General features: G+C 35.2%; 48 protein-coding genes (2 of these 48 only partly in view). 30 read left to right on the forward strand and 18 right to left on the reverse strand.

The genetic code is table 11. From position 1 onward, the window contains the following. Together ACFX5F_RS09080 and ACFX5F_RS09085 are read left to right on the forward strand one after the other, a co-directional pair. Positions 1-747, forward strand: the 3' portion of a protein-coding gene (locus tag ACFX5F_RS09080; RefSeq protein WP_379851745.1) for an SDR family oxidoreductase. Its footprint begins 84 nt before the window's first position; the window shows 747 of its 831 coding nt (coding positions 85-831); its start codon lies off the left edge, out of view; its stop codon occupies positions 745-747. A gap of 1 nt (position 748) precedes the next feature. Then, a complete protein-coding gene (locus ACFX5F_RS09085) occupies positions 749-1,690 on the forward strand; it encodes a DMT family transporter (protein WP_379851746.1) in 942 nt (313 codons plus the stop codon). 54 nt (positions 1,691-1,744) lie between these two features. On the opposite strand, the gene ACFX5F_RS09090 is transcribed toward ACFX5F_RS09085, so the two are convergent. Together ACFX5F_RS09090 and ACFX5F_RS09095 are read right to left on the reverse strand one after the other, a co-directional pair. Further along, a complete protein-coding gene (locus ACFX5F_RS09090) occupies positions 1,745-3,808 on the reverse strand; it encodes a M13 family metallopeptidase (protein ID WP_379851747.1) in 2,064 nt (687 codons plus the stop codon). Positions 3,809-3,928: 120 nt separating this feature from the next. Beyond that, the gene (locus ACFX5F_RS09095; protein WP_379851748.1) at positions 3,929-5,992 is read right to left on the reverse strand and encodes a M13 family metallopeptidase; all 2,064 of its coding nucleotides are present in this window, start codon (positions 5,990-5,992) and stop codon (positions 3,929-3,931) included. Positions 5,993-6,833: 841 nt separating this feature from the next. On the opposite strand from ACFX5F_RS09095, the gene ACFX5F_RS09100 reads away from it, so the two are divergent. The 8 genes from ACFX5F_RS09100 to ACFX5F_RS09135 all read left to right on the forward strand — a co-directional run bounded on the left by ACFX5F_RS09100 (position 6,834) and on the right by ACFX5F_RS09135 (position 19,055). Continuing rightward, a complete protein-coding gene (locus tag ACFX5F_RS09100; protein WP_379851749.1) occupies positions 6,834-9,152 on the forward strand; it encodes a TonB-dependent receptor in 2,319 nt (772 codons plus the stop codon). A 134-nt stretch (positions 9,153-9,286) separates the two neighbouring features. Beyond that, a complete protein-coding gene (locus tag ACFX5F_RS09105) occupies positions 9,287-9,952 on the forward strand; it encodes an SCO family protein (protein WP_379851750.1) in 666 nt (221 codons plus the stop codon). A gap of 169 nt (positions 9,953-10,121) precedes the next feature. Further along, positions 10,122-10,367: a FeoA family protein gene (locus ACFX5F_RS09110; RefSeq protein ID WP_073211342.1), complete on the forward strand. Its 246-nt coding sequence runs from the start codon at positions 10,122-10,124 to the stop codon at positions 10,365-10,367. Next, positions 10,361-12,463, forward strand: a complete 2,103-nt coding sequence (gene feoB / locus ACFX5F_RS09115; RefSeq protein ID WP_379851751.1) for a ferrous iron transport protein B — start codon at positions 10,361-10,363, stop codon at positions 12,461-12,463. The genes ACFX5F_RS09110 and feoB overlap by 7 nt, the downstream gene beginning before the upstream one ends. 6 nt (positions 12,464-12,469) lie before the next feature. Further along, positions 12,470-12,595, forward strand: coding sequence for a FeoB-associated Cys-rich membrane protein (locus ACFX5F_RS09120; protein WP_379851752.1), 126 nt, complete (start codon positions 12,470-12,472; stop codon positions 12,593-12,595). A 530-nt stretch (positions 12,596-13,125) separates the two neighbouring features. Continuing rightward, positions 13,126-15,987, forward strand: a complete 2,862-nt coding sequence (locus tag ACFX5F_RS09125; protein WP_379851753.1) for a TonB-dependent receptor — start codon at positions 13,126-13,128, stop codon at positions 15,985-15,987. Positions 15,988-16,059: 72 nt separating this feature from the next. Beyond that, on the forward strand, positions 16,060-16,581 hold the full coding sequence (locus ACFX5F_RS09130) for a YfiR family protein (RefSeq protein WP_379851754.1): 522 nt from the start codon (positions 16,060-16,062) through the stop codon (positions 16,579-16,581). A 20-nt stretch (positions 16,582-16,601) separates the two neighbouring features. Next, complete coding sequence (locus tag ACFX5F_RS09135) at positions 16,602-19,055, forward strand: PAS domain S-box protein (RefSeq protein WP_379851755.1); 2,454 nt, start codon at positions 16,602-16,604, stop codon at positions 19,053-19,055. Positions 19,056-19,063: 8 nt separating this feature from the next. Here ACFX5F_RS09135 and ACFX5F_RS09140 read toward each other — a convergent pair whose 3' ends face one another. From ACFX5F_RS09140 to ACFX5F_RS09150, 3 genes are all read right to left on the reverse strand, one after another. After that, complete coding sequence (locus ACFX5F_RS09140; RefSeq protein WP_379851756.1) at positions 19,064-19,480, reverse strand: hypothetical protein; 417 nt, start codon at positions 19,478-19,480, stop codon at positions 19,064-19,066. Between the two features lie 43 nt (positions 19,481-19,523). Then, the gene (locus tag ACFX5F_RS09145) at positions 19,524-20,177 is read right to left on the reverse strand and encodes a metal-dependent transcriptional regulator (protein WP_379851757.1); all 654 of its coding nucleotides are present in this window, start codon (positions 20,175-20,177) and stop codon (positions 19,524-19,526) included. A 105-nt stretch (positions 20,178-20,282) separates the two neighbouring features. Continuing rightward, positions 20,283-22,154, reverse strand: coding sequence for an Nramp family divalent metal transporter (locus ACFX5F_RS09150; RefSeq protein WP_379851758.1), 1,872 nt, complete (start codon positions 22,152-22,154; stop codon positions 20,283-20,285). 87 nt (positions 22,155-22,241) lie between these two features. On the opposite strand from ACFX5F_RS09150, the gene ACFX5F_RS09155 reads away from it, so the two are divergent. From ACFX5F_RS09155 to ACFX5F_RS09165, 3 genes are all read left to right on the forward strand, one after another. Beyond that, positions 22,242-22,997 (forward strand): transporter, encoded by a 756-nt coding sequence (locus ACFX5F_RS09155; protein ID WP_379851759.1) that lies wholly within the window; start codon positions 22,242-22,244, stop codon positions 22,995-22,997. A gap of 51 nt (positions 22,998-23,048) precedes the next feature. Beyond that, entirely contained in the window at positions 23,049-24,200 is a 1,152-nt protein-coding gene (locus ACFX5F_RS09160; RefSeq protein ID WP_379851760.1) for a lycopene cyclase family protein, read from the forward strand. Positions 24,201-24,321: 121 nt separating this feature from the next. Then, entirely contained in the window at positions 24,322-24,732 is a 411-nt protein-coding gene (locus ACFX5F_RS09165; RefSeq protein WP_379851761.1) for a BrxA/BrxB family bacilliredoxin, read from the forward strand. A gap of 94 nt (positions 24,733-24,826) precedes the next feature. Here ACFX5F_RS09165 and ACFX5F_RS09170 read toward each other — a convergent pair whose 3' ends face one another. After that, complete coding sequence (locus ACFX5F_RS09170; RefSeq protein WP_379851762.1) at positions 24,827-26,977, reverse strand: PAS domain-containing protein; 2,151 nt, start codon at positions 26,975-26,977, stop codon at positions 24,827-24,829. Positions 26,978-27,334: 357 nt separating this feature from the next. On the opposite strand from ACFX5F_RS09170, the gene trhO reads away from it, so the two are divergent. From trhO to ACFX5F_RS09220, 10 genes are all read left to right on the forward strand, one after another. Further along, entirely contained in the window at positions 27,335-28,690 is a 1,356-nt protein-coding gene (gene trhO / locus ACFX5F_RS09175) for an oxygen-dependent tRNA uridine(34) hydroxylase TrhO (RefSeq protein ID WP_379851763.1), read from the forward strand. A gap of 6 nt (positions 28,691-28,696) precedes the next feature. Beyond that, entirely contained in the window at positions 28,697-29,938 is a 1,242-nt protein-coding gene (locus ACFX5F_RS09180; RefSeq protein ID WP_379851764.1) for a peptidase U32 family protein, read from the forward strand. Next, positions 29,938-30,168, forward strand: a complete 231-nt coding sequence (locus tag ACFX5F_RS09185) for a ferredoxin (RefSeq protein ID WP_379851765.1) — start codon at positions 29,938-29,940, stop codon at positions 30,166-30,168. Before ACFX5F_RS09180 ends, ACFX5F_RS09185 begins: the two co-directional genes overlap by 1 nt. A 186-nt stretch (positions 30,169-30,354) precedes the next feature. Then, positions 30,355-31,632, forward strand: coding sequence for a PSP1 domain-containing protein (locus tag ACFX5F_RS09190; protein ID WP_379851766.1), 1,278 nt, complete (start codon positions 30,355-30,357; stop codon positions 31,630-31,632). Beyond that, positions 31,616-32,095, forward strand: a complete 480-nt coding sequence (locus ACFX5F_RS09195; protein ID WP_379851767.1) for a gliding motility lipoprotein GldH — start codon at positions 31,616-31,618, stop codon at positions 32,093-32,095. The genes ACFX5F_RS09190 and ACFX5F_RS09195 overlap by 17 nt, the downstream gene beginning before the upstream one ends. A gap of 9 nt (positions 32,096-32,104) precedes the next feature. After that, positions 32,105-34,414, forward strand: a complete 2,310-nt coding sequence (locus ACFX5F_RS09200) for a penicillin-binding protein 1A (protein WP_379851768.1) — start codon at positions 32,105-32,107, stop codon at positions 34,412-34,414. 135 nt (positions 34,415-34,549) lie between these two features. Then, positions 34,550-35,251 (forward strand): CoA transferase subunit A, encoded by a 702-nt coding sequence (locus ACFX5F_RS09205; protein ID WP_379851769.1) that lies wholly within the window; start codon positions 34,550-34,552, stop codon positions 35,249-35,251. A 2-nt stretch (positions 35,252-35,253) separates the two neighbouring features. Next, positions 35,254-35,913 (forward strand): CoA transferase subunit B, encoded by a 660-nt coding sequence (locus ACFX5F_RS09210; protein WP_379851770.1) that lies wholly within the window; start codon positions 35,254-35,256, stop codon positions 35,911-35,913. 234 nt (positions 35,914-36,147) lie between these two features. After that, positions 36,148-38,904, forward strand: a complete 2,757-nt coding sequence (locus tag ACFX5F_RS09215; RefSeq protein ID WP_379851771.1) for a M4 family metallopeptidase — start codon at positions 36,148-36,150, stop codon at positions 38,902-38,904. Positions 38,905-39,138: 234 nt separating this feature from the next. Next, complete coding sequence (locus tag ACFX5F_RS09220; RefSeq protein ID WP_379851772.1) at positions 39,139-41,178, forward strand: M4 family metallopeptidase; 2,040 nt, start codon at positions 39,139-39,141, stop codon at positions 41,176-41,178. A 367-nt stretch (positions 41,179-41,545) separates the two neighbouring features. On the opposite strand, the gene ACFX5F_RS09225 is transcribed toward ACFX5F_RS09220, so the two are convergent. From ACFX5F_RS09225 to ACFX5F_RS09235, 3 genes are all read right to left on the reverse strand, one after another. Continuing rightward, entirely contained in the window at positions 41,546-42,985 is a 1,440-nt protein-coding gene (locus ACFX5F_RS09225; RefSeq protein WP_379851773.1) for a nucleoside recognition domain-containing protein, read from the reverse strand. A gap of 70 nt (positions 42,986-43,055) precedes the next feature. Next, the gene (locus ACFX5F_RS09230) at positions 43,056-43,769 is read right to left on the reverse strand and encodes a 3'-5' exonuclease (protein ID WP_379851774.1); all 714 of its coding nucleotides are present in this window, start codon (positions 43,767-43,769) and stop codon (positions 43,056-43,058) included. 164 nt (positions 43,770-43,933) lie between these two features. After that, complete coding sequence (locus tag ACFX5F_RS09235; protein ID WP_379851775.1) at positions 43,934-44,404, reverse strand: methylated-DNA--[protein]-cysteine S-methyltransferase; 471 nt, start codon at positions 44,402-44,404, stop codon at positions 43,934-43,936. A 9-nt stretch (positions 44,405-44,413) separates the two neighbouring features. Here ACFX5F_RS09235 and ACFX5F_RS09240 point away from each other — a divergent pair, with 9 nt between their 5' ends. Continuing rightward, entirely contained in the window at positions 44,414-44,566 is a 153-nt protein-coding gene (locus ACFX5F_RS09240; protein WP_379851776.1) for a hypothetical protein, read from the forward strand. A 45-nt stretch (positions 44,567-44,611) separates the two neighbouring features. Here ACFX5F_RS09240 and ACFX5F_RS09245 read toward each other — a convergent pair whose 3' ends face one another. The 9 genes from ACFX5F_RS09245 to hemA all read right to left on the reverse strand — a co-directional run bounded on the left by ACFX5F_RS09245 (position 44,612) and on the right by hemA (position 51,850). Beyond that, positions 44,612-45,046 carry a c-type cytochrome gene (locus ACFX5F_RS09245; protein WP_379851777.1) on the reverse strand — a complete coding sequence of 145 codons (435 nt, stop codon included), beginning with the start codon at positions 45,044-45,046 and terminating at the stop codon, positions 44,612-44,614. Between the two features lie 2 nt (positions 45,047-45,048). Then, positions 45,049-46,041 (reverse strand): porphobilinogen synthase, encoded by a 993-nt coding sequence (gene hemB / locus ACFX5F_RS09250; RefSeq protein WP_379851778.1) that lies wholly within the window; start codon positions 46,039-46,041, stop codon positions 45,049-45,051. 81 nt (positions 46,042-46,122) lie between these two features. Further along, entirely contained in the window at positions 46,123-47,025 is a 903-nt protein-coding gene (gene hemF, locus ACFX5F_RS09255; RefSeq protein ID WP_379851779.1) for an oxygen-dependent coproporphyrinogen oxidase, read from the reverse strand. Beyond that, positions 47,015-47,551, reverse strand: coding sequence for a GNAT family N-acetyltransferase (locus tag ACFX5F_RS09260; protein ID WP_379851780.1), 537 nt, complete (start codon positions 47,549-47,551; stop codon positions 47,015-47,017). The genes hemF and ACFX5F_RS09260 overlap by 11 nt, the downstream gene beginning before the upstream one ends. Further along, a complete protein-coding gene (locus ACFX5F_RS09265; protein WP_379851781.1) occupies positions 47,552-47,932 on the reverse strand; it encodes a hypothetical protein in 381 nt (126 codons plus the stop codon). Positions 47,933-47,944: 12 nt separating this feature from the next. Further along, positions 47,945-48,970, reverse strand: coding sequence for a uroporphyrinogen decarboxylase (gene hemE, locus ACFX5F_RS09270; protein ID WP_379851782.1), 1,026 nt, complete (start codon positions 48,968-48,970; stop codon positions 47,945-47,947). Between the two features lie 23 nt (positions 48,971-48,993). Next, positions 48,994-49,677 (reverse strand): uroporphyrinogen-III synthase, encoded by a 684-nt coding sequence (locus ACFX5F_RS09275; protein WP_379851783.1) that lies wholly within the window; start codon positions 49,675-49,677, stop codon positions 48,994-48,996. Continuing rightward, the gene (gene hemC / locus ACFX5F_RS09280; RefSeq protein ID WP_379851784.1) at positions 49,677-50,594 is read right to left on the reverse strand and encodes a hydroxymethylbilane synthase; all 918 of its coding nucleotides are present in this window, start codon (positions 50,592-50,594) and stop codon (positions 49,677-49,679) included. Before hemC ends, ACFX5F_RS09275 begins: the two co-directional genes overlap by 1 nt. Beyond that, positions 50,594-51,850: a glutamyl-tRNA reductase gene (gene hemA / locus ACFX5F_RS09285; RefSeq protein ID WP_379851785.1), complete on the reverse strand. Its 1,257-nt coding sequence runs from the start codon at positions 51,848-51,850 to the stop codon at positions 50,594-50,596. Before hemA ends, hemC begins: the two co-directional genes overlap by 1 nt. Positions 51,851-52,078: 228 nt before the next feature. Here hemA and ACFX5F_RS09290 point away from each other — a divergent pair, with 228 nt between their 5' ends. The 6 genes from ACFX5F_RS09290 to ACFX5F_RS09315 form a co-directional block, all read left to right on the forward strand. Further along, a complete protein-coding gene (locus ACFX5F_RS09290; RefSeq protein ID WP_379851786.1) occupies positions 52,079-52,954 on the forward strand; it encodes a helix-turn-helix domain-containing protein in 876 nt (291 codons plus the stop codon). A gap of 99 nt (positions 52,955-53,053) precedes the next feature. Then, positions 53,054-54,109, forward strand: coding sequence for a ferrochelatase (gene hemH / locus ACFX5F_RS09295; RefSeq protein ID WP_379851787.1), 1,056 nt, complete (start codon positions 53,054-53,056; stop codon positions 54,107-54,109). Further along, positions 54,110-55,465, forward strand: coding sequence for an MATE family efflux transporter (locus ACFX5F_RS09300; protein ID WP_379851788.1), 1,356 nt, complete (start codon positions 54,110-54,112; stop codon positions 55,463-55,465). Next, on the forward strand, positions 55,452-56,006 hold the full coding sequence (locus ACFX5F_RS09305) for a CopD family protein (RefSeq protein ID WP_379851789.1): 555 nt from the start codon (positions 55,452-55,454) through the stop codon (positions 56,004-56,006). The genes ACFX5F_RS09300 and ACFX5F_RS09305 overlap by 14 nt, the downstream gene beginning before the upstream one ends. A gap of 2 nt (positions 56,007-56,008) precedes the next feature. Further along, positions 56,009-57,481 carry an ATP-binding protein gene (locus tag ACFX5F_RS09310; protein WP_379851790.1) on the forward strand — a complete coding sequence of 491 codons (1,473 nt, stop codon included), beginning with the start codon at positions 56,009-56,011 and terminating at the stop codon, positions 57,479-57,481. Between the two features lie 11 nt (positions 57,482-57,492). Next, on the forward strand, positions 57,493-57,671 hold the beginning of the coding sequence (locus ACFX5F_RS09315) for an enoyl-CoA hydratase/isomerase family protein (protein WP_379851791.1). It continues 604 nt past the right edge of the window; 179 of the gene's 783 nt are visible here — the first part of the coding sequence; the start codon lies at positions 57,493-57,495; its stop codon lies beyond the right edge, outside the window.

Raw genomic sequence — 57,671 nt, forward strand, 5'->3', positions numbered from 1 at the left:
GGATCGACGACGAGTTCTGAAAAAATTTCAGTATTAGAAAATGCCGGACTCCATCCTTTTTTAATAAATGTCATCCTGAGCCCAGTCGAAGGGTCGCTTGGCAACAAAAGTGTTTCGGGTATTATTGAAACTTTTTTGCAGGAAAGCAATACTTTAATCATTGACATTCCGCCAAAACTGAGAGGACCCAACAAAGAAAATTTTGTCGGAAAAATAGAATCATTGATTCCATTTATAGAAAAATCCTCTGTTGAAAATATTATTTTCGTTAGTTCGACATCTGTTTATGGAGAACAAAATGAAATTGTGACGGAAGAATCTCCATTGAATCCAGATACGGAAAGTGGCAAACAACTAGTTGCGGCAGAACAGCTTTTGCAAAGTAACGATAATTTCAAAACTACTGTGCTCCGTTTTGGGGGATTAATTGGAGAGGAGCGACATCCCGTAAAATTTCTTGCTGGTCGTGAGAATATTGATAATCCGGATGCACCGATAAATTTGATTCATCAGGAAGATTGTATTGGCATCATTCTAAAAATTATTCAAAACGATTCTTGGAACGAAACCTTCAATGCAGTAACGCCTTTTCATCCTTCCCGCTCCACTTATTACGCTCAAAAAGCTGCTGATTTGAATTTGGTTTCACCAAAATTTAATCATAAAAATACTTCTGTTGGAAAAACCATTTCGACTAACAAGATCGAGACTATTTTAAATTACACTTTTACCAAACCAAATTTATAACGTGAGAACTAAAATTAAAAATGCGGTTTCGTCTAAAGTGAACTCGATTGGATTACCAATATTAGCTTTATGCTGGGTCAGTCTTTTTTGGGGCACCACTTGGATTGCTTCGAAAGAAGGAGTAAAACACATGCCTGCTTTACAACTCGCCGCTATCAGACAATTTATTGGCGGTTTTCTCTATATTTCCTTTTTCTTGTTCAAGAAGACTCCTTGGCCGAAAGGAAAACAATGGAAAACAATTATAATCCTGAGTATCCTAAATTTTGTTTTAAGCAACGGACTTAGCACTTGGGGAGTAAAGTATATCAGTAGTGGTTTAGGAGCTATCATTGGCGCTATTGTACCCTTATGGATTGTTATAATAAGCTTTTTTAGAGGCGAAAGACTGGCAAGATTAGCTGTAATTGGTTTAATAGTGAGTTTTGGTGGTATTTGTCTAATTTTTTACGATCATCTGAGCGATTTTATAAAACCCGATTTTAGATTTGGTATTTTTATTTCACTTATTTCAACCTTAACATGGGCTTTTGGAACTTTGTACACTAAGAAAAAAGCGGCAAGTTTTAATCCTTATTTTAGTTTAGGATTACAGATGTTTCTCTCCAGTATTTTGCTTTTTGCTTATACTGGAGCCACTGGCACATCAGTAGCCTTAAGTTCTATCCCTGCCATTTCCTGGTGGTCAATTGCTTATTTAGTTGTTTTTGGCTCTGTTCTTACTTTCATTGCTTTTATTTATGCGCTGCAACATTTACCAGCACAAATAAGTAGTATTTATGCATATATAAATCCAATTATTGCTGTTATTTTAGGCGCTGTTATTTTTGGAGAAACGCTCAATGCTTCCATTGCAATAGGTGGTGGAGTAACCTTATTTGGATTATATATGGTGAATTATTCGTTAAGGAAAGGACGGAATCAAAAAGTAGCTAACAAATAAAAAAGGTCCCATCTGTTTACACAAATGAGACCTCTTGCTATAATAAAATAATTGTTACCAGATTCGTACCCTTTTTTCCGGTGCAATATACATTCCGTCATTGGCTTGAATATTAAAAGCCTGATAGAACGTATCTACATTTTGCAAAGGAACATAAGCACGATACATTCCTGGTGAATGTGGGTCTGTTTTGACTTGGTTTTTCAATGCCTCATCACGTGTTTTTGAACGCCAAATTGTAGACCAAGAAATAAAGAAGCGTTGTTCTGGTGTGTACCCGTCAATTAATCCCTGATTTCCATTTTCTTTCAGATACAATTGCAAACCATCATATGCCGCATTCACTCCACCTAAATCTCCAATATTTTCTCCAAGCGTAAATTTACCATCCACAAATGTTCCCGGTATTGGCTGCAAGGCACTATATTGTGCTGCAAGCGCTCCTGTTAAAGCGGAAAATTGTTTCAAGTCTTCTGCTGTCCACCAGTCCACTAGATTTCCATCAGCGTTGTACCTCGCTCCTGAATCATCGAAACCATGTGAAATTTCATGACCTATAACGCCTCCAATTCCACCATAATTTACCGCTTCATCGGCTTGGTAGTTGTAGAAAGGCGGCTGTAAAATAGCGGCTGGAAATACAATTTCATTATTAGATGCATTGTAATATGCATTTACAGTTTGTGGTGACATCCCCCATTTTTCTTTATCAACTGGCTTGTTCAATTCGGCTATGTTTTCATCAAAACGCCATTTTGCCATGTTTTTTGCATTGTCAAAATACGTTCCGCCTTCTTGTGGACTTTTAATTGTCAAGGCTGAGTAATCTTTCCATTTATCAGGATATCCAATTTTTATTCTTGATTTATGCAATTTAGCAAGCGCACTAATCTTTGTTTCCGCTGACATCCATGACAAATTATTGATACGGTTCTCGAAAGCTAAAAATATGTTTTTAATCATTTTTTCTGCTTTGACTTTAGCTTCAGCTGGAAATTTTTTCTCTACATATAATTTTCCTAAAGCTTCTCCTACTGCTACATTGATCGTTTGAAGCGCTCTTTCGTCACGTGGTCGTTGACTTATTGCACCTGTTAAAGTTCTTCCGTAAAACTCCCAGTTTGCATTTTCAATCGCAGTTGATAATTGGCTAGAAGCCCTATTCAATAAACTCCAACGCATGTATGCTTTCCAATCTTCTACTTTATTTTCCTTAAAAATAGTTTCTAAAGCCACCATATATTTCGGTTGAGAAACGATTACGGTATCTACTTTTGCCAATCCGATTTTTGTGAAATAAGTTTTCCAGTCGAAAGATGGAGTTAATTTCTGAAGATCCTTAATGCTCATTGGATTATAGGACTTACGACGGTCTCGTCTTTCTACTCTGTCCATCCTTGGTTTAGACATTGCAATTTCAAGCGCTAGAATTTTTTCCGCATTCGTTTTTGCAACGGCTGGTTTATCGCCAAGATATTGCAACATTTTAGCAACGTGTAATACATATTTTGCACGTTTCTCCTTTGAATCGGCATCATCAGAAACATAATAATCTCTGTCTGGTAAGCCTACGCCTCCAGGGCCTAAATTAATTACGTTTCTATTACTGTTCTTTGCGTCCGTTCCAACACTGGCACCCATAAATCCAATACCACCGATAGGTTCCATTTCGATTAATAATGCTTCTAAGTCTTTAGTGTTTTTTACTGCATTTATCTTTTTTAAATAAGGTTTTAATGGATTTATACCTAATTTATTTCTTCCAACAGTATCTAAGATGGTTTTGTACAAATTGATTGCTTTACCTTGATCCGTATTAGATTTATACACTGGATTTGTTGCTGCCTCTTTTAAAATTGCCAACGCATCATTATCTGTCTTTTGGCGTAATTCATCAAAACTTCCCCACCTTGTTCTGTCACTTGGAATCTCCGTATTGTTCAACCAAGTTCCATTCACATAGCGAAAGAAATCATTGTTTGGTTTTACACTTTTATCCATGTAATTAACGTTAATTCCTGGCTCTTTAGTTACCGGGGTGTTCTGTGCCTGACTAATTGTAAAACCTAAAATTGCGGGAATTACAAAAAGGAAATGCTTATTCGTGTTTTTTTTCATTTTTAATAGTTAATTAATTATTAGGGTAATCTCCTAATACAATTTTTAATTTATAATAGGAGATAAATCGATTTTATGCCTTGTTGTGCAAATTGGATTTTTCTTTCAAAATAATATCAATTACCAAATTTTCACTCGGTTACTTGGTTCAACATACATTCCGTCGCCTTTTTGAATTCCAAAAGCTTTATAAAATTCATCCAGATTTTGAATTGGCACATAAGCACGATACATTCCCGGAGAATGTGGGTCTGTTTTTACTTGGCTTTTTAAAGCCTCATCACGCATTTTTGTACGCCAAACAGTTGTCCATGAAATAAAGAAACGCTGTTCAGGAGTGAAACCATCGATTAATCCTGGATTTCCATTTTCTTTTAAATACATCTGCAATCCATCAAAAGCAGCATTTACTCCACCTAAATCACCTATGTTTTCACCCAAAGTAAATTTACCGTCCACATGAATTCCAGGCAATGGCTCCAGAGCGCTATATTGATCAGCTAAAGCTGTCCCAAGTGCAGTAAATTGTTTTAAATCCTCGGCTGTCCACCAGTCTACAAGATTTCCCTCCGCATTATATCTAGCACCGGAATCATCAAATCCATGAGAAATTTCGTGTCCTATTACCGCTCCAATTCCACCATAATTAACTGCTTCATCCGCTTGGTAATTATAAAAAGGCGGTTGTAAGATAGCTGCAGGAAACACAATCTCATTATAAGAAGGATTGTAATAGGCATTTACTGTTTGTGGTGACATTCCCCACTCCGTTTTATCAACTGGTTTTTTAAGTTTATCTAGCGATTCTTGAAAATTCCAACGAGAAAGATTTTGCACATTTTCAAAAAAACTTCCTCCCTCTTGCGTACTTACAATTTTCAAAGCAGAATAATCTTTCCATTTGTCTGGATACCCAATTTTGATGGTAATCTTATTTAATTTCTCAACTGCTTTAACTTTAGTTGCTTCAGACATCCAAGTTAAATTGTTGATTCTGTTTTGGTAGGCTAAAACCACATTTTTGATCATTTTCTCTGCTTTTGCTTTTGCTTCAGCGGGAAACATTTTTGCAACGTATAGTTTCCCTAAGGCTTCCCCAATAGTGCTATTAACGGTTTGCAAAGCTCTGTCTTCACGAGGTCTCTGTTTGATTGCGCCTGTCAATGTTTTTCCATAAAAATCAAAATTAGCGACTTCTATTTTAGTTGACAATTGACCACTGGCTTTATTAAGTAAGGACCACTTTAAATATTCTTTCCAGTCCGCTACCTTGTTTTCTTTAAAAACAGTTTGCAGCGCTTTCATGTACCTTGGTTGGCTAACGATTACCGTATCTAATTTTGCAAAACCGATACCTGTAAAATAATTTTTCCAGTTGATTGCCGGAGTCATTTTCTGTAAATCGGCAATAGTCATCGGATTGTATTGCAATCTGTCATCTCTACGTTCTACTCGATCCAGTCTTGGTTTAGACATTGCTGTTTCTAACGCTAAAATTTTAATCGCACTTGCCTTCGCTTTTGCAGGGCTTTCACCAATAAACTGCAGCATTCTCTCTACGTGAAGTACGTATTTATCTCTTTTTTCCTTAGAATCCTTATCCTCTGAAGAATAATAATCTTTATCCGGCAAGCCTAATCTGCCTACTCCCAGACTTACAGAATTCTTTTTACTATTTTTTTCATCGGCACCAACTCCAATTCCAAAAAAGCCAATCCCACCGACTGGTTCCATTTCAACCAATAATTTTTGTAGATCTTGAATATTTTTTACCGCATCAATTTTTGCCAAATATTTTTTTAACGGTTCAATTCCTTTTTTATCTCTTGTTACGGTATCCAAAACCGATTTGAAAAGATTAATGGCTTTCCCTTGATCCGTATTTGATTTGTACATCGGATTTTTTGAAGCTTCCTTCAAGATTGCCAACGCATCCTTATCTGTTTTTTTAAGCAATTCATTAAAACTCCCCCATGAAGTTCTGTCACTTGGAATGTCTGTTTTATCAAGCCAAGCCCCGTTTACGAATCGGAAAAAATTATCGCTTGATTTGATTTTTTTATCCATATTCGAAATATCAATTCCTGGATTCGTTTGCGCAGGAACATTCTGAGCCTGACTTACCGTGAGTCCAAATATTACAGGAATCACAAAAAGAAATTGTTTGTTAAACTGTTTTTTCATTTTATATAATGGTTTAGACGTATATACAAACTTATTGATAATTTTTTTAATTTTTGTTAAATTTCGCACTGAAACTACATTTTGTTCAATAGTCGTAATTAAGAACTCCTTTTCGTATTTTAAATCAAATCGCTTGACTGTCGTGTTTTCAACTTTTGAAACTCTACACTTCGTTTTTAATCGAGATATCATTTTTTTACTAATTTTTCATCTATTTTATCAGAAAAATAGCGATGCAAAACAAATAATCACTAACTTTAATATGCCAAAACGCAAAAAAGCTTACACCAGCAAAACCCATAAAAAAGACTGGAATGAAAGTCCGCTCATTTTTTCTTTAAAAAAATGGATTTGGTCGTAGGTTTGAAACAGCAAGATGGTGTCTAACTTTTGGTGATTGTGACTTGCAAAATAAATTCGATAATAAAATCGTACGGCACTTCCATCAATAAAAGCAGGAACACGAATAGAAAAATTTAAATATTGGTCTCCAACCAAAGACTTAGTTACAGTATTACAAAAATACATGCTGTTGCACTAAATTATATTTGGTTTTCTTTAATGAAAAAGCAGCTACCGAAATCAACAAGAATGTGCTACTTTACAAGACTAACTTCATTATTACACATTTTATCGGCATGCTGTCAAAACAAAATTATAATTACGATAAAACTGTTTTTCAAGGTAGTTGAATTCAAAAAATAGCGATGAAACAAAGTCAATGGCTATTAATAAGGAAACAGAAAAAATATTTTATGGAATTGATTAAAATTTCTTAGTCCTACCTGAATAGACATTTTTATCTCCTACACACTATCAATTAGTAATAAAAAAAGAAATTATGAAAAAATCTTTATTTATTATATTGGTTCTCACAGTAAATATAGTTTTTGCACAACAAATAGTAACTGGCGTAATAACAGACGAAACAAACAGACCTATTGACAGTGTAGAAATTAGTGTGAAAAATACAGCCCTGAAAACTTTTACAGATGAGGAAGGACGGTACTCAATTGAAGTACCGGAAGTTGCAGCAACACTTGAATTAACAAAAGAAAATTTCAAAGTTCAAGTAGTTGAAATCAAAAAAGATATAACAAACTTAAACATAACTCTGATTGCCAGCGTTGATTTTTTTGAACTCTCGCTCGAAGAACTAATGAATGTTGAAGTTGTAACTGCTTCTAAAAAGCCAGAAAATCAAAAAATCGCACCTGCAACAATTTATGTTGTCACTGAAAAAGATATTATTGAAAACGGCTACACTGATTTAACAAATTTATTGGAAAACGTTCCAGGTGTCGTAGCTATAAGAACCGACCATTTTACTTTTGGCGGACAACGTGGTTTTTTAAGTAATTTTTCGCAAACGCTATTGTTGGTAAATGGACGGGAAATGCAAAATTTATTTGCTTCCGAAACATTTATTTCAACACAATTTGCAACACATAATATAAAACAGGTTGAAATTCTACAAGGCCCCGCTTCCGCACTTTATGGTGCAAATGCTTTGGTTGGTGTTATCAATATCATCACAAAAAATGATTCCTCTGATTTTAATGAAATACAGTATCGTACTGAATTTGGAACACAAGGAACTCAAGCACAAAGCATCGTTTTCGGAAAAAATATAAATGATTTTCGTATTAGTGGGAGCTTTAGATATTTCCGCAGCAATCTTTGGGATTATAAAGGTTTTGTAAAAGACACCGTAAATTTCAGACAAGGCGTTCCGTCTAAAGCGTTTCCCATAAACCAAGAATTTAAGCAAAATAGCTGGTCTCTTCCGTATGCGGCAAAAATTTCTTACAAAGGTCTTTATGTGGGAATAGAGGGTTATGAGCTTAAAGGCAGTAAAGGGCTTGAAAATATTTCGTTAGATTACATTAATCAAAGTGATTACCGTCAATTAGCCTTGTATTATGCCGGTATAGAAAAAGAAATTAGTGCCAAACTTAAAATTAACGCAGAACTTCAATTTTATAAAGAAAGATTCTGGGGCGTAAACTACACTTTCGACAATGCTATATACGACACTCTTGTGAAAAATGGGCATAATCCAGACTCGCCCCTTACGGATCAAGAAATTAAAGACAATTTTTTGATGGTCTATTCACAGCAATCGAGTTCAGGTTCCAAACGATATAAAGGAAGTATTCAATTAGATTATGCTCCAAGTCAAACCTTATCTATTATCGGTGGGTATACTTTTGATATGTTTGATTTATTAGGTTTATCTCTTTCAACAGATAAATTAAATCCTAGTTTTGATGAAACACGCGCTATCGAAAATAGAATGCGCAAACCATTTTTTAGACAGTATAAAAATTCACTGTTTTTACAATTGCAAAAAACACTATTTGATAAATTATATGTCACACTAGGCGGAAGATTTGATTATCATAATATCTATAAATCCATTCTTACCTTTCGCAGTGGGCTGGTTTACACACCATTTAAAAAAACTTCGATACGATTTCTTTTTGGACAAGCTTTCCGGGAACCTAATATTTTTGAACTCGGTGCTTCATCAGCAAAAAATGTGGTAAATGAACTTGATCCGGCACGTATGAATACTTTTGAAGTTGGAATTAATCAATCATTTACGAGTAATTTATTAGCAAATATTGTTGCCTACAAGAATATAGCAACAAATTTTATTGAACCTACCGAAACCGGAGGGTTCATAAATTCAGATAATGTAATAAATGTATTTGGTATTGAAAGTCAACTGTTTTATAAAACAGGGAACATTAGAACTGAAATTGGTTATTCCTATGTCAAAAAAGATGCTGATGACTACGCAGGTGTCAGTACCGTAAATCTTGGTGTTTATCCCCATAGAATAACAGCAGGTGTAACTTTTACTGCAACTGATAACTTTACAATCAATTCAAGAATCAATTATTATTCTCAAATTCACGCAAAACATGGCAATAAGGATATTACACAAATAATTACCATCCCCGATTTTACTAAGGTTGATGTGACATTTTCTTATGTAAAAATAAAAGTATACGATGCCGAAATTACTACTCAATTACTTGTTACGAATGTGTTTGATTCAACAATTTACCAACCTAATATAAGAATAGGTGGCCCAAAACAATTTTTACAGCATGGAAGGCAACTATTTTGCAATTTAGTAGTTAAATTTTAAAAATGATAAAGTAAAGCACTAGTATTTGTATTAAAAACCGCTGTTTTTAATTTTTTTGATATTCAAATTTGATAAAATTAAAAGAGATTCTTTTTTAAAATTACCTTTTCGTATTTTTGCACCAAATTACTCTTATGAAATCTATTTTATATAAATACCGAAAGTTCCTTGGTGTTTTATTAGTCTTTTCTATCATAACGATTTACTTGTTCTACGTAGCGCTTAAACCAAGCAAATCACTACCTATTTTTAATCCTGCAGATGTAAATCCTGAACTGGTAGACAGTACCGTTCAATATATAAGCAAGTACCACACGATTGCTGATTTTTCTTTTGTAAATCAAAATGGAAAAACTATTACTCAGAAAGATTATGAAGGAAAAGTTTATGTTGCTGATTTTTTCTTCACAACTTGTGGTTCAATATGCCCAAAGATGACGACTAATTTAGCCGAAGTTCAAAAAGCAATCATAAATAACCCTAAGGTAATGTTGTTGTCACATACCGTTTTTCCAGAAACGGACAGCGTTCCTGCTTTGAAAGCCTATGCTCTAAAAAATGGAGTTGTTGACAGCAAATGGAACTTGGTTACCGGTGACAAGAAAGCAATTTATACAATGGCTAGAAAATCCTACTTGGCTGTCAAATTAGGAAAACCGGAGCAATTGTATGATATGGTTCATACCGAAAATTTTGTCTTGGTTGACACCAAAAGAAGAGTACGAGGTTTTTATGACGGTACAAAAAAAGAAGACATGAAACGTTTAATAGAAGATATTAATTTTTTGTGCACAGAATAAAAGACAATTAAAAATTTAGATTACAATAATTTTATTACACTATCGATTCAATAAGAAGCTGCAAAATAGTAGCTTTAATTTACCCAAAAAAGGTACAAAAATGATAATTATCATTTGTTTTGGCATTATAATATGTACTTTTGCAATCTTAATTCAATCTAAATAAGATTTGCGAACTACGATACATTCTCTCAAAAAAGGCGAAAAAGCTATTATCAAAGATTTTGATATTGACACCGTTCCATTGAAGCTATTAGAAATGGGTTGTTTACCAGGAAACATGGTCGAATTACTTCAAATTGCTCCTTTTGGGGATCCTCTGTATTTGAACATCAATAATGGTTCCCATGTCGCGATACGCGTGGAAACGGCGAGAGAAATCGAAGTTGAAATAATCAAAACCAACTTATGGTAAGCAATCGCAACATTAACGTAGCTTTAATAGGAAACCCGAATGTAGGGAAAACTTCTGTTTTTAATCAATTGACCGGTTTAAACCAACAAGTGGGTAATTATCCTGGAATCACCGTTGAAAAAAAGATGGGATTTTGTAAGTTGCCCAACAATGTCAAAGCTAATATTCTGGATTTACCAGGAACATATAGTTTGAATGCAAGTTCCATTGACGAGAATGTTGTTATCGAATTACTACTGAATAAAAACGACAAATTATATCCAGACGTAGCCCTTGTGGTTACCGATGTAGAAAATTTGAAACGCAATTTATTGCTTTTCACCCAAATAAAAGATTTAGAAATCCCAACTATCTTAGTCATAAACATGGCTGATAGAATGGAATACAAAGGAATAACACTCGACATTCCTTATCTTGAAGAACACCTAAAAACCAAGATTGCATTGATTAGTTCCCGAAAAGGTTTTGGGATTGATGAGTTAAAAAAATTGATTGTCACTTACAAAACAATCTCCACAGAACCTTGTTTGAATGCATCCGGTATTGATCCTGAATATTTCAATACGTTACGCAAAACATTCCCGAATCAATTATTATATAAATTGTGGTTGGTAATTACACAGGATGTAAATTTTCTGAATTTAGATCGGAATGAAATTAGAAGTTCGTTTACCAAATCACACTCGGATTTGAAACGTTTGCAACAAAAAGAAACCATAAAACGCTATCAATTTATCAATGATGTGCTGAAAGTAGGAATGAAAATAGATGAAACTGTCGCTAAAGATTTCCGTAGCAAACTGGATCGTGTCCTCACGCATAAAGTTTGGGGTTACGTTATTTTCTTTATGATTCTGTTTGTGATTTTTCAATCTATTTTCGAATGGTCGAAAATACCAATGGATTTTATCGATAGTACTTTTGCTTCGCTGAGCACTCTTGCTGCTGAAAAATTGCCTGCCGGAGTTTTAACTAATTTAATTTCACAGGGAATCATTCCAGGAATCGGGGGGATTTTAATATTTATACCACAAATTGCCTTCCTATTTATGTTCATTTCCATTCTGGAAGAAAGTGGCTATATGAGCAGAGTAGTTTTCCTTATGGATAAAATCATGCGCAAATTTGGTTTGTCCGGCAAAAGCGTTGTGCCGCTTATTTCTGGAACAGCCTGTGCGATTCCCGCAATCATGGCAACCAGAAATATAGAAAACTGGAAAGAAAGGTTAATCACTATTTTAGTGACACCTTTTACAACCTGCTCCGCAAGATTACCGGTTTACGCCATCATAATTGCCTTAGTAATTCCAGACACGCGTTTTTTTGGGATTTTGAATATGCAAGGAATGACCTTGATGTTGTTATATCTTCTAGGTTTTGGAATGGCTATTTTCTCAGCTTATATTTTAAATAAAATTCTAAAAATAAAAGGAAAAACGTATTTTGTTGTAGAGATGCCTAATTATAAATTACCGCTTTTTAAGAACGTGGGAATTAATGTGATTGAAAAAACGAAGGCATTTGTTTTTGGAGCAGGTAAAATCATTTTGGCCATTTCAATTGTTCTATGGTTTTTAGCTTCTTATGGTCCGGGGGGAAATTTCAATAACGCTGAAACAATTGTTATAGAAAAAACGAAAGACAAACCGTTGTCAAAAACAGAATTTGAAAATGCAGTTGCTTCACAAAAATTAGAAAACTCCTATATTGGTCTAATGGGAAAAACAATCGAGCCTGCGATTTCACCTTTAGGTTATGATTGGAAAATAGGCATTGCTATTATCAGTTCATTTGCGGCCAGAGAAGTATTTGTGGGAACATTAGCTACCATATACAGTGTTGGCGGAAGTGACAATGAAGTTACCATAAAAAACAAAATGGCTGCTGAAATCAATCCGGCAACCGGAGAAAAGATATTCAATTTTGCATCCGGAATCTCATTATTATTGTTTTATGCCTTTGCATTGCAATGTGCCAGTACACTCGCCATCACAAAAAAAGAAACCAATAGCTGGAAATGGCCTTTAGGACAACTTATTTTCATGAGTGGCTTTGCTTATGTTGTAGCATTAATTGCCTATCAAATTCTAAAATAAACGAGTATGGATATTCAAGAAATCATTGCCTTTATTGCACTTGGAATTGCACTAGCTTTTTTAATTAGAAAATTCTTCTTGAAGAAAAAATCTAAAAAAAATTGTGGCGATGACGATTGCGGCTGTCATTAAAAGTGTTTTCTAAATTTAAGCACCTACCACCACATTAACTTGGCTTGATTTTAAAAATACAAGTCCGCGTAAGTTTTTCCTAAAAAACTAAAAATCTAACCTTTTATTTAAGCTATTTGATATAAATTAACTAAATTTACATAGCATAAAAGTGTTGATTTTATACTCAAAATCAGTCACTTCCATTTTTAAACTTTCAAAATAATGGCCTCTGATTTGACTTTGAATTTATCAACCATTTTGTACATAATTTTAGGACTTTTAGCTATACTCCTTCGTGGCAATTGCAATTAAATAAATACAACTAAATTGGTAATTGTCATCTTCTAATCATTTAAAGGAGAAAACTATAAGAAACCTCGATTTAATACCTATTCATTATGAAAAAAGCAAACTGTTTTTTTTATAATTATTCCATTCATTGGTCAATATTCCACTAAATTATTTATTTAAGTGGCTCATTGGATACTTCTTACATTTATTATGTTGCAATTGATTTCAAGTCAAAAATGAACCAATATCAACTAATCATGAAAAAGTTTGCGTTATTACTATTTACACTAAACGTCACATTTCTTTTTGCTCAAAAAGAGATTAGTGGTTTTGTTATAGATAACGCTGGTATGCCTTTGTCTGGAGTTAATATTATTGAAAAGGGAACTAACAACAACGTTTCTAGCGATATTAATGGGGCCTATCTTATTAACGTAAAAGAAGGAGCCACTTTGGTCTTTAGTTACTTTGGCTTTTCAAAACAAAAATACGAAACGACTGAATCTACTTTAAATGTTGTCTTTTCTGAAGGTGACGGACAAAGTGCAAGCGACGTAATCATCACCGGTACAAGAACCGCGCCCAGAAGCAACACTACAACTGCCCTTCCTATTGATGTATTGTCATCTTCAGAAATAACATCAACGGGGCAAATCACTTTTGATAAAGTATTACAATACAAAATCCCCTCTTTCAACACGGTTCAAACTCCTGTAAATGATGCCACTTCGTTACTTGACCCTTATGAAATTAGAAATATGGGACCCAGCCGAACCCTCCTACTTGTTAACGGAAAACGGAAAAACTTGAGTGCTCTACTTTATGTCCAAACATCACCAGGTCAAGGAGAAACTGGTGCTGATATCTCTGCGATTCCAATTGACGCTATCGAACGCGTCGAGTTTCTGCGTGATGGAGCGTCACCACAATATGGCTCTGATGCCATTGCCGGCGTAATAAATATTATTTTAAAAAAAGGAACCGATAATGGATCCGCAACAGTAAGAACAGGAATTACGGCTGAAGGAGATGGCAAAATGCTAGGAGTGAGTTTGAACAATGGATCTACAGTAGGCGAAAAAGGTTTTGTTAATTATACTTTAGATTTTTCCAAAGTAAACCTAGCGAACAGGCCCGGAAAAGTAGATGCAGAAGCCGATTTTAATGATTTTGTTAAAATAAACCCAACTACATATCGAAGCTATGTTAACACTGACAATACTCTTGGAGGTACCAATATAACCGGAATGAATGATAATCAAATAAATACCGTTTTTGAAGATTACAAAGGCTCTCCCGACTATAACGCGAAATTCTCCACTATAAATCAAGGGAACATCACTGGACGAAAAGCCGTTGATGATTTTTTAAAAGAAAAACCGGACGGCGGCAATATCAATGGTTCTCCGGAAACAGCGGCCATAAAATTTGAGATAAATGGCAACTTTAATTTATCCAATGAAACCCAACTGTATTATAATGCTGCTTATGCGTACAAAAAAGTAAACTCTTTTGCGAACTACAGAACGCCTTATTGGAGATCCATAAAAAACCCATTTGAAAATAATAGTATTCCAAATTGGAGTATTTCCTCTGTTTATCCGACCTATTTAAAAGATTTCTTTGGTGATGGCACAGTGGGCTCCTACAAAGGATACCATCCCACATTTACTGGAGACTTGAACGATTATAATGCCACCTTAGGATATGTATCCATTAGAAACGGATGGAACGTTGATTCCAGCATAACATTTGGCGGTAATTCGCAAACTTACACGGTAGAAAACTCCCAAAACAGATCCGGTACAAAAGACTCTGGCGGAACAAATATCTACCGGGAGAACAGTCCCATATCATTTAAACCTGGAGGAGCTTCATTTAAACATATTGTAGGCAACTTGGACATTTCTAAGATACTATCTGACAAAATAAGCGTTGGTTTTGGATCTGAGGTTAGAACTGAAACCTTTACAATTACTGAAGGTGATAAGGCTTCATGGGATGGAGAAGGTGCCGACTCCTTTTCGGGCAACAGACCAGAAAATTCAGGAAAATGGAATCGCTATAATTTAGGGGGTTATTTTGATTTAGCATACGATTTCAATAAAGATTTCTTCGTAAACGGTACCATTCGTTATGAAAACTACAGTGATTTCGGCTCAGCAACTGTTTGGAAATTAAGCTCCAGATATAAATTTAACAAAGATAAAATTACACTAAGAGGTTCCGTTTCTACTGGTTTTAGAGCACCCACATTACATCAAATTTTCTCGCAAAAATCACAAAATTCCTTTGTAGCTGGTCAGGGCATACAAATTAACGGATTGATAAATAATATTTCAGCACAGGCACGCCTTTTAGGAATACCCAAATTAGACGCAGAAAAATCAATTAATATCTCCGTTGGTGTTGGAGCCAAACCTTTAAAAAACATAAATTTTACAATAGACTATTACAACATTAAAGTAAAAGACAGAATTATCTTGGGAGACAATGTAGCCACCCAATTTGGAAGCGTTGCCTGGTTTGAAAACTCCTTTAATTCCAGAACGTCTGGCGTCGACGCCGTTATGAATTACGGTCCAATAAAACTAGGAATAACAGAAATAGGATTCAATTTATCAGGAAACGTAACATTAGAAAACAAAAGAATTTCACCGGTTACCAGTACAAATTTTGGGGCAACACTAAATGCTCTAATGTTTACCTCGAGACCCAAAACAAAATGGATTTTGGGCGCCAATTATAAAATTAAAAAATATGATTTATCACTTAACAACACTTACTTTGGAAAAACAACATTCAAACAAGAAGGTTTGGATTCTAATTTAAGAACGGAATTTACTCCAAAACTAGTTACTGATTTAGGAATTAATTATGCTGCAACTGATAAATTAACAGTGGCTATCAACATCAATAATTTGTTTAACGTATTACCTCAATGGAAATTTAAGGCAGAAAATGCTGCTGGCACAACGATTTTAAATGATCCAGCGCAAGTCAAATCACAATTTAACCTGATTACATTCAATGGCCGTTATTCTCAAATGACCTATGAAGGTTATCACTTTAGCCAACTGGGAACTTTGTTCAATTTGTCATTAAATTATAAATTCTAAAATTAGCTTTTTTAAAATAAACAGCATTAATTTTTCCAATTCACGTCGAAACTTCGTTAAAAATAAAATGTCATGACACTTAAAAATTACATCTTTTTTTGGGGGGTAATCATCACAATGATGGTAGGAAATCCAATAGCGGCACAAGAGAGTGCCGGGGAAAAGGAATACGCTTTAAAAGCTGCTTTTCTGTATCGTTTTATAGATTATGTTAATTGGAAAGAGTATTCCAAAAATCAAACTTTTAAGATCGCCATTCTAGAAGAAAGTCCAATTACCGCCTCCTTACAAGGTACCCCTAAAACTAAAAAAATTGAGATTAAGGAATATAAAAATTTAGACGAGATCAGCTTTTGTAACATTCTGTTTGTTCCTTACAACAGTACCATCCCAATTGAAACCATTCTTTCTAAATTTTCAGGAAAGCCAGTATTGATTGTAACAGAGCGAAATGGAAATGGAAAAAAAGGGGCGCATATGAATTTTGTCATAGTCGACAATAAATTAAAATTTGAAGTAAATCTAAAAGCAATAAATAAAGCCGGAATTGGCATCAGTTCGTTTCTATTACAGCATGCCATTATTGTCCAATAATAATACTAAAAACATTATAAATGATGAATCTACGCAATATCTCGATTAAGAATAAACTGGTACTAATGCAGGTTTTTACCTCGGCGTTTGTATTAGGAATATGTATTACCGCTTTTGTACTTATAGACATTAAAGGATTCAAGGACCGGAAAGTTGTCAGTTCAATTGCTATTGCCCAAGTGGTAGGCTTTAATAGTGTTTCCGCTTTAGAATTTCTTGATAATGCTGCGGCAAATAAAATCCTATCGGAACTAAAAGTGCAAAATGATCTTTTAAATGCAAATATATTGGACAAAAAAGGAAAAGTCTTTGCATCCTACGCTAAAAAGGGATCCAACCCAAAATATCAATTTGCTGTACCCGCGATGGATCAAAAAAGCTTCTTGTTTACCAATAAAAATCTTTTTGTTTACAGCAAGATCAAAAAAGATAATAAAACAATAGGATTAGTATGCATCCGCTTTGAATTATCGGAATTGAATAAAATAAAAATGGATATTTTGAGTCTGGGAGTTGTTTTATTAATTGTCGGAATCGGACTCGCTTTTCTAATTGCCATTATTATAAAAAAATACATATCAAAACCCTTGCTGAACTTAGTAAAAGTCATACAACAGATAAAGGATACTAATGATTATACAACCCGCATGGTGGTTGAAGGGAAAGACGAAATCAGTATTCTTTCTTTGGGACTTAATGACATGCTTTCCACTATTGAGAAAAGAGATAATGAAGTGGCACAATCCAAAGAACAGTTAAATGAACAAAACACACTATTACAATCCGTTATTCAAAATATGGGTGATGGATTAGTCGTTGCTGATGAGAATGGAAAATTCATCATTTGGAATCCTGCTTCTGAAAAAATAATTGGAATTGGACTGCTCGATATACCCGAAGAGAGATGGGCTGACACCTATGGTATATTTTGGCCTGATACTAAAACTATTTTAGCTACTGATGACCTTCCTATAATTAAAGCATTACACGGCGAGGACGTAGATGACATGGAAATATTTGTACAAAATTATAAAAAAACCGAAGGCAATTTTGTCGTGATATCTGCCAGACCCTTAAAAGACTCCGCTGGCAAGATCAATGGTGCTGTGGCGGTTTTTCATGATATCACGGAACGAAAAAATTCGGAAAATGAAATCAAAAAACTAAATGAGGAACTGGAACAAAAAGTGACTGAGCGTACGACCCAACTAGCAGAAGCCATAGAAACCCTTCGTAAAAGCGAAGAAAAATATCGTGAAATTGTTGAAAACATAAGTGATGTAGTGCATACTTCTGATTACAAAGGTTACTTTACCTATATTAATCCTGCCTGTAAAAAACTAACTGGTTACACTCAAGATGAACTTATAGGAAAACATTTTTCAGAGCTGGTTGCTCCAGAGTGGAAAGACCGTGTGGCGGAGTTCTATCTAAATCAATTTAAAAATAAAGTAGATGAAACTGTATTTTCATTTCCCATTCTTACCAAATCAAGAGAACTAAAATGGGTAGAACAAACGGTGATGCAGTTAAGAGAAGGAAATAGGATAACTGGGCATAAATCTATTCTGAGAGATATTACGGAACGCAAAGCTGCTGAACAAAAACTTAAAGAAAGCGAAGGGCAATTACAAACTATATTTAACGAGGCGCCAGATGCTTTGATTGTAATAAATGACGAAGGAATCATCATGAGATGGAATCCGCAAGCCGAAAAAATATTTGGCTGGACAATTATAGAAGCCTTAGGCAAAAAAATGCATGAATTAATTATGCCAAAACAACATAGAGAGAATCATTTAAAAGGGCTTCAACATTTTATAGATACCGGCGAAGGACCTATCCTTAATAAAACATTTGAAACCACAGCAATTAACAAACAAAATATTGAGTTTGATATTGAGCTGACCGTATCACAAGCTACCATTTTAGGCAAATACATTTTCATTGCTTTTGTTAAAGACATTTCAATAAGCAAAAAACTCGAAGACGAGAAAATAGAGGCCGATAAATTAGTGCGTCTTAACGAATTAAAATTGAAATTGATATTAGAGAATATTGGTGAGGGCATTATTGTTACTGACAGCCAAAAAAGAATTGTTTTATCCAATCATATGGCGGAAGAAATTATAGGGATTAAACAAGACTCCTCAGCCCCCACTACTCTGGATTGGTCAACTAAATATAATTTATATTATCCTGACGAAAAAACCGTTTTCCCTGCCCAAAATCTGCCTCTGGACAAAGCTTTAAAAGGAGAGTCAACTGATGATGTTGAAATAATAATTGAAGATTCAGAAACTAAAACTAAAAAACGGGTTGTCATCAGTGGCAGACCAATAATCGATGAAAACAATTATGTTATCGCAGCCGTTGCTAATATAAAAGACATCACCTATTACAAAGAACTGGAAGTAGCTCTTGAAGAAAGCGAGCAGAAATACCGAAAATTAATTGGTTTTAAAAAGGGATAAAAACAGACTTACTTTATATACCCAATTTTAATATAATAGTCCTTTTTATTAACCACTACGCCTTGCTTCGGATAAGGAAAAACACCCACAGTTTTTATTTTTCGCTGCTTTACGGGAAGATATTTAGAAAACCACTGTTTATTTTCCTCTATATTTTTCATCGAAAAGACAATCGTGTTATCCTCAACTAATTTTGAATCTTTATAGACAGATACAATGGCCGAAGCCTCACCAGCCCAAACACAGGTTACTCCCTCCGGACAACGGGAATCACTCACTAATTCTTTCACAACAATTTGATAGCCACTTTTTTTAAGACATTTCTTTTGGGTGATTTTTACATATTTAATAGTTTCCTTTGGCGTGTTTTGTGCAAATGCAAGAGAATTAAAGACGATTAGAAATAACAGTAATAACTTTTTCATTGATGTTTTTAATTTAGTTCTTTCAAAGATAAAGCCAAATTTCCTAATTCAACTTCACAAAAAGATTACTGGCAATTTTATTTGAAATCGTCAAATCATTAGTATCTACTTTTATTTTTACTGAAAGGTCGAAACTTTCCTTAGCTATGATTTCAATTTTAGAGCCCAATGCAATTCCTTGTTTATCTAGATATTTAAGAAATTCTGACGAAGTGTCTTTTACGCCAACGCATATTCCTATTTGATTTTCATGTAATTCAGAAAGCAGTTGCTTTTCAATTTTTATGATTCGTCCGTTCACATCCGGAATGGGATCACCATGTGGATCTTCTGTTGGGTTTCCCAGAAAATCATCGAGTTTATTGATGAGTTTTTCGGATTTTATGTGTTCCAATTCTTCTGCGATATCATGCACCTCATCCCAAGAAAAATCAAGTTTTTCGACCAGAAAAACTTCCCAAAGACGATGTTTCCTAACAATCATTTTTGCAGATAATTTCCCCTTTTCAGTTAAGGAAACACCTTGGTATTTTTTATAATTAACTAAGTCTTTTTCGGCTAATTTCTTAAGCATATCAGTAACTGACGATGCTTTGGTTTCCATTTTTTCGGCAATCGCATTGGTGCTTATTTCTGAATCCGAAATAATAGTTAAATGATATATAGTTTTAAGATAGTTTTCCTCTGAAAAAGTCATTTGATTTTAGATTTATGATTAAGGTATTCTAATTTTTTTAGCCTCAAGCAGCGAACTGGCAAGGTAAATAGCTTTTAATTTTGAAACAAGATTGACCAAAAAAAATTAATTTTTTACTATAAGTAATGGAATAGAAATTTTATGTCTCAATTTATCAACAGTAGTTCCAAAGATTAAATCCTTGAATCCAGTATGTCCGTGCGTCCCCATGACCAAGATATCAAAATTTCCTTCATTGATGATGTTAGGAATCACTTTATTTGGTTTCCCAAATCCCAGTTTTGTCTGCACTTTAAATCCTTTTTCCGATAATATATTTTTGTATTCGTTTAATAATTTTTCGTCTATTAAAGTTTCATGATCATCAATTTTTTCGCCATATACTAGTGCTCCAACAGTTTCTACCACGTGAATTAAGGTGTATTTCGCATCAATTCCACCTAATTGAAAAGCGTTGTTTAATGCTACTTCATCAGCGTTGGAAAAATCTACCGAAACAGCAATTTCCTTTTTGCTGTAGATTCCCGTTTTAGAAAATTGCAATTTTAGATTGTGCGGCGAATGGTTTAGAATGCTGGTTTTTGTTTTGACAATAAATGGTTTGAATACAATATAAAGCAACAAAATCAAGAAACCAAATGCTAAAGGAACTACCGTAAACCATAATAGTAATGGATTTTCTGAAGTTTCAAGCCATCCGTTTATTTCATCAAAAACCAGTTTGGCATTTAGTGAAACAATAATCGTGGCAACAATCCAAGAAGTAATTTGGGTAACCTTACCAATGTGAAATCCCTTCATTTTTGATTTGTCGCTTACAAAATGAATCAGCGGAATAATCGCAAAACCCAATTGCAAACTCAAAATCACCTGACTTAAAATCAGTAATTTTCCCGTGACGCTTTCGCCAAAAATAGAAATTACAATTACGGCCGGAACAATGGCAATTAAGCGGGTGATTATTCTTCGAACCCAAGGTTGGATTCGTAAATTCAAATAGCCTTCCATAATAATTTGACCGGCTAATGTTCCTGTAACGGTCGAACTTTGTCCTGCCGCAATCAAAGCCACGGCGAATAATATTGGTGCCCATTTGCTCCCTAAAAGCGGTGCTAAAAAGCGGTGCGCATCCTGAATCTCAGCGACTTCATACATACCATTTTTATAAAATGTGGCTGCTGCCAATATTAAAATAGCTGCATTTACAAAAAAGGCCAGATTTAACGCGATAGCGGAATCAATGAAATTGTATTTTAAAGCCTGCTTAATTCCCACATTGCTTCTATCGAAATTTCTGGTTTGTACTAGTGAAGAATGCAGGTACAAATTGTGTGGCATAACCGTTGCCCCAATAATTCCAATCGCAATATATAGCGCCGCTTCATTAGGCATCGATGGGATCAAACCATATATAACCTTTCCCATTTCCGGCTGTGCAAAAATCATTTCAAAAATAAAGGAAAAACCAATTATTGCTACTAAAACAATAATAAATGCCTCCATTTTACGGATGCCTTTATTGATTAAAAACAGTAATAAAAAAGTGTCTAAAACCGTAATAATCACCCCTTCAATCAGCGGAATATCAAATAATAAATTGATACCGATTGCCATTCCTAATACTTCGGCAAGATCACAGGCCGCTATAGCAATTTCGGCGAGGAAATACAATATATAATTGATAAAAGGAGAATAGGTTTCTCGCGAGGCTTGCGCCAAATCGCGTTGGGTAACAATCCCAAGTCGGGCACTTAAACTTTGCAGCAGCAAAGCCATCATATTACTCATTAATAAAACCCATAGCAAGGCATAACCAAACTGGCTTCCGCCCGCAATATCTGTCGCCCAGTTTCCGGGATCCATATAACCAACGCTAATTAAATAGGCCGGTCCGAAAAAGGCCAATATTTTCCTGAATACTGATTTCTTGTTTTGTGTGACTACCGATCCGTGAACTTCTTCTAAAGATTTTCCCATAACTTATTTATTTCGAAACAAATGTACTATAAATTTTTATAAACAAAATATATTTTTTAGTTTTGTCTAAATATTTATTTTTTAAAAATGAAAAAAGATAAAATAGTCTTAATCATAATGTTGCTGGCATCTAGCATTGCATCTTCTCAAGATTTGCCATCGATTCAAACAGACAGACCTGATCAAACAGAATGTCCATTTATTGTTCCTAAGAACTATTTTCAATTAGAAAATGGCTTTTCCTATGAAAAAACAAAGGCTAATTCTAATCAAATTGTTGCTCCTACTATTTTAACTCGATTTGGAATTAATGACCATTTTGAATTGCGACTAATCACAGAATACAGCATTGACAAAGCCGATTCTGAAAAAACATCTGGTTTAAATCCTGTTGTAATAGGTTTCAAGACTCAACTTTTAGAAGAAAAAGGAATAATTCCAGTCACCTCTTTTATCGCACATATCTCTATTCCTAAAATGGCATCAAAAAAGCTTGCAACTAACTTCTATGCTCCTGAATTTCGTTTTACTATGCAACATACGCTTTCTGACAAACAATCTTTAAGTTATAATATTGGTGCCGAGTGGGATGGGGAAACGGCAGAGCCCACATTTATTTATACACTAACAACAGGTTATTCTATTACCGAAAAAATAGGAGGTTATATTGAAATCTATGGTTTTGTACCTCAAATTGAGAAACCAGACCATCGCTGCGATGCTGGACTGACCTATTTATTCAATCCAAACCATCAGCTAGATATATCAAGCGGGGTAGGATTCTCTAAAACATCTCCTAAACATTATTTTTCTCTAGGGTATTCGTTTCGATTTAAAATATGATTTTAATTTCTTTTAAATTGACTATTTTTGGTGTAATTGTCAAATTTACCAATGAAACACTTCGATTACATCTTTACTGGAACTGGCTTGTCCGCTTTGATGACCGTTTACAAAATGGTACTTTCAGGAAAATTCAGAGAGAAAAATATTCTACTTATTGACGAAGATACTAAAAAAACGAATGACAGAACCTGGTGTTTCTGGGGAAAAGAAGAAGTGATTTGGGAAAAATCTATTTCAAAAAAATGGGATTCGGCACTGTTTGCCAATGGAGACTTTCATAGAGATTTAGATTTAAAACCATATCAATACAACATGGTGAAAGGCTTGGATTTTTACAACCAAGTATTTGATTTGATTTCGGAACAAGAAAACATTACTTTCATCAACGAGAAAGTAACCGAAATTGAAGAATCCGAAAATATAATTCTGATACAAACTGCTGCTGAAAGTTTCTCCTGTTCAAAACTATTCAATAGCATTTACAACAAACAGAAAGTTGAAAATCAATCCAAATATCCTGTTTTACAGCAGCATTTTATTGGTTGGTTTATCAAAAGTGAACAAACAGTTTTCAATCTGGAACAAGCTACTTTCATGGATTTTTCGGTAGAGCAAAAAGGGAACACCCGTTTTATGTATGTTTTGCCTACTTCCAGAACTGAAGCTTTACTGGAATACACTTTGTTTTCGCACAACCATTTGAAGACCGAGGAATACGAAACCGAAATCAGGAAATACATTCAAAATCTGGGTATTACAAATTATGAAATTATCGAAAAAGAACAAGGCAGCATCCCCATGACCTGCTATCCTTTCTGGAAATTAAACACCAAAAACGTAATCAGTATAGGGACTTCCGGAGGATGGACAAAAGCCAGCACGGGATACACCTTTAAAAATTCTGACAAAAAATCCACTGAATTGGTTGCGTTTCTGCAACGGGAAACCGACTTTACAAAATTTCATAAAAAAACTAAATTCTGGTTTTATGATTTGTTATTATTGGATATTTTAGATCGGAAAAATGAATTGGGTTCCACCATTTTCACTTCCATGTTCAAAAAAGGAAATCCAACTTTAATTTTCAAATTTCTAGACGAAGAAACTTCATTAAAAGAAGATATTCAGGTCATTCTAAAATGCCCTAAAATGTTATTTATTAAAGCTGTTTTTCATGCCGTTTTCAAAATAATGAAATAACAATCAAACTATAACAAAACTTTATAATTCAACTTCTATTCTTGAATGTAAACTTTGTAACTTTGCAAGCCCGTAGTTTCGGGATAAACAAAAAACGTTAAACTTTTTAAATAAAAAAGATATGTATCCAGAAGAAATGGTAAAACCAATGCGTGCTGAATTAACTGACGCAGGTTTTCAAGAATTACATACAGCTGACGCAGTTCAAAACGCTATAAAATCTGAAGGAACCACTCTTGTAGTAGTAAATTCTGTTTGTGGTTGTGCAGCAAGAAATGCACGTCCAGGAGCAAAAATGAGCCTAGACAACACTAAAAAACCAGCTCATTTAATTACGGTTTTTGCAGGTGTTGACAAAGAAGCAGTAGATGCAGCCAGAGGATTTATGTTTCCTTTTCCGCCATCATCACCAAGCATCGCTTTGTTCAAAGACGGTGAATTGGTTCACATGTTAGAGCGTCACCACATTGAAGGTCGCCCCGCAGAATTAATCGCTGAAAACTTAAAAGACGCTTTCAACGAATACTGTTAATCCAGTAAAAAATTAAATTCAAACCATCCACTATCTGGATGGTTTTTTTATATTTATAACGCTTATTAAAAAAGTGCGCTAAGATTTTTTTTAATCAAATCGCTGTTTCGCCACCTTTTCTAAATCCGATAAGCTGCCTGTATTTTAACTCTGTTTCTTTTAATTCTTGTTCGAGTTGTTTGTATTTACTAATGTCTTTAATGGTGACAACTGCAGCAACAACTTTGTTATTTTGATCCACTAGTGGTCTTCCGCTAATGAGCACCCGTTTTTTTTGTTGAGCAACTGGATTCCAAAGCACTACTTCAACATCATCAGTGATTTCACCGTTCAACGCCCGTTCCATAGGTAAATTTTGTGAAGGAAAAATAGTTTTTTCATCCGGAAAATACAATTCAAAATGGTCCGTCAAATGCGATGATATTTTTTCATCTTCTTCAATTCCAAAAATTTCATTGGCCATTTCATTGGCTAACACTATTTTTTTATCGGCATTGGCAACAATAACCCCTTCCCCAATATTTTCTACTATCAGTCTCAATTTTTCTTCATTTTCATAAAGTTCATCGATTGCAGTTTGTTCTTCTTCTTCTAATTTAACCAATTCTGTAACATCTCGCCCAACGGAATAAAAAACCCCTTGTTGAATATCCATATTACTATTCCAATCCAGCCATTTGTAAGACCCGTCTTTACAAAGAAAACGTGTTCTAAAATTGACAACAGGTTCGCCTTTTAAATGTTTAGATAATATTTCAGTAGCTGTTGCCTTGTCATCAGGATGAATTAAATCCATAAATTTCAATCGATTCATATCCTCTTGATTATAACCTAGTGTTTTGGTGAAAGCCTGATTGATTTTAATAAAATGTTCATCCTTAGCCACAGTAAGGATATCGAATGCCATGTTAAAAAACATATTGGATATTTTCAACGATTCCTCATTGTGTATTTTTTCAGTAACATCGCGAGCCACGGCATACATCATTCCTGTCTGCACATCAATTGCACTGGACCATTCCAACCATTTATAATTTCCGTCTTTACAGAGTGCTCTAGCTCTATAATTGATCATAGTACCCCCATTTTTTAATTTTTCAATTGCTTCAGTAGATGCCTTAAGATCATCCGGATGTGAAAAAGACAGAAATGGTTTATCATTCATCTCTTCTTGACTAAAACCTAAAATTCTTGTAAAAGCCGGATTCACTTTTATAAAGTAATCTCCTTTGGCTACTACAAACAATTCATAAGACATATTAAAAAACTTATCGGCTTCTGCTATGGATTTTTCAGTTGCTTTTATATCCGTAATATCCCTTCCAACGGCATATAGCAGCCCAGTTGAAACATCCGGATACACGGACCACAGTATCCATTTGAACGATTTATCTTTACATATATATCTATTTTCAAATTTTAGTGATACTACGCCGGTTTGAAGTTTGGCAACTTCTTTTTTAGTGATTTCAACATCATCAGGATGAACGTAAGAAAGAAAGGGCTGACTTAAGAGCTCGTCTTCAGAGTAACCTAAAATTTTAGTGACAGCAGGGTTTATTTTTATAAATTTATCAGCTGAAGCAATAATCAACATATCTAATGACATATTAAAGAATTTATCAGCTGATTTAGAGGATTCTTCCAGTTTTTTTCTATCTGTAATATCGGTAGAAATCCCTCCCACAGCATAAACCCTGCCTTTAGAATCAAACAAAGGAAATTTCACAGCAATATAAGTATGTGGTCCATCCGGCTGCTCAATCGTCTCTTCTGATTTTAATTCTTTAAGTGCTTTGACCACTTCAAAATCAGAATTCCGGTAGGCATCAGCCACATTCTTAGGCAATAAATCTTCATCTGTTTTACCTATAATTTCTTCATTCGAAATCTGAAATAAGGACTCAAATTGCTTATTAATCAGCAAATACTCGCCATTTATTTTTTTTATAAAAATGGGATTTGTGGTATTATCAATTATGGATTGAAGGAGTTGTTTGTTTTCTAAAAGAAGATTTTGAGAAATAGCCTTAGCTTGTAATTGCGCCCGAATAATAAAGTAAACCACGATTAACAAAACAACCGAAAGAAAAAAGAGGAAAATCTCTATCCAATTCAACCGCGAATCCATCGCCTTATCTCGTTTGCTGCTAAGTCGTGAAATAAAAATCCAGCCTGATGCAATCACAACAAGTACATTGATGACAAATCCTAGGAATATTTTCTTTTCAAAGGAGATTTTCATAGTTTGATAGTATTAGATTTAACATATGATAAGCTTAACAAAAATAAACTTACACTCTTGAAAGTTAATCAATTATATTTACTTTTCAAATACGATTGCAAGATATTATCGCGCCATAAATCCTGATAGAGACTGCCCATTTATAAAAAATCAGCAAAAAATGTTACACTCCTTTATAAAAAATAATTCCTGTTTGTTTTGGAGCTAATCCAACTGTCATTCCAATCTATGCTAAAAAGCATAGGATTTTCCCTTCCATCTGGGCTAAAAAAAGCAGACCCTCCACAACTTTGCATCTCAGCAACTTTTTCCCTACTTTTGCAAAAATAATTTTCTCAACTTAAAACTGTTTATAGCATGCAACTGTATAACACATTAAGCGCAGAAGAAAGAGCCATCATGATCGATGATGCCGGAAAACAAAGGTTAACTTTGTCTTTCTATGCTTATGCGCAAATTCAAAATCCAACACAATTTCGTGACGAATTATTTCTGGCGTGGAATCCTTTAGAGGTTCTGGGCAGAATTTATGTAGCCAGTGAGGGAATCAACGCCCAGCTATCACTTCCTGCTGATAATTTCTATGCGTTCAAAGATTCCATTGAAGCCTATGATTTCATGAAAGGTATTCGACTGAACATTGCTGTAGAGCAGGATGACCACTCGTTTTTGAAACTCACCGTAAAAGTGCGCGACAAAATTGTTGCTGATGGTTTAGTTGATGAAACTTTTGATGTTACAAATATCGGAATTCACTTAAAAGCCAAAGAATTCAACGAACTTCTCGAAGACCCCAACACGATTGTGGTCGATATGCGAAATCATTACGAAAGCGAAATTGGACATTTTACCAAAGCCATAAAACCCGATGTAGATACGTTCCGTGAAAGTTTACCAATCATCGAAGAGCAACTTGCAGAACACAAAAAAGACAAAAAACTATTGATGTATTGCACCGGAGGAATTCGATGCGAGAAAGCCAGCGCTTATTTCAAACACAAAGGTTTTGAAAATGTGTACCAACTTGAAGGCGGGATTATTGAATACACCCGTCAGGTAAAAGCGGAAGGTCTGAAAAGTAAGTTCATAGGAAAAAATTTTGTCTTTGATCATCGCTTGGGCGAAAGAATCACAGACGATATCGTTTCGCAATGCCACCAGTGTGGCAAACCGTGTGACGTGCATACCAATTGCGTGAATGAAGGCTGTCATTTGCTTTTCATCCAATGTGAAGAATGCAAAACCGCTATGGAAGGTTGTTGTTCTGCCGAATGTGTGGCTGTGATTCATCTTCCGGAAGAAGAGCAAAAAGCTATTCGCAGAGGAATAAAAAACGGCAATATGATTTTCAAAAAAGGAAAATCAGATGTTCTGACTTTTAAAAACAATGAAGAAACTCATGGCGTTTTTGTTGCAGAGAAACCGAAAACTGCAGTTAAAAAAGAACAAAAAATTAAGAAAATATACATCGGAAAAGGAACTCATTTCTTTCCAAAACCAAGTATTGGCCAGTTTCTTATTGAAGAAAATGAAATCAAAACTGGCGATAAAATTCTAATCAAAGGTTCCACAACCGGCGAACAAGAAATGACAATTGAGAATATGTTTGTTAATGAAGTCGCTTCCGAAAAAGCAGTTTCTGGAGACACATGCACTTTCAAATTGCCTTTTAGGATTCGTTTGTCTGATAAATTATATAAAATTTTAGACTAATTTATCATGACCACAAACAATAAAATTGAACTTATGGCTCCCGCTGGGAACTTTGAGTCACTTCAAGCCGGAATAGATAACGGAGCTGATTCCGTTTACTTTGGCGTAGAACAATTGAATATGCGAGCACGCGCAACGGTAAATTTCACCATGGACGATTTACCCGAAATTGCCCGTCGTTGCGAAGCAAAAAAAATCAGAACCTATTTGACTTTAAACACTATAATCTATGACCATGATTTATCGGTGGTAAAAACATTATTGAACAAAGCCAAAGAAGCTAATATTACAGCAGTGATTGCATCGGACCAAGCAGTGATTGCCATGGCGAGAGGTATCGGAATGGAAGTCCATATTTCAACTCAATTGAATTTGACCAACATTGAAACCATAAAATTCTACAGTTTGTTTGCCGATACGATGGTTTTAAGTCGGGAATTGAGTTTGCGCCAAGTGAAGAGCATCACCGAACAAATTAAAAAAGAATCCATAAAAGGACCCAACGGCAACTTGGTAGAAATTGAAATTTTTGGTCATGGTGCCTTATGTATGGCGGTTTCAGGAAAATGTTATTTGAGTTTGCATTCTAATAATTCATCCGCCAATCGTGGTGCCTGCAAACAAAACTGTCGCAAAAAATACACGGTAATTGATCAGGAAACTGGTTTTGAAATCGAATTAGACAACGAATACATGATGTCGCCAAAAGATTTGTGCACCATTGATTTTCTAGATCAGGTTATTGATTCTGGCATTCAAGTCTTAAAAATTGAAGGGCGTGGACGTGCTCCGGAATATGTAGCGACGGTTATCAAAACCTATCGCGAGGCGATTGACAGTTATTACGAAGAAACATTTTCTAAAGAAAAAGTGACTGTTTGGATGGAAGCGTTAAACACCGTTTACAATCGCGGATTTTGGGCAGGATATTATCTCGGACAAGAATTAGGCGAATGGAGCGATGTTTCCGGATCAATGGCAACTCAGAAGAAAGTATACGTTGGAAAAGGAACACATTATTTTCCAAAAGCAACAATTGGACAATTCAAAATCGAAGCTTACGACATAAAAATTGGAGATAAAATTTTGGTAACTGGACCAAGTACGGGCGCACAAGAAATGATCATCGAAGAAATGTATGTCAATGATGCTGTTGCGGACAAAGCTACAAAAGGAGATGATTGCACTTTCAAACTGCCTTTTAGAATCCGAATGTCCGACAAATTATATAAAATTGTAGAAGCCTAATGGTCATTGTAACACTGCAAAGAGACAAATGCATTGGCTGCAATTATTGCGTGGAAATGGCACCGATACAGTTTCAAATGTCCAAAAAAGACGGGAAATCCGTTTTAATACATTCGCAAAATGCAAAGGGTTTTTTCACGTTAAAATCGCACGATCATACAATTGCAGAGCATTGTGAATTAGCTGCAAAAGCGTGTCCAGTGAAAATAATTACAGTAAAAGAAACTTGATATTTTTATACAAAATCCTGTTAAATTAACCCATTATGAACCAAATCATAATGGGTTTTTTTATTAAAAATTTATGATTTTTTGACGTTTTCAGCCATTGTAACTTAAAATTAAAAAATGCTATCTTTACACATTAATCTTTTTAAGAACTTAAGTTGCAATCATTGCAACACTACATATAAAATTATGGCATGTACAAGTTGTTCAACTTCTGATGGTGGTGCACCTAAGGGTTGTAAAAATAATGGGACTTGCGGCACCGATAGCTGCAACAAATTAACGGTTTTCGACTGGCTTTCTAACATGAGTTTACCTAATGGCGAAGCTCCTTTTGACTGTGTTGAAGTACGTTTTAAAAACGGAAGAAAAGAGTTTTACCGTAATACTGAAAAGTTGACTTTAAGCATGGGAGACATTGTAGCCACGGTTGCTTCTCCAGGTCACGATATAGGAATTGTTACCCTGACAGGGGAATTGGTCCGAATCCAAATGAAGAAAAAAGGAGTAAATCCTACCAGCAACGAAGTTCCAAAAATCTACAGAAAAGCATCTCAAAAAGATATTGACATTTGGTCAACTGCTCGCGATAAAGAAGAACCTATGAAAGTTAGAGCGCGTGAATTAGCGATTGCTCAAAAACTGGAAATGAAAATTTCCGATATTGAATTTCAAGGTGACGGTTCCAAAGCCACTTTTTATTATACGGCAAACGATCGAATTGATTTTCGTGCTTTAATTAAAGATTTTGCGAAAGAATTCAGTACCAGAATCGAGATGAAACAAGTAGGTTTCCGTCAGGAAGCGGCGCGTTTAGGCGGAATTGGTTCTTGCGGAAGAGAATTATGCTGCTCTACTTGGCTAACCGATTTCAGGAGTGTAAACACCTCCGCAGCCCGCTACCAACAATTGTCTCTGAATCCACAAAAACTAGCTGGGCAATGCGGTAAATTAAAATGCTGCCTGAACTATGAGTTAGATACTTATATGGATGCTTTGAAAGGATTTCCTGATTTTGAAACAAAATTGGTAACTGAAAAAGGAGATGCAATTTGTCAAAAACAAGACATTTTCAAAGGATTAATGTGGTTTGCATACACTAACAATTTTGCTAATTGGCATGTCTTGAAGATTGAACAGGTGAAAGAAATAATTGCTGAAAACAAGTTGAAAAACAAAGTTTCATCATTGGAAGATTTTGCTATTGAAATTGTCGTGGAGCCAGAAAAAAACTTCAACAATGCTATGGGTCAAGAGAGTTTAACACGATTTGACCAACCAAAAGCAAAGAAAAAACATCCTAAAAAACGCAAACCTGCAGGAGAAAATTTAATTGTGGCAAATAACAACAATAATAAGCCTGCAAATAACAACCGACAAAATCCTGTTGACAAAAACACCGCTGACAAAAAACCAGTAATTGCAAGGAAACCTATAATTATCACTAAAAATGAGCCTAAAAAATAGCGCTTTATTGCTTTTGGTTACATTACTTCTTTTTTCATGCGATAAGAAAAGAGTTTTTGATGAATACAAATCTGTCGGGAGTGCTTGGCATAAAGACAGTATTGTAACCTTCGATCTGCCTGAATTAGATTCAACTAAACGATATAATTTATTCGTCAATTTGAGAGATAACAACAATTATAAATACAATAATCTGTTTTTAATTGTTGCTATTGAAAGTCCTAATGGCTTTACAAAAGTGGACACTTTGGAATACCAAATGGCAAATCCGGATGGATCACTGCTTGGCGATGGATTTTCAGACATTAAAGAAAGTAAACTCTTTTACAAAGAAAATGAAAAGTTTAAAGGAAAATATAAAGTTCATATCAAACAGGCGGTTCGGGAAACTGGAAAAGTTCCTGGTGTAATGCTTTTAGATGGGATTACAGAAGTGGGTTTTAGAATAGAAAAAAAAGATTAAAATAGTATTATGGCTGTCAAAAAAAACAACAATCAGACTAAAAATATAGAGAAAGACACAACCTATTACAAAAAGAAATTTTGGAAAATCTTCTTTTACGGATTAGGTGCCATTGGTTTGTTTTTCTTATTTGCATCATGGGGACTTTTGGGCTCGATGCCTTCTTTTGAAGATTTAGAAAACCCAGATTCCAATTTAGCCACAGAAATCATCTCTTCTGACGGAGTGGTCTTGGGAAAATATTTCGAAAAAAACAGATCTCAATTAAAGTATTCAGATTTACCCCAAAATCTGGTTCAAGCTTTAGTGGCAACAGAAGACGCTCGTTTTTATGAACATTCAGGGGTGGACGGCAGAGGGACTTTAAGAGCCATTGCAAGTTTAGGAACAAGTGGTGGAGCGAGTACATTAACGCAACAACTTGCTAAACAATTATTTCATGGGGAAGGTTCTAAATTTTTACCTTTTAGAATAGTTCAAAAAGTAAAAGAATGGATCATCGCCATTCGTCTGGAAAGACAATACACTAAAAACGAGATAATTGCAATGTATTGTAACGTTTATGATTTTGGGAACAATTCTGTAGGGGTTAGTTCTGCAGCAAAAACCTATTTTTCAAAAGAACCTAAGGATTTATCCATTGACGAATCAGCAATATTAGTTGGAATGTTTAAAAACTCTGGACTATATAATCCGGTTAGAAATCCAGAAGGGGTGAAAAATCGCAGAAATGTGGTGCTCTTGCAAATGGAGAAAGGAAATATCATTACAGAAGATCAAAAAGTAAAATTACAAAGTTTACCTATCACTTTGCATTTTAAATTAGAAACCCATAAAGAAGGAACCGCTACTTATTTTAGAGAATATTTGCGTGATTATCTGAAAAAATGGGCTGAAGAAAATAAAAAACCAGATGGTTCTGATTACGATGTCTACAAAGATGGTTTAAAAATCTACACTACCATAGATTCAAGAATGCAATTGCATGCTGAAGAAGCTGTTGCTGCTCATATGGCAAACCTTCAAGAAGAGTTTTTTATTCAATCAAAGGGAAATAAAAATGCACCATTTGTTAATATTTCTACTAAAGAAACGCAGCGCATTCTTAATCAAGCGATGAAATCTTCGCATCGTTGGGAGGTTATGAAATCACAAGATAAAAGTGATGAAGAAATTATAAAATCTTTCGACGAAAAAACAAAAATGACTGTTTTTTCTTGGAAAGGAGAAAGAGATACGATCATGACTCCCATGGATTCTATTCGTTATTACAAACATTTTCTGCAGTCTGGACTTATGGCTATGGAACCACAAACGGGAAATATCAAAGCTTGGGTTGGAGGAATTAACTACAAATATTTTCAGTACGACCACGTAGGACAAGGCGCAAGACAAGTTGGTTCCACATTCAAACCATTTGTTTATGCTACAGCTATCGAACAATTGAATATGTCTCCTTGTGATTCCATTATAGATTCACCTTTTACAATTCCTGTGGGACGTCATCATGTTACAGAATCTTGGACACCAAAAAATTCGGATAACAGATACCGAGGGATGGTTACTTTAAAAAGAGCTTTAGCTAATTCCATAAATACAATTTCAGCAAAATTAATGGACAAAGTAGGCCCTGAAGCTGTGGTAGAACTAACACACAAATTAGGCGTAAAGTCAAATATTCCCGTACAACCATCTATAGCTTTAGGAGCGGTTGAAATCACAGTTGAAGATATGGTTGCGGCTTATAGCACTTTTGCTAACCAAGGTGTGTACACAAAACCACAATTTCTAAGTCGAATAGAAGATAAAAGTGGTACTATAATTTACGAGCCTATTCCTGAATCACATGATGTTTTAAATAAAGACATTGCATTCGCAGTGATAAAATTACTCGAAGGAGTAACCGAAGGCGGATCCGGAGACCGTTTGCGTACAACCTACGGAGGTAGCGGAGATAATCGTTGGACCGGTTATCCATATCAATTCAAAAATCCAATTGCAGGTAAAACAGGTACTACTCAAAACCAGTCCGATGGTTGGTTTATGGGAATGGTTCCTAATCTTGTAACCGGTGTCTGGGTAGGTTGCGAAGATCGTTCTGCGCGATTCAAAAGTATTACTTACGGACAAGGAGCAACTGCAGCATTACCGGTTTGGGCTTATTTCATGAAACTCTGCTATGCTGATCCAGGTCTTAAAGTCTCTAAAGAAGATTTCAACAGACCTCCGAATCTATCCATAAAAGTAGATTGTTATTCCGCCCCAAAAGTAAAAGACACTACTGATATTCAACAAAGCACTGACGAATTCGAATTGTAATTAATCTCGTAATTTCATCAAAAATAAAAATTAGGAGCTATTTCCAGCTGTACACTATATCTTTTTATCTTTTCTCGTTTTGACAACGAGACAAGATAAAAAGGATGCCGTTTCCATCTGGGCTAAAAAAAACATATGATTAACAAAAGAGTAAATAACGTTCAAGACGCACTTCACGGGATTGAAAACGGCATGACTATTATGTTAGGTGGTTTTGGATTATGCGGTATTCCAGAAAACTGCATCACTGAGTTAGTAAAAAAAGAAACCAATAATCTTACTTGTATTTCAAACAATGCGGGTGTAGATGATTTTGGTCTTGGTTTGCTTTTGCAAAAGCGTCAAATCAAAAAAATGATTTCCTCTTATGTAGGAGAAAATGCTGAATTCGAACGCCAAATGCTTTCTGGAGAACTAGAAGTTGACCTTATACCACAAGGAACATTAGCAGAACGTTGCCGTGCAGCGCAAGCTGGAATTCCTGCTTTTTTTACCCCTGCAGGTTACGGAACCGAAGTAGCAGCCGGTAAGGAAGTTAGGGAATTCAATGGAAAAATGCACATTATGGAACATGCATTCAATGCTGATTTTGCTATTGTGAAAGCATGGAAAGGAGATACAGCAGGAAACCTAATCTTCAAAGGAACCGCCAGAAACTTCAATCCTTGTATGTCAGGTGCAGCCAAAATAACGGTTGCCGAAGTAGAAGAATTAGTTGAAGCAGGAACACTTGACCCCAACCAAATTCATATTCCTGGAATTTTTGTACAGCGCATTTTTCAAGGAGAGAAATACGAAAAGAGAATCGAGCAACGTACAACCAGAAAAAGAGAATAATCATGGCATTAGACAAAATAGGAATAGCAAAACGTATTGCACAAGAATTGAAAGACCGTTATTTCGTGAATCTAGGAATCGGAATTCCAACTTTAGTAGCCAATTATATTCCAGAAGGAATTGACGTTGAATTTCAAAGCGAAAATGGCGTTCTGGGAATGGGTGCATTCCCATTTGAAGGAGAAGAAGACGCTGACATTATCAATGCTGGAAAACAAACCATAACAACCCTACCCGGTGCTAGCTTCTTTGATTCTGCAATGAGTTTCGGAATGATTCGTGGGCAACATGTCGATTTAACTATTCTTGGAGCGATGGAAGTTTCGGAAAATGGCGACATCGCTAACTGGAAAATCCCCGGTAAAATGGTTAAAGGTATGGGAGGCGCGATGGATTTAGTGGCTTCCGCCGAGAATATTATCGTTGCGATGATGCATGTCAACAAGGCTGGAGAGTCAAAAATTCTCAAAAAATGTACACTTCCGTTAACAGGTGTTGGCTGTGTTAAAAAGGTAGTTACAGAATTAGCCGTAATGGAAATAACACCCAAAGGATTCAAACTTTTAGAACGTGCGCCAGGAGTAACCGTAGAACATATAATTGCTTCCACTGAAGCAAATTTAATAATTGAAGGCGAAATTCCTGAAATGATTATTGGTTAAAACAAACTATTTTTAACTTTCAATACACTAAAAAAATGCATCCTATAAACGGATGCATTTTTTTTGCTTTACAATTTTTTAGAATTTACGCCCTTAATCGCGGTTTAAACAAATACAAAATTCTCAGTATTTTATAGGTATAGGTAATAAAATATAGAATTATTTAACAAAAAATGACCTTTGTGTTATTTTTTTATTAAATTCGTCGCCAGAACTAACCAAAACCACAAATACATGAAAACAAAATTACTTGGAAAAATTGCCTTGTTTGCATCCGTTTCTTTTCTTGCATTAGAAGCAAACGCACAAGATGCAGGTAAAAACGTAAAGCAAAAAATTACTGACGAAAGAGGGAAACCTTCGTTAATCGTTTTTAATGAGAAATCTACCTATAAATCTTCAGATTCTCAAAAAGCATTCACAGAACAATTAGGATTAAAGGTTATCTCCAATTTCTCTAAAACAAAATCAGAAACAGACAAATTAGGTTTTTCGCATGACAAATTCCAATTGTACCATGAAGGAATAAAAGTAGAATTTTCTACTTATACACTTCACTCCAAATTTGGAAAATTAGCATCAATGAGTGGTGATTTTTATTCATTGGATAAAGTAAATACCAAACCTGTTTTATCGAAAGAACAAGCGTTCAGCCGCGCCTTGCAACAAATTGGCGCTAAAAAATATCTTTGGGATTCAGCAGAAGATGCTACAGCAATGAACTACCAAAAACCAACTGGAGAGTTAGTTTTACTTCCTATGTTAGATGGTCCAACTTCAAAGTTAAAAGACAACAACTTACGTTTGGCTTATAAATTTGATATTTATGCTTCACTACCACTAAGTCGTGGCGACGTGTATATTGATGCTGTTACAGGCGAGGTATTACTCTACAATGCAATTATCAAACATCTTGGTGAATATAGCAACGGCAGCCATGCAACTATTGCGGAAATGTCAAAAGGAAAAGCGAGCACTGTTGCTTTCGTTGCTGCTAATGCTGCAACACGTTATAGTGGAACTCAATCCATTCAAACTACATTAAGTGGTTCATCTTATATTTTATCTGATGCGACCCGTGGTTTAGGAGTTCAAACCTATAATTCGGCGAGAACAGCTACCTATCCTACAACTAATTTTACCGATGTAGATAATAACTGGACCGCTACGGAATTTAATAATACAAATAAAGATAACGGAGCTTTAGATGCACATTGGGGCGCCGAAAAAACATACGACTATTTTTCAACTAAACATGGTCGTAATAGTTATGATAATGCCGGAGCAAAAATAAAAAGTTATGTCCATTATAACTTAATTGCGGCTGGATATCCAGACAATAATAATGCTTTTTGGAACGGTTCTGTAATGACCTATGGAGATGGTAGCGGAACTGGTGGATTTGACATATTGACAGCATTAGATGTTGCCGGTCACGAAATTGGTCACGCCGTTTGTAGCAATACTGCCAACTTAACTTACTTAAATGAGTCGGGTGCAATGAATGAAGGATTTTCAGATATCTGGGGAGCTTGTATTGAGTTTTCAGCAGCACCAACGAAATCAACTTGGTTAATTGGCGAAGATATCGAAAGAAGAACAGGACATTTGTCATTACGTTCTATGAGCGATCCTAATGTTGAAGGACAACCAGATACCTACAAAGGTACATATTGGTATACAGGAACTGCAGATTCAGGGGGTGTACATACTAATAGTGGAGTATTAAATCACTGGTTCTATATTTTATCTATTGGTAAATCAGGGACAAATGATATCGGAAGCGCATATAATGTAACCGGGATTACAATAGCTACAGCCGAAAAAATAGCTTATCGTTTAGAAAGCGTTTACTTGACCGCAAGTTCTACTTATGCTAATGCAAGAACATATGGTATTCAATCAGCAGTCGACTTATTTGGAGCTGGTTCTGCTGAAGTAATTGCTACTACAAATGCATTTTATGCCGTAGGGGTTGGTGCCGCATATGCTGGATCAGCTGATACTGTCGCGCCATCTACACCAGCTAGTTTAGCAGCTTCAGGAACTACTTCAACAACAACAAACTTATCCTGGACAGCTTCTACTGATAATGTAGCAGTTACAGGATATAATGTTTATCAAGGGGCTACTTTAAAAGCCACAGTTACAGGAACTACTTATGCTGTTTCAGGATTAACTGCTGCTACAGCTTACACTTTCTCTGTAAAAGCAAAAGATGCTGCCGGTAATTTATCTGCTGCAAGTAATGTAGTAAATGTTACAACATCAGGAACTACAGTAACGTATTGCGTTTCAAAAGGAAGTAATGCAACGTCTGAATATATCGACTATGTTGGTTTAGGTGGAATTGCTAATACAAGTGGTGCAAATGCAGGATACGGAAACTTTACAGCTTTGTCAGGAAATGTACCTTATGGTTCAAATACCATTTTATTTAGCGCAGGTTTTAGTGGCTCAGCATATACTGAGTATTGGAAAATCTGGATTGACTATAACAAAAACGGTGTTTTTGAAACTGCCGAACAAATCGTTTCTGGATCTTCTTCTAGCAGCGCTAACCTAACAGCGACATTTACAGTTCCTACAACGGCTTTGGCAGGAGCAACAAGAATGAGAGTTTCTATGAAATACAATGCAGCTCAAACTGCTTGTGAAACTTTTTCTTATGGAGAAGTAGAAGACTATTCTGTAAATATTGGAGGTGCGGCTATCACAGCATTTAATACAAGTTTTGCAGGTGATTTGGGTAACGAAAATAACATTTTTGATTACACGATGTCCCCAAACCCAGCTAACGAATTCTTAAATGTAAAAATGGCAGACAGCAGAAGTGCTTCTTTTAGAGTTATCAATTACTTAGGCCAACAAGTTGAGTCAGGTAAAATTTCTGAAAATGCCATCAATGTCAGCAAACTAGGCGCCGGAGTTTATCTTTTAGAAGTAAGCGATGGTCAAAAAAGAATAACTAAGAAATTTATCAAAAAATAATTATTCTCTTTTTTAAATGAAAAAGGGGTTGTCTTAAAAAGGCGACCCCTTTTCTTATATAAGGATGTCTTGACACACCTGACCTAACGCCACTTTATTTATAAAAAATCCTTTTATTTTGCATTAAATAAAAAATAAAAACAGTTTTTCATAACATAGTATGTGTTTTTTGTTAAATTTGAAAAATTAATTTTTTTAATTTAACGAATCAAAACTAACCAAAACCCCAAATTAATGACAACAAAACTACTCGGAAAAATTGCAGTACTAGCTAGCGTTTCTATTTTTGCCTTTGAAGCAAATGCGCAAGATGCTAACAAAAATGTGAAACAAAAATTCACAGATGAAAGAGGAAAACCATCCTTAATCACCTTTAATGAAAAATCAACTTATAAATCTACTGATTCTCAAACCGCATTCGTAGAACTATTAGGTTTAAAAAACAATTCTAATTTTTCTAAAACAAAATCAGAAACAGACAAATTAGGAATCTCACACGAAAAATTTCAATTATTTCACCAAGGAGTAAAAGTGGAATTTTCAACTTACACGCTTCACTCGAAATCTGGGAAACTTGAATCTATGAGCGGAGAGTTCTATCAATTAGACAATGTTAATACACGTCCTTCTTTATCAAAGGAACAAGCATTTAATCGTGCATTACAACAAATTGGAGCTTCAAAATATCTTTGGGATTCGCCAGCTGAAGCTAAAATTAACGACTATCAAAAACCTGCAGGGGAATTAGTATTGCTTCCGCTTACAGATGAAGATAACAACGGTAAAAAAACGGAGCAACTTCGTTTAGCTTACAAATTTGATATCTATGCGACAAGTCCTTTAAGCCGTGGAGACATCTATGTTGATGCAGTAACTGGAGTAACTTTATTATACAATGCAACAATTAAACATTTAGGGGAATTCAGCAACGGATCAAAACCATCAGTTGACAAAAAAATAGAAAATAAAACTCTGGCAACAGCTTTTGTAGCGGCTAATGCTGACACACGTTACAGCGGAACGCAATCCATTCAAACTTCTCTTAGCGGAGCATCATACATTTTATCTGATGCAACTCGTGGAAGCGGAGTTATGACTTACAACATGAAAAAAGGAACGAGCTACACTGCAGCTGTTAATTTCACTGACGTAGACAACAACTGGACTGCCGCTGAATATAACAATGTAAACAAGGATAATGGAGCATTAGACGCGCATTGGGGAGCTGAAAAAACATATGACTACTTTTCTCTTATTCACGGAAGAAACAGTTACAACAACGCTGGAGCAGCTATAAAAAGCTACGTTCACTATAGCTCAGCTTACAATAATGCATACTGGAATGGAAGTGTGATGACTTACGGTGATGGTTCTGGAACTGGTGGTTTTGATATCTTGACCTCAATTGATGTAGCTGGACACGAAATAGGCCATGCTGTTTGTACAAATACTGCAAACTTAGCATATCAAAAAGAATCTGGAGCAATGAATGAAGCGCTTTCCGATATTTGGGGAGCATGTATCGAATATTTTGCAGCACCAAACAAACAACGTTGGTTAATTGGTGAAGATATCGAAAGAAGAGCAGGACACTTATCTTTACGTTCTATGAGTAATCCTAAAAGTGAAGGACAACCTGACACTTACGGTGGAACGAATTGGACAAGCCAAACTAAATGCCGACCAACTTCTAACAATGATCAATGTGGTGTTCATAACAATAGCGGTGTTTTAAATCACTGGTTCTATATCTTAACCGAAGGTAAGACAGGAACAAATGACCTAGGAAGTTCTTACAGCATAACAGGGATTGGAATTGATAAAGCAGCTAAAATAACTTACCGTATGGAAAGTGTTTACATGACGTCAAGCTCTACTTATGCAAATGCAAGAACATACGGAATTCAAGCTGCTACAGACTTATATGGCGCTGGATCTCTAGAGGTGATTGCAACGACTAATGCATTTTACGCAGTAGGAGTTGGAACAGCTTACGTTTCAACAGCTAAAATAGCGTTTGCTAAAACTGCAACAACTGCAACAGCTACTGAAGCATTTGTATTGTATCCAAATCCAACTTCAGAAGTATTGAATGTTTCTGTAAAAGAAAATAAAGTAAGCTCATACAAAATTTTCAATTCTCTAGGATTCCAGATTCAAACTGGAAAAACTTCTGGTGGTGAAATCAATGTAAGCAACCTAAGCAAAGGAATCTATTTCTTCGAATTAAACAATGGTCAAGACACTGTCGTTAAATCATTTATTAAGAAATAATCTTTTTTAAATAAGTTCAAAAGAAAGCCTCACAATCATGTGAGGCTTTTTTTATGTTGATTTGAAACGAAGTATATTACAATACAATTAAGTTGATCTAACTTATACCGTTTAACCTTTCTACATTAAAATGCATGACAGCTAACTTTAACTATGTACAAGTTTCTTTTCATCGTAGAAAGAATATGAAATTACCTTCTTAACTTTTTTGTCAATAAAAAAAGGAGATAACAAAATCCAAACAACATTAAAAGAATAAACATTTGCCAAGCAAAGAGACCTATTGAAAATTCATTAAAACTTTTATCCATTGGGAAATATATTTATACCATTTTGAATTTATATGGAACCAAATAATAGTAGTTTTTTAAAAAAACCAAGTCGCCACAAAAATTGCTGTGATTACACAAATCAAATCTACTATAAGCATCGTTCCTAGTGCATAACGAGTATTTTTAATATTTACAGAACCAAAATAAACTGCTATCACATAAAAAGTACTTTCGGCACTGCATTGAAAAATACTGCTTAATCTCGCCGTTAAAGAATCGGCTCCAAAAGTGTTCATCGAATCAATCAAAAATCCTCTTGATCCTGCAGAACTAAAGGGACGAAGTAAAGCGACCGGTAATGCATTTGTAATTTCCTTACTTACTCCCATATTCGAAAAAATGAGAGCAATCCAATTGCTAATAATTTCAAATAAACCACTGTTTCTAAATAATGAAATAGCAACCAACATTCCCAATACATAAGGAAAAATAGTCACTCCGGTTTTCACCCCATTATTGGCTCCCACGACAAAACTTTCAAAAACTGTAGTAGATGCTTCAGTAAATTTTTTCTCATGAATAAACGAAAAGATCAAGGTAAAGGCAATTATTCCAATTAATATTAAAGCAGAAAGATTAGAGGTGAAATAGTTTTTTCCAATTAAATCCAAATGATTGACATACATCAATAAACCAACAATTGCAGCTATTAGTGTAATCAATACAATCACCAAAGAAGCGCTTTTGAAATTGATTTTTTGTTTGATTCCAACAATTAAAAAGGCTGCAATCGTACCGATAAAAGAAGTGATAATACAAGGCAACATCACATCCGCAGGATTGCTTGCATTAGCTGCGGCACGATATCCTATAATAGAAGTAGCGATTAAAGTAAGACCCGAAGCATGCAAACACAGGAACATAATTTGTGCGTCACTGGCCTTGTCTTTATCTGGATTTATTTCTTGCAAACTCTCCATGGCTTTTAGACCAAAAGGAGTTGCGGCAGAATCTAAGCCCAGAAAATTAGCAGCAAAGTTTAAGGTCATATAGGATATCGACGGATGGTCTTTGGGAATACTTGGGAACACTTTTACAAAAACAGGGCTCAATGCTTTGGCCAACTTTCCAGAAGCTCCGGAAATGATTAAAAGTTCCATTAATCCACAGAAAAAAGCCAAGTAAGCCATCAGCGGAAGGATTAATTCTAGTAAAGTACTTTTACAAGTGGGCAATAAACCATCTGATTTTTGAACACCACTATATATTTTTACAGTTTTGTTTTTATAAACATAAGTCGTATCCGCATTTAGCGTATCACGATTGATAATCATGGTTTGTTCCGGAGCTTTTTTGATGCTGTCTTTAATATAGGCAGGAAGTTGTTCTGCGAATTTCTCCGAAATTAGAATTGGATCATCTTTCTTTCCATTCAAAACGTGGTCAATAGTATAACTGTCTCCAGAGAACAAACTAAACACTACAAATACAATTGCTGAAATAAAAATGACCAACCAAAATCTACTCAATACCATAATTTATAATTTTTGTAAATGTAATTATTTATTAATAAACCCAATCAGGGTTTTGAACTGGTTGCACAGTTTAAACGTGAATAATCTCTTCCTCAATCAACAAATCCTCTCTTCGCAATCGAAGGAAAATCTGCGCCACCGCAATGGTATCTTTTTCACAATAGGTTACAATCCTGTCAATGTCTTTATCTACATAAAATACATGTCCCACCTGACTGCCATCGATATCTCCTTTTGGAGAAGGAATCCCAAGTACTTTACACATTAACTTTAAAGAGGTATAGTGCTTATAATCCCCAAATTTCCATAGTTCCAACGTATCTAAATGCGGGATTTCCCATGGTTTTTTTCCAAATAGGTTTAACTTATTGGGAATAGCAATTTGGTTAATAATCATTCTTCTTGCAATGAATGGAATATCAAATTCTTTAGCATTATGGCCACACAAAACATGTTGCGGTTGGTTGAAATGAGTGTTTAATAAATTATTGAAATCTTGGAGAATTTTCTTTTCTTCTCCAAAAAAAGAAGTAACCCTGAAATTCCGAATATCGCCTTTGATCGTGAAAAAACCCACAGATATACAAACAATTTTTCCAAACTCAGCCCAAATCCCGGCACGGTCATAAAAATCCTCGGGAGTATATTCGTCTTTGCGCTGGTACTGGGTTTTGTGTTCCCAGAGATCTTTCATCTCAGAATCTAATGCATTGAAATCTTCTGCTTCCGGAACAGTTTCTATATCTAGGAACAGAATGTTATTGAGGTTTATTTTTTCTATCATCAGCTAGATTTGTTAGATTTTTTGACTTCTTAGATTTTTAGATTAAATACAAAAAACTAAATTAGTAAACTTGATCGATTTTTTTGACTCTAAGGCAATCTAAATTTCTAAAAATCAAAGAAATCTAATGTATCTAACCCTCTAAAAATCTAAGAAGTCTATTTTTAAAAAAGACTTTGCTGCATGGTTGGATTTTCGTGTTCCAATAACCATTTTTTGCGCCACAAACCTCCAGCATAACCTGTCAATGAACCATCAGTTCCTATGACTCTGTGACAAGGAACAACAATCCATAATGGATTTTTCCCATTTGCGGATGCTACTGCTCGAATGGCTTTGACGTCTCCTAATTTTTTAGATAAATCCATGTAAGACATCGTTTTTCCGAATGGAATTTCCAGTAATCCTTTCCAGACTTTTTGTTGAAAATCAGTCCCTTTTGGATTTAATTTAAAATCGAAATCACTTCTTTTTCCTTCGAAATAATCGTTAAGTTGCGAGACAGCATGCTGCAAAATTGTTGAAATTGTTTTTGAAATTTCGCCTTCATCAGAAACTGAAATTACCGAAATTCCATTTTCATCCCCAATGATTGTAGCGATTCCTAAAGGCGTTTTGATGTAAGCTGTTTCCATAAAGTAAAAATGAACTACAAAGTAAACAAAGTTTTGACAAAACTTGAATTTATGGATCTAAAAAAAACCATTCGCAGTTACGAATGGTTTTTGTTTTTTAGCCCTGATGGAAGTGACATCCTTTTCTTGTCTCGTTTTTTAACGAGGCAAGAAAAGATATAACGGACAGCAGGAATAGCTCCAGAAACTGAAACAAGTTCCGTATAATTATTTTAAATTACTGTAAATGTACGCTTCCAATCCTTTTAACTCCTCGTCAGACATCTCCTCGGTAAGTGCAAAATTAGTTTTCATCACTTCGTACTGACTAGGATCAACTAATGGCTCCGCATCCTCTTTCAGGAAGGCGACGATATTACCATTTTTTTCTTTATATATTTTCGCAATGTTCTGAAGGCTTGGACCAATTAATTTTTTATCTGCTTGATGACAGGCAACACAATTTCCTTTCCCTTCAAAAATTTCCTTTCCCAGTTCCTCAGGAGCTTGAGTTGTTTCTTCTACCGAAGTTGGATATAAAGGTTCCTTTTTAGCTTCTTCTTTCTTGCAGGAAATCAGGAGTAGTAAGGCGAATAAAAAAAGTATTTTTTTACTCCTGTTTTTATTATTTATTTTCTGGTATTCGTGAATCTTTGATTTCATATTTATTTATTTAAAAGTATCGCAGCTTCTTTGGCAAAATAAGTCGAAATCAAACTTGCACCTGCTCTTTTGATACACATTAATTGCTCCATCATAATTTTATCGTGATCTAGCCAGCCTCTTTCGGCAGCGGCTTTAATCATTGCATATTCACCCGAAACATGATAAACGGTTACCGGAACATTTACCGCATTTTTGACTTCGCGAACGATGTCTAAATAAGCTATTCCTGGTTTTACCATGACCATATCAGCACCTTCTTCTACGTCCCATAACGCTTCTTTGATCGCTTCTATTCGATTGGCATAATCCATTTGGTAGGTTTTCTTGTCTTTTGGGATTTCAGTTGCGTCAACAGGAGCGCTATCAAGTGCATCACGGAACGGTCCGTAAAAAGCTGACGCATATTTAGCCGAATAGCTCATGATACCTACGTTATGAAAACCGGCAGCGTCCAGACCTTCCCGCAAACGCAATACGCGTCCGTCCATCATGTCCGATGGCGCTACAAAATCGGCGCCGGCTTGCGCATGAGAAACGGCCATTTTCACCAAAGCATCATTCGTCGAATCGTTTTCTATATCACCGTTTGCAATAATTCCGTCATGACCATAGATGGAATATGGGTCTAAAGCCACATCAGGCATTACAATCATTTCCGGACAAGCGGCTTTGATGGCACGAATGGCGTTTTGCATCAATCCGTTTGGATTCCACGCTTCCAGTCCTGTATTGTCTTTTAAATTTTCGCTGACTTTTACATAAAGATTCACCGCACGAATTCCCAATGCAAATATTTCTTTGACTTCTTCGACGGTTAAATCTATCGAACGACGGTAAATGCCAACCATAGAAGGAATTTCTACTTTTACGTTTTCACCTTCTGTAATAAACATGGGAAACATAAAGTCCGCTGGACTTAAACTAGTTTCACGAACTAAACTTCTTATAGATTCGTTCGTTCTTAATCTTCTGCCTCTGTGTAATGGGAACATATATTTTTGTTTAAAGTTTCAGGTTTAAAAGTTTAAAGTTAAACCCATTTAAAAATTTAAAATTCAGAATTTAAAATAAATCTAAAGCCAATCTCTTGGATTTTCTAATACGTTTACTAATTTTTCTTCTTCGCTTCCCGCTTCTGCGTGATGGTCGTATACCCATTGCACATGCGGCGGTAAACTCATCAGGATACTTTCAATCCTTCCGTTTGTTTTTAGTCCAAATAAAGTGCCTTTATCATGAACCAAATTGAATTCTACATAACGACCGCGACGGATTTCCTGCCACGTTCTATTTTCTGCCGTATAAGGCAAATCTTTTCTTTTTTCTACAATTGAAACGTACGCTTCGAGGAAACTATTCCCCACTTCTGAAACGAAATTAAACCAGTTCTCCATAGTCATTGCCTCAGTTGCTTTACAATAATCGAAAAACAATCCGCCAATTCCGCGTGCTTCATTTCTGTGTGCATTCCAGAAATACGCATCGCATTGTTTCTTGTATTTTGGATAAAACTCCGGATTGTGTTTGTCACAGGCGGTTTTACACGTTTGGTGAAAATGAATGGCATCTTCTTCAAACAAATAATATGGTGTTAAATCCTGTCCACCACCAAACCATTGCTGGATTACATTTCCGTTGTCATCGTACATTTCGAAATAACGCCAGTTCGCATGAACCGTCGGTACCAATGGGTTTTTTGGATGCAATACCAAACTCAGTCCGCAGGCAAAAAAATCAGCTTCACCTACATTGAACATCTTTTGCATGGCTTCGGGTAATTTCCCGTGAACTGCCGAAATATTTACTCCCCCTTTTTCGAAAACTTTTCCGTTCTCCATCACGCGGGTTCTTCCGCCTCCTCCTTCCGGACGTTCCCAAAGGTCTTCGCGGAATTTGGCTTGACCTTCAACTGCTTCTAATCCTTTACAGATTTGGTCTTGAAGGTTTTGTATGTATTGATAGAATTTATTTTTCATTCGTATGTTCATATAATTCCATATCTAATGGAGCTTCATCAGTGGGAGTAAATTCATTTAGCAACGTTTTTTTCCAAATAAAATTAGAATTTTCAGCAACTTTCACACTCCCAAAATTCGTTTTATGAGCAATAATTTGAAGTGTTTTTAAATCTAATTCATTGTAAGCAAAATCTGAAATGGCTTTAACTGCTTTTGTAACCAGACCTTTTCCTTCAAAATTACTTCCGATGCAATAAGCGAGTTCACCAATTCTTTTTGTCCAATCAATCTTTTTAATGATAATCAATCCTATGATTTTTTGGGAATCTGTTTCTCTAATGGCAAAGGTGAAATTTACTTTTTGTTGAATTTCTCTTTCTTTAATTTCAATATATTCTGCTGATTTTTCTATTGTTGCGTTACAAGAAAGTGTAAGCGGAAAAAACCTGCGAAATCGTTCCGCATTGTTAATTATGAACAGATGCAACTCATTGGCATCTGAAGATTTCAATTTATCAATAATGAAATTTTCGGAGGTTATCATCTATAAATTTGTTTTTGCAGCCGCTATTTTACTATTGATTCCAAATGAAAACACTTTGCTTTCCTGTTGGATATAATTATAAATGACAATCGATTTTTCAGAAAAATTAAACTGCTTCTCTTTTGAAAAGACAATCAAAAAATCAGCAAATTGCTCTAATTGATTCCAATCTAAATGGCAACGCAACAAATGCGTAATTAAATCCACTTCATTTAAATCAATCAGACTTTGAATATTTAATCCAAAATCTTTCAATTGCTCTTCTATGTTTATTTTATCTTCAAAATCCCAAAACTTAGGCACAAAGACGATGGAAAGCAATGTTTTCAACACATTGTCTATTCGAATACTTTCCTGGTCTCGTAATCCTTTGTTTAGCATTTCTATGAAATCTTATTGATTGTACTCTTTTACTGCATCGATAAATGCTTTCGCGTGATCCACAGGAATATTTGGTAAAATTCCGTGACCTAAATTCACTATATATTTGTCTTTTCCGAATTCGTCAATCATTTCATGAACCATTTTTTTGATGGTAGGAATTGGAGACAACAATCTTGACGGGTCAAAATTTCCTTGTAACGTGATGTTCCCTCCTGACAAGTATCTTGCATTTCTTGGAGAACAAGTCCAGTCAACACCAAGAGCCGAAGCTCTACTTTTACCCATTTCGCCAAGCGCAAACCAACATCCTTTTCCGAAAACAATAACCGGTGCATCATCAGCCAATGCTTCAATGATTTGGTTAATGTATTTCCAAGAGAATTCCTGATAATCCACTGGAGACAACATTCCGCCCCAAGAGTCAAAAATTTGAACGGCATTTACTCCCGCTTTTACTTTTTCTTTTAGGTATAAAATAGTGGTATCAGTGATTTTTTGCAATAAAACATGAGCTGCTTCTGGATGTTGGAAACAAAATCCCTTGGCCATATCAAAACTTTTAGAACCTTTCCCTTCCACTGCATAACACATAATTGTCCAAGGTGAACCTGCGAAACCAATTAATGGCACCTCATCATTAAGCATTTCTTTGGTCAATTTGATAGCGTCAAAAACGTACCCTAATGTTTCATTTACATCTGGAACAATTACTCTCTCCACATCCTGAATCGTACGAATAGGATTTGGTAAAAACGGACCAAAATTTTCTTTCATCAAAACTTCAATTCCCATTGCTTGTGGAATTACCAAAATATCCGAAAACAAAATCGCAGCATCCGGAGCAATTCTTCGTATTGGTTGTACGGTGATTTCAGCAGCTAATTCTGGCGTTTGACAACGGGTGAAAAAATCATATTTATCACGCAAAGCGATGAATTCCGGCAAATATCTTCCTGCTTGACGCATCATCCAAACTGGTGGACGTTGTACAGTTTCTCCTTTTAGTGCTCTTAAAAATAGGTCGTTCTTAATCATGTATTTAAATTTTTAGCAGATTGCTAGATGCTTTCCGTTTTATAATATTCAATAACTTCCTCAATCACCTCTTCGATAGTTGGTGTTTCGGCAATTACTATGTTTTTGATTTTCTTTGTTTCTAATACTGATGCTGTAGTAGTGCCTACGCAAAAACAAACTTCATTCTTAATTTTATTGTTTGTCAAATAACTTTCAACGGCAGATGGGCTAAAAAATAAAATTCCGTCAAAGTTTTCCTGGTCTGATATTTTGAAAGGTGCAAGTGTTGTTTGATAAACTTCGATTTCGTTAAAAGTTATTCCTGCGCTTTTTAATGCTTCTGGCAATGTTTCTTTACGCAAATTTCCGCTTAAAAAAGTATAGCTTTCCTTATTATAAATCAAAGTGATTATTTCGGCTAATTCAGATGCGTAATCTAAATAAACATCAACTGTAAAGCCATGTAATTCTAGTAATTCCTTGGTTTTAATCCCTACACAAAAAACAGGTTTAGTCTTTAAAACTTCCCAACCGTTTTGTTCTATTAAACTTAAAACAGCATTTTGGCTACTAAAAATCAAGTTGTTGTTGATTGTATTAAGGTCAAAAAGGTTGTTTTTAATTTCAATGAAATCCTGTTCTAAAAGATCAAAATTAGCATCAAGAAATACTTGCCTTTGTTCTTCCGACAATGTTTTGGTGGATAAAATGCTTGTTTGGCTCATTATTTCTTCAAATTATTTTTAATTTCTATCATCAATTTTGTTCCGCCATTTTCTAAAATTTCCTGAGCAGATATAAATCCTAATTTTTTCCATTCTTGCAACGGAACGGTTTTTTCTATTTCAATTTTTTGCTTTCCGTCTATCGAGAAAAGTACCCCTTTGAATAGTATATCATCTTCAATAAATACTGCCAAAGCCCCAATAGGTGCTGTACAACCGCCTTCTAATGTTTTTAGAAATTGTCTTTCAATATGCGTACACACCTCGGTTTCAATATCATTCAATTCAGAAACCGCATCTCTACAAAAATCATCGTTTGCCATAGCAACAATGACCATTGCGCCTTGAGCGGGCGCTGGAATCATCCAATCCAAATCAATATAATTAGAAGGTTTCAAGTTGATTCTTTCCAATCCTGCTGCCGCAAAAACAGCTCCGTTCCAATCGCTTTCCTGCAATTTCTGCAATCTCGTATTGACGTTTCCACGCAAATCAACTACATTTTGATTGGGGTATTTGTTCAGCCATTGTGCCTGACGGCGCAAACTACCTGTGGCAATTGTACCTTCTCCATTAAGAAAATCAAGGTTTCCCTTGTGTACCAAAATATCCAACGTATTCGCTCTTTCCAGAACGGCAGCCTGCACAATTCCTATTGGCAAGGCGGTAGGAACATCTTTCATGGAATGCACTGCAATATCGACCTGACCGTTAATCATAGCGATATCGAGGGTTTTAGTGAAAATTCCTGTGATTCCTAATTCGTAGAGTGGTTTGTCGAGAATGATATCTCCTTGCGATTTTACCGCTACAATTTCGGTTTTATAACCTAAATCGTTAAGTTTTTTTTCAACAGTGTGGGCTTGCCAAAGTGCGAGTTCACTATCTCGAGTTCCTATGCGTATTGTTTTATTCATTATCTTGTGGTAGCTCCTATTTTGAAAACTTTTTCAATCCATTCTATACTTTCGTCTACCATAGTATCATCATCTTTCAAATGATTGGCAAAGTGAGTTGTTATTTTTTGGATAATTCTGGCACTGATGATTTCAGCCTGTTCTTCATTAAAATTTGAAATCTTTCTACTTTGGAAATCCAATTCGGATGTTTTTATCGCATTCAATTTTGCTTTCAAAGCATTAATGGTTGGAGCAAACTTTCTTCCTTTTGTCCAAATATTAAATTCTTCTTTTATTTCTTCGATAATAGCTTCTGCTGCAGGAATATGTTTTTTTCTGTTTTCTAAAGTTTCATCTGTCATTTGAGACAAATAATCCATGTGAATCAGGGTAACTCCCTCTAAATCCAGAACATCTTCATTTACATTTTTTGGAATGGATAAATCCAAAATAAGCAATGGTTTTTTCAGATTCAGAATCGCTTTGTCAATAGTTGGATTTTGAGCACCGGTAGCAACAACAACAACATCTGCTTTTTGCAATTCCAGATGCAGTTCTGAATAATCTTTTACAATTAAATTCAGTTTCCCAGCTAACTTTTCTGCTTTATCTTTAGTTCTGTTGATCAAAGTGATGTGCTCATTTTTAGTATGTTTTACTAAATTTTCGCAGGTGTTTCTACCAATTTTTCCAGTACCAAATAATAGAATATTTTTGTTTCCAATGTCTTCTACATTCTTGATAATATATTGCACCGAAGCAAAAGAAACCGAAGTGGCTCCAGAACTAATTTCAGTATCTGTTTTTATCTTTTTGCTGGCTTGGATCACTGCATTCACCAATCTTTCCATAAAGGCATTGGCCAAACCAAAAGATTTTGACTGGATAAAACTGGTTTTTATTTGAGAAATAATTTCGAAATCACCTAGAATCTGACTGTCTAAACCAGTTCCTACACGAAACATATGACTAATTGCTTCTTGGTTTTTATAGACAAACCCTACTTTCTGAAATTCTTCAACAGAGCCTTGACTATTCTCACAAATTAATTTAATTAATTGAAATGGATGCTCCGCGTAACCGTAAATTTCAGTACGGTTGCAGGTAGAAGTTACGATTAAGCTCTCTATTCCTTCAGTCTTAGCTTGTTCGAGTAAACGGGTTTTTGCAGTAGCATCTAAACTAAATTTACCTCTAATCTCAGCATCTGCTTTTTTATAGCTCAATCCAACGGAGTAAAAATAATGATGCTTTGATGTGTTATTGTTTTCCATATTTGCACTTTTCAAGAAAGTGAAACAAAATTAGAACTATCATATGTATAAAAGTAACGCTAGAAGTACTTTTTGTATCGCTATGTGATTTTTCGGTTTTAAATCGTTATTTTATTATAAAAACCCTTATTTTTGTAGCAGAAACAGGTACTTTTATGCGTCTTATTCAGAATGTTTCTAAATAAAGTAACTTGATAATTATCATTTTCATATTAAAAAAACATCGCTATGGGTTCCCAGGAAATTATAAAAATTGAAGATGACTTTACCCTAATTCGTTTTCAAAATGATGGCGCCGATGCCTTTCAAGCCCAGCGTGAAGTAAGCAGCGGATTGATTCAGTTTCATTTTGGATTAAAAGGAAATGCGAAATTTATCTTTAATCAGGGAAATTATGCATTGGAATTGAAAGAAGAAAAATCATTGCTTTTATACAATCCGCAGAAGGAACTTCCTTTAAATCTGGAATTAGCTCCTAATTCCTGGGTGATATCAGTGATTATTTCCATCAAAAAATTTCATGCTTTATTCTCTACCGAAGCGGATTATATTACTTTTTTAAGTGCTGATAACAAGGACAAAAAATATTATAACGAAGGAAATATCAGTCCATCTATGGCGATTGTTTTGTCACAACTGTTCCACTACAGTCTTCATCCATCGATAAAAAACCTATATTATAAAGGAAAAGGATACGAATTGTTGAGTTTATATTTCAATAGAACTGAAGATCCAAACGCAGAACAATGTCCTTTCTTAATAGACGAGGATAATGTAATGAAGATCAGGAAAGCCAAAGAAATCATCATTGCCAATATGGCTGAACCGCCAGGATTACAGGAATTAGCCGATGAAATAGGTTTGAATTTAAAGAAACTCAAAATGGGTTTCAAACAAATTTATGGTGATACCGTTTATGGCTTTCTGTTTGACTACAAAATGGATTTTGCCCGAAAATTACTCGACAGTGGTTCTTATAATGTAAACGAAGTAGGATTGAAAATTGGGTACAGCACCGGAAGTCATTTTATAGCGGCATTCAAAAAGAAATTTGCCACTACTCCAAAAAAATATTTGATGTCAATCAACCCAAATATGCAGTAAAGAATTGATTTCTTATATTAAACAATAAATAAAAAATAGTTAATCGCAATTTATAAAAAAGTAAGTTTAATTACTTTTGTACTAACAAAAAAAGACAACATGAAAGGTGTATTATTAGTAAATCTTGGTTCCCCAGAAAGTCCGACTCCTAAAGACGTTAAACCGTATTTAGATGAATTTTTAATGGATAAATACGTAATTGACGTTCCGTTTTTGTTACGTGCATTATTAGTTCGTGGGATAATTTTACAAACAAGACCTAAAAAATCAGCTGCCGCTTACGCAAAAATATGGTGGGACGAGGGTTCTCCGCTTGTGGTTATCTCTAAAAGAATGCACGCCAAAGTAAAACAACTGGTTGACATTCCCGTTTCCTTAGCGATGCGTTATGGAAATCCATCTTTATTATCTGGTTTACAGGAATTGCATGATAAAGGCGTAAATGAAGTGATGCTTTTTCCTTTGTATCCGCAACATGCGATGGCATCTACAACCACAATATTAGAACTGGCCGAAGACTTGCGTAAAAAGCATTTTCCCGAAATGAAATTCACGATAGTTCCAGCCTTTTATAACAAACCAGATTATATAAAAAACCTGGCTGATTCCATCAAAAGTCATTTAGTAGGTTTTGACTACGATCATTTATTATTCTCCTACCACGGAATTCCGGAGCGTCACATTCGCAAAACGGATATTACCAAATCACATTGTAAAATTGACGGTTCTTGTTGCAACACCCCGTCGCCGGCACATGAGTTTTGTTACCGCCATCAATGTTATGAAACGACCAAACAAGTTGTAAAATTGCTGGGAATTCCAGAAGGAAAATACAGCCAGACCTTTCAGTCTCGCTTAGCGGGAGACAAATGGCTGACACCATACACGGACGTCGAAGTAAACAAAATGCCTGAAAAAGGAATTAAAAAACTTGCCGTTGTAACGCCTGCCTTTGTTTCTGATTGCCTGGAAACTTTGGAAGAAATAGCAATGGAAGCCAATCACGAATTCAAAGCTCATGGTGGTGAGGAATTTTTAGCAATTCCATGTTTGAATGACAGTGACGATTGGTGTGAAACAGTAGGTAGCTGGATTACTAATTGGTCGAATGCCTCTCCATCCGTTAAAGTTGACTCTGAAAAAATAAACGCTTAAATGGCTGTTACCGCCGATGAGTTAGGAACTCAGGACATCAAAAGACTCTTGATAAAACAGGCAGTTCCTTCTTCTATTGGGATTTTATTCATGTCCGTCAACATCTTGATCGACACCATATTTGTCGGACAATGGATTGGCTCTTTGGCCATTGCAGCGGTAACGGTTGTTCTGCCTATCACTTTTCTAATTTCCTCTTTAGGAATGGCGATTGGTGTGGGCGGAGGCTCTGTGCTTTCACGAGCTTTGGGTGCAAATAATCATGAAAAAGCAAAAATCACCTTTGCCAATCAAATCATGATGACTTTCTTATTGTCGTCCATTTTTGTTGTTTTTGGTCTCTTATTCAGCAACGAAATGCTATTGCTTTTTGGGGCAAAAGGATCTATCATAAAACCCGCAAGAGAATTTTTCTTTCCTATCATAATATCGGTTCCGTTTTTGGCTCTTTGTATGATGGGCAACAATATTATTAGGGCGGAAGGAAAAGCTAAATTCGCTATGGTTGCTATGATTATTCCTGCTTTTGTAAATATTATATTGGACATTCTTTTTATAAAAGTGATGAATTTAGGCATGTTTGGGTCCGCATTGGCTTCAGCAATATCCTATTTCATGTGTTTCGCATTTGTACTTTGGTTTTTTATTTTTAAAAGTGAATTAAAACTACGCCCAAGACATTTTAAGTTTAAACTTCCAATTATAAAGGAAATAACAGAACTAAGTATTGTCACTTTTTCGAGACAAGGCGTGGTGAGTATTTTGGCTATAATTTTAAATCATACTTTGTACACTTATGGCGGTGAACATTCCGTTGCTGTTTATGGAATCATCAGCCGAATGCTGATGTTCGCTTTGTTTCCAATACTGGGAATCACGCAAGGTTTTCTGCCTATAGCCGGTTTTAATTATGGTGCTCAAAATTATGAAAGAGTTAAAGAAAGTGTACAACTTTCGATAAAGTACGCCGCCTTTCTAGCTTCACTTATTTTTGTGGTTATCCTAATTTTTGCAAAACCTATAGTTTCCGTTTTTACTACAGACCCAAAAGTAATTGCAGAGACCCCTGAAGCTTTGCGTTGGGTTTTTGCAGCGTCACCAATTATTGCTGTTCAGTTAATTGGTGCAGCCTATTTTCAAGCCGCCGGAAAAGCAAAAAAAGCATTGCTTTTGACTTTAAGCAAACAAGGGTTTTTCTTAATTCCGCTAGTGCTGATACTACCAAATTTTTTAGGTATTTTTGGAGTATGGATAGCCTTTCCAATTGCCGATATTTTATCAACAATATTAACTGGCTACTTTCTAAAAAAAGAAATAAACACAAAATTGATTCAAACTAACGATGGAATATTATAATTACCTTAAATCTTTGCACCTCATCTTTGTCATCACCTGGTTTGCGGGACTATTTTACATTGTTCGCTTGTTCGTTTACCAAATTGAAGCGGCACAAAAACCATCTCCAGAAAAAGAAATCCTGCAAAAACAATACAAAATAATGACGTACCGCCTCTGGTATATTATCACTTGGCCATCGGCAGTTTTAGCAAGCATATTCGCATTTTGGATGTTGTTATTTACAGATTTGGGACAAGCTTGGTTAAAAATGCCGTGGATGCACGTAAAACTTGGCTTTGTATTTGTTTTGTATTTGTATCATGGTAAATGCCACCAAATATTCAAGCAATTGCAAAACGACGAGGTAAAATACACAACAAATTTCATGCGTTTGTGGAATGAAGGTGCCACAATTATACTTTTTGCAGTGGTGTTTTTAGTGATTTTAAAAAATGCCGTGAACTGGATTTATGGTGTGGTTGGAATTTTTCTTTTTTCACTTTTAATTATGCTTGGTTTTAAATTTTACAAACGAATTCGAGAAAGAAATCAATCTTAATTATGTTCAAGAACTTTAAAATGTCGATGCTTTCCTTACGAATCAGGATTTTCCTATCCATGATTGTATTGATAATCATGGCGTCCATTTTGTTAGCTTCTATTTCTATCATTCAATTCAAAAACGAAGCTAAAGAATACCATCAAGAGCGCTTAGAACGAAAAGAAGATGCGATAAAAGAACATATAAATTATGTGCTTTCTACCACTACATATCCTTTAACAACTGAGAATTTAGGTTTGATTTTTAAAGACAAAATTCACGAACTGGCACAAATTCATAGTATTGAAATTAACATTTACAGCTTAGACGGAAAACTGTTGAAATCATCTAAAGAATCATTTTCTGTAGACAAAGTGTCGCCTCCTATTCCAAAATACATCCTGAAATTAGTTCGTTCCTCCATAGAAAAAAGATATGTGGACATTAAAACGATTAATGGAGTAAAGAATCGATCGTCCTATAGCCAAATAAAAGATGATAAATTCAAAACCCTTGGAATATTGAATCTACCTTATGTGGAAGATGATAGTTTCTACGAAAATGAATTAAACAACTTCTTGATTCGTTTGGGTCAGGTGTATTCTTTTATGCTTATTGTAGCTTTTGCAATCGCCTATTTTCTTTCGACATATATTACAAAATCACTAAAAACGATTTCTGATAAGTTGAGCGAAACCAGTTTGAATCAAAAAAACGAAAAAATCGTATTAGAAGCCAGTAGCAAAGAAATCAATCTGTTGATAAAGGCATACAACGGAATGGTGGATAAACTGGAAAAAAGTGCTATAAAACTGGCGCAAAGCGAGCGTGAAGAAGCTTGGCGCGAAATGGCAAAGCAAGTCGCTCATGAAATCAAGAATCCGCTAACGCCAATGCGATTGACGGTGCAAAGTTTCCAAAGAAAATTTGATCCAAATGATACCGATGTAATACAAAAGATGAAGGATTACTCCGAGACATTGATTCAACAAATTGATACGATGAGCGCCGTTGCATCAGCATTTTCAAATTTTGCTTCGATGCCGGCACAACAAAACGAAACACTAAATGTCGTTAATGTGGTAGATCTGGCAATGGATATTTTCAATGAGGAATACATTGTTTTTGAAAGTGATTCTCCTGAAATTATTTCGAAAATAGATCGGACACAACTCATTCGAATAATTACAAATTTGGTTAAAAACGCGATTCAAGCCATTCCAGAAAACCAAGAAACCAAATCCATAATCGTAACGGTGAAAAAAGAGCAAAATAACGTCTTGATAACCGTTGAAGATAACGGGATTGGAATTCAACCAAAAGATATCAGTCGTATATTTGAACCAAAATTCACCACTAAAAGCAGTGGAATGGGTCTTGGTCTTGGTATTATTAAAAACATTATCGAAAATTATAAAGGAACGATTACCTTTGAGTCTGAATTTGGAAAAGGAACTACTTTTACGGTTTCACTTCCAATAATTAACACTTAAAAATTACAATTATGAATTACGAAAATATTTTAATTGCAACTGAAAATAACATTGCAACGATTACCATTAATCGTCCTACAAAACTGAATGCACTGAACGGAATGACTATTTCTGATTTGCATAAAGCAATTAAAACATTAGGAAAAAACAATGAAATTCGCGTAATCATTTTAACTGGAAGTGGAGAAAA

This window comes from Flavobacterium zhoui (assembly GCF_042787235.1).
GTDB classification, from domain to species: domain Bacteria; phylum Bacteroidota; class Bacteroidia; order Flavobacteriales; family Flavobacteriaceae; genus Flavobacterium; species Flavobacterium zhoui.

What these genes read in the sequence shown, in the direction of transcription:
- ACFX5F_RS09220 (WP_379851772.1), top strand. Translation starts at nt 39,139, where the DNA reads ATGACAACAAAACTACTCGGAAAAATTGCAGTACTAGCTAGCGTTTCT.
- ACFX5F_RS09260 (WP_379851780.1), bottom strand. Translation starts at nt 47,551, where the DNA reads ATGATAACCTCCGAAAATTTCATTATTGATAAATTGAAATCTTCAGAT.
- ACFX5F_RS09155 (WP_379851759.1), top strand. Translation starts at nt 22,242, where the DNA reads ATGAAAAAAGATAAAATAGTCTTAATCATAATGTTGCTGGCATCTAGC.
- ACFX5F_RS09130 (WP_379851754.1), top strand. Translation starts at nt 16,060, where the DNA reads ATGACACTTAAAAATTACATCTTTTTTTGGGGGGTAATCATCACAATG.
- hemA (WP_379851785.1), bottom strand. Translation starts at nt 51,850, where the DNA reads ATGGAAAACAATAACACATCAAAGCATCATTATTTTTACTCCGTTGGA.
- feoB (WP_379851751.1), top strand. Translation starts at nt 10,361, where the DNA reads ATGGTAAGCAATCGCAACATTAACGTAGCTTTAATAGGAAACCCGAAT.
- hemH (WP_379851787.1), top strand. Translation starts at nt 53,054, where the DNA reads ATGAAAGGTGTATTATTAGTAAATCTTGGTTCCCCAGAAAGTCCGACT.
- ACFX5F_RS09265 (WP_379851781.1), bottom strand. Translation starts at nt 47,932, where the DNA reads ATGCTAAACAAAGGATTACGAGACCAGGAAAGTATTCGAATAGACAAT.
- ACFX5F_RS09140 (WP_379851756.1), bottom strand. Translation starts at nt 19,480, where the DNA reads ATGAAAAAGTTATTACTGTTATTTCTAATCGTCTTTAATTCTCTTGCA.
- ACFX5F_RS09205 (WP_379851769.1), top strand. Translation starts at nt 34,550, where the DNA reads ATGATTAACAAAAGAGTAAATAACGTTCAAGACGCACTTCACGGGATT.
- ACFX5F_RS09230 (WP_379851774.1), bottom strand. Translation starts at nt 43,769, where the DNA reads ATGATAGAAAAAATAAACCTCAATAACATTCTGTTCCTAGATATAGAA.
- ACFX5F_RS09300 (WP_379851788.1), top strand. Translation starts at nt 54,110, where the DNA reads ATGGCTGTTACCGCCGATGAGTTAGGAACTCAGGACATCAAAAGACTC.
- hemB (WP_379851778.1), bottom strand. Translation starts at nt 46,041, where the DNA reads ATGTTCCCATTACACAGAGGCAGAAGATTAAGAACGAACGAATCTATA.
- ACFX5F_RS09215 (WP_379851771.1), top strand. Translation starts at nt 36,148, where the DNA reads ATGAAAACAAAATTACTTGGAAAAATTGCCTTGTTTGCATCCGTTTCT.
- ACFX5F_RS09180 (WP_379851764.1), top strand. Translation starts at nt 28,697, where the DNA reads ATGACCACAAACAATAAAATTGAACTTATGGCTCCCGCTGGGAACTTT.
- ACFX5F_RS09100 (WP_379851749.1), top strand. Translation starts at nt 6,834, where the DNA reads ATGAAAAAATCTTTATTTATTATATTGGTTCTCACAGTAAATATAGTT.
- ACFX5F_RS09190 (WP_379851766.1), top strand. Translation starts at nt 30,355, where the DNA reads ATGGCATGTACAAGTTGTTCAACTTCTGATGGTGGTGCACCTAAGGGT.
- ACFX5F_RS09310 (WP_379851790.1), top strand. Translation starts at nt 56,009, where the DNA reads ATGTTCAAGAACTTTAAAATGTCGATGCTTTCCTTACGAATCAGGATT.
- trhO (WP_379851763.1), top strand. Translation starts at nt 27,335, where the DNA reads ATGCAACTGTATAACACATTAAGCGCAGAAGAAAGAGCCATCATGATC.
- ACFX5F_RS09290 (WP_379851786.1), top strand. Translation starts at nt 52,079, where the DNA reads ATGGGTTCCCAGGAAATTATAAAAATTGAAGATGACTTTACCCTAATT.
- ACFX5F_RS09120 (WP_379851752.1), top strand. Translation starts at nt 12,470, where the DNA reads ATGGATATTCAAGAAATCATTGCCTTTATTGCACTTGGAATTGCACTA.
- hemF (WP_379851779.1), bottom strand. Translation starts at nt 47,025, where the DNA reads ATGAAAAATAAATTCTATCAATACATACAAAACCTTCAAGACCAAATC.
- ACFX5F_RS09245 (WP_379851777.1), bottom strand. Translation starts at nt 45,046, where the DNA reads ATGAAATCAAAGATTCACGAATACCAGAAAATAAATAATAAAAACAGG.
- ACFX5F_RS09210 (WP_379851770.1), top strand. Translation starts at nt 35,254, where the DNA reads ATGGCATTAGACAAAATAGGAATAGCAAAACGTATTGCACAAGAATTG.
- hemE (WP_379851782.1), bottom strand. Translation starts at nt 48,970, where the DNA reads ATGATTAAGAACGACCTATTTTTAAGAGCACTAAAAGGAGAAACTGTA.
- ACFX5F_RS09305 (WP_379851789.1), top strand. Translation starts at nt 55,452, where the DNA reads ATGGAATATTATAATTACCTTAAATCTTTGCACCTCATCTTTGTCATC.
- ACFX5F_RS09125 (WP_379851753.1), top strand. Translation starts at nt 13,126, where the DNA reads ATGAAAAAGTTTGCGTTATTACTATTTACACTAAACGTCACATTTCTT.
- ACFX5F_RS09105 (WP_379851750.1), top strand. Translation starts at nt 9,287, where the DNA reads ATGAAATCTATTTTATATAAATACCGAAAGTTCCTTGGTGTTTTATTA.
- ACFX5F_RS09150 (WP_379851758.1), bottom strand. Translation starts at nt 22,154, where the DNA reads ATGGGAAAATCTTTAGAAGAAGTTCACGGATCGGTAGTCACACAAAAC.
- ACFX5F_RS09225 (WP_379851773.1), bottom strand. Translation starts at nt 42,985, where the DNA reads ATGGTATTGAGTAGATTTTGGTTGGTCATTTTTATTTCAGCAATTGTA.
- hemC (WP_379851784.1), bottom strand. Translation starts at nt 50,594, where the DNA reads ATGAATAAAACAATACGCATAGGAACTCGAGATAGTGAACTCGCACTT.
- ACFX5F_RS09235 (WP_379851775.1), bottom strand. Translation starts at nt 44,404, where the DNA reads ATGGAAACAGCTTACATCAAAACGCCTTTAGGAATCGCTACAATCATT.
- ACFX5F_RS09170 (WP_379851762.1), bottom strand. Translation starts at nt 26,977, where the DNA reads ATGAAAATCTCCTTTGAAAAGAAAATATTCCTAGGATTTGTCATCAAT.
- ACFX5F_RS09195 (WP_379851767.1), top strand. Translation starts at nt 31,616, where the DNA reads ATGAGCCTAAAAAATAGCGCTTTATTGCTTTTGGTTACATTACTTCTT.
- ACFX5F_RS09240 (WP_379851776.1), top strand. Translation starts at nt 44,414, where the DNA reads ATGAACTACAAAGTAAACAAAGTTTTGACAAAACTTGAATTTATGGAT.
- ACFX5F_RS09145 (WP_379851757.1), bottom strand. Translation starts at nt 20,177, where the DNA reads ATGACTTTTTCAGAGGAAAACTATCTTAAAACTATATATCATTTAACT.
- ACFX5F_RS09185 (WP_379851765.1), top strand. Translation starts at nt 29,938, where the DNA reads ATGGTCATTGTAACACTGCAAAGAGACAAATGCATTGGCTGCAATTAT.
- ACFX5F_RS09200 (WP_379851768.1), top strand. Translation starts at nt 32,105, where the DNA reads ATGGCTGTCAAAAAAAACAACAATCAGACTAAAAATATAGAGAAAGAC.
- ACFX5F_RS09135 (WP_379851755.1), top strand. Translation starts at nt 16,602, where the DNA reads ATGATGAATCTACGCAATATCTCGATTAAGAATAAACTGGTACTAATG.
- ACFX5F_RS09095 (WP_379851748.1), bottom strand. Translation starts at nt 5,992, where the DNA reads ATGAAAAAACAGTTTAACAAACAATTTCTTTTTGTGATTCCTGTAATA.
- ACFX5F_RS09165 (WP_379851761.1), top strand. Translation starts at nt 24,322, where the DNA reads ATGTATCCAGAAGAAATGGTAAAACCAATGCGTGCTGAATTAACTGAC.
- ACFX5F_RS09090 (WP_379851747.1), bottom strand. Translation starts at nt 3,808, where the DNA reads ATGAAAAAAAACACGAATAAGCATTTCCTTTTTGTAATTCCCGCAATT.
- ACFX5F_RS09160 (WP_379851760.1), top strand. Translation starts at nt 23,049, where the DNA reads ATGAAACACTTCGATTACATCTTTACTGGAACTGGCTTGTCCGCTTTG.
- ACFX5F_RS09275 (WP_379851783.1), bottom strand. Translation starts at nt 49,677, where the DNA reads ATGAGCCAAACAAGCATTTTATCCACCAAAACATTGTCGGAAGAACAA.